Origin of the sequence: Trujillonella endophytica, assembly GCF_900110555.1 — a bacterium.
Classification (GTDB): Bacteria; Actinomycetota; Actinomycetes; order Mycobacteriales; family Geodermatophilaceae; genus Trujillonella; species Trujillonella endophytica.
On sequence record NZ_FOEE01000010.1, the window covers coordinates 1 to 56,986 of the forward strand.

The window sequence follows — 56,986 nt, forward strand, 5'->3', positions numbered from 1 at the left end:
GCCCCGATCGACAACATGATCATCCTGGCCACCCAGGTCTCCACCTTCGCCGCGCAGGACCTCCTGTGGGGCGGCGCGATGACCAGGTACCCGGACCTGAAGATCGCCTGGTCCGAGGCCGGCATCGGCTGGATCCCGTTCTACCTGGACCGCTGCGACCGGCACTACACCAACCAGCGCTGGCTCGGCCACGACTTCGGCGGGAAGCTGCCCAGCGAGATCTTCCGCGAGCACTCGCTGGCCTGCTACGTCACCGACCCGACCGCGCTCAAGGTCCGGCACGACATCGGCGTCGACATCATCGCGTGGGAGTGCGACTACCCCCACTCGGACTCGATCTGGCCCAACGCCCCCGAGTTCGTCAACGCGGAGATGAAGGGGTCCGGCGTGCCGGACGACGAGGCCCACAAGATCCTGTGGGAGAACACCACCCGGTTCTTCGGCCTCGACCCGTTCAAGCACATCGCGAAGGAGTCCGCCACGGTCGGCGCCCTCCGCGCGCTGAGCCCGGACGTCGACACCGAGATCCGCTCCAAGCACGAGTGGCGCAAGCTGTACGACCTGCGCCAGAAGGCCGCCCAGGGCGCCTGAGTTCCCGGCCTCCCCGCGCGGAGGCCGACCGACGCCGCGTCGGCGCGCAGTCCTCACGGGCTGCGCCCCGGCGCGGCGTCGTCGTTCCCGCGGCACGGGGCGTGGCCCGGAGCCGGTGGAAGCGACCGATACGGTTCCGCCGTGAGACGACGCGGAACGACCCTGGCGCTCGTGGCGGGCGCGGCCGCCCTGCTGACCGGCTGCACCTCCGAGGTCTCGGGCAGCGCCGCTCCGGCGGCGGCGCCGACCGCGGCGACGCCGGGGTCCACCACGTCGTCGTCCCCCGCCGACGACGAGGAGCTCCAGGAGACGTTCTGCACGGAGGTCCCCCGGTTGCTGGCCGACATCACCGCGGACCTCGAGGACGTGCGGACCGACCCGGCCTCGGCGGCCGCGGCCCTCGACGACGCCGTCGGCCGCATGGAGGAGGTCGAGCCGCCCGCCGGCGTCGCCGACGCGTGGACCCGCCTCGTGGCGGTGTGGAGCGACCTGCGCGACCTGGTCGTGGCGGTGGACCCGGCCGATCCCGGCGCGTCCGCGGACCTGGCCGAGGGGCTGATCGACCTCCAGGGGGAGCTCGTGGATGCCGGGACCGAGGTCGACGAGTGGGGCCAGGCCAACTGCTGACGCCGGCAGGGCCCCCGAGGCGGGCGGGTCAGCGGTCGGCGGCCGCGACCTCCGGCAGGGCCCAGAACAGCCGGTGGTCCAGCCACGACCGCAGGTAGGACACCCCCGAGGTGTGCCCGCTGCCGCGCGCCTCGCCGAGCATCCGGGTGGCGACCGTGACGTGGGTGCCCTTCCAGCGGCGATGGCTGGCCTCGAGTGCGGCCATGCCGGCCGTCAGCCGGGCGGTCCCCGGGTCGCCGGGCCGCCGCCGCTGCAGGACCTGCCAGGCGTCGGTGAGCGACTCCCGCCCCGTCCCCAGCTCCGCCGACACCGAGGGCACCTGCTCGAACGCCGGACAGTCCAGCCGGTCCGGGGGAGGTGTGCCGCAGCGGACCTCGAAGCGCTTGTACTGCTCGGACTGGATGGCGCTCGCGCCGTCGGTGTGCTCGCGGAACGAGTGGAAGGCCTCGTAGCGCATCGTGGCGACCATCCGGAACAGCGACTGCCCGCGGTCGACCGTCTCGGTGGCCCGGTCGACCAGGTCGGCGGCGAGGCCGGGATGACCGGCCAGCGCGCACGCGGTCGCGTCCCCGATCAGCCGGGCGGCCGTCCCGTAGAGCATCTCGTGGGCCTGCAGGGCCCGGATGAAGAACGTCTCGTCGTGCACCGTCGACACCGGGAGCGCGGAGACGTCGAGCCACTCGGTGGCCCACGGTGCCGGTGCGGCCGGCAACCGGGCGAGCACGTCGGGCAGCGTGGCGAGCGGGTCGGCGGCGACGGCGCCCAGCAGGGCCGTGGCGGCATCGGGGCCCAGGTCGGCCGTCAGCAGGCGGATGGCGTGCCGAAGGCGGGTGCGCAGCGTGCGGCCGTCGGGGCGGCCGAGTGGCGACACCGGCATCCCGCGCCGGGACGCGCACAGCTCCGACCGCACGATGTCGGCCGCGAGCAGGGCCACCAGGCCGGCGTGCGTGAGCGGGGCGCGCGGGCCCTCCACGAGCTGCTCCAGCAGCGGGAGGCACAGATAGGTGCGGTTCCAGTACCGCCCGTCGTAGCGGGCGAGCACGGAGTCGAGGAACGCGTCCAGCCGGGGGTCGCGCCCCCGGTGGTCGGCACGGACGGCGGCCAGGTCGGCGAGCAGGTCGGCGTCCAGGGAGGCCGAGCCGATCCACCGGACCTCCCGGGTGACGACGCGGGCGAGCGTCAGCGCGTTCCCGGGAGCGGTGGACCACTCGCGGACCGCGTTGCGCACCATGGCGCCGACGTCGTCCCGGGTGAGCGCGGTCGAGCAGCCGGCGCCCGGGCCGGCGGGGTGCAGCGGTGTCCCCGGGAGCCTCGCCCGGACCGTGTCGGTGCGCATGCCGGACCTCCAGCGTGCCGTCCCCGCGCGCCAGCACTGTCCGCTTCCGGCGCCGCCCGGGCAACGACCGCCCGCGCCGCGCCGGGCGCAGGTCGCCACCCGGTCACGACGGCTTCACCGTCCGCGAGACAGGAGCGGCGGTGCACCCGGGGGTGCACCGCCGTCGTCCGTCCGTCGTGCGCTCGGCGGCCGCGGAACGCGGACCGGTGGCCGTCCTCCGGAGGGGAGGACGGTCCTTCCTCAGTGGTGGGGGCCGGCCTCGAGCGCCCGCTGGATCGAGGCGTGGATCTCGGCCTCGGCCTCGGCGCGCCCGACCCACTCGGCGCCCTCGACCGACTTGCCCGGCTCCAGGTCCTTGTAGGTCTCGAAGAAGTGCTGGATCTCGAGCCGGTCGAACTCCGACACGTCGGTGATGTCCTTGAGGTGGGACATCCGCGGGTCCGTCGCCGGCACGGTGAGGACCTTGTCGTCCCCACCCGCCTCGTCGGTCATCCGGAACATGCCGATGGCCCGGCAGGTGATCAGGCACCCGGGGAACGTCGGCTCCTCGAGCAGCACCAGGGCGTCGAGCGGATCGCCGTCCTGGCCGAGGGTGTTCTCGATGTAGCCGTAGTCCGCTGGATAGCGGGTGGAGGTGAAGAGCATCCGGTCCAAGCGGATGCGGCCGGTGGCGTGGTCCAGCTCGTACTTGTTCCGCTGGCCCTTGGGGATCTCTACCGTCACGTCGAACTGCACGGGTCGTAGTGTGGCCCACGCCGCCTCGGCCGCTGCGCCGGAGGTGGTTACCAGGGGGTGGAGAGCATCACGTCGAGCGGGTCGACGACCGTCACGCCGAAGTACTCGCGGCTCCGCAGGCGGCTCGTCCTGGTCGGACTCGTGCTGCTCGCCGTGGTCGCGCTGGTGGTCGTCCTGGTCGTCCGCTCGCTCGGTGGGGACGGCGACGGCGGCGACGCGGCCGCCCCCTCGGTCCCCGGCGCGCAGCTGCCGGAGGTCGGCGACCCCGCCCCGGTGCTGGCCTCGCTGGCCGGCGGCGCCCCCGCGCCCGACCCCGCCGCGCTCGACGCCGCCCTGTCGCCGCTGCTCGCGGTCCCGGCGCTCGGCGCGGCCCCCGCCGCCCGGATCGTGGACGTGGCGACCGGCGAGGTCCTGCTCGACCGCTCCGGCGACCGCCCCGCCGTCCCCGCGTCGACCGCCAAGCTGCTCACCGCCGTCGCCGCCCTGACCGCGCTCGACCCCGACGACACGCTGGCCACCACCGTCGTCGCCGGGTCGGTGCCGGGCGAGGTGGTCCTCGTGGGCGCCGGCGATCCGACGCTGTCGACCACGGTGCCGTCGCAGACCTACCCCGGGGCGCCGACCGTGGCCGACCTCGCCGGCCAGGTCCGGGCGGCCCTCGGCGGGACCCCGGTCACCGGCGTCGTGGTGGACAACGGCATGTTCTCCGGCCCGCTCACCGCGCCCGGCTGGGGTCCCGGCGACGCCCCCTCCAGCTACGCCGCGCCGGTCACGGCCACCGCCGTCGACGGCGCCCGGATCGCCCCGGGGAACCCCCAGCGCAGCGGCGCCCCCGGCACCGACGCCGGCCGTGCCCTGGCCGCGGCCCTGGGCGTGCCCGCCGCGACGGTCGGCCTGGGCGAGGCGCCCGAGGGCGCCCGCGTGCTCGGGACCGTGCGGTCGGCGCCGATCGGCCGGCTGGTCGAGCAGATGCTGGCCCAGTCCGACAACCTCCTCGCCGAGGCACTGGCCCGGCACGTGGCTCTCGCCCGCGGCCTGCCGGCCACCTTCGACGGCGTCGCCCAGGCGGTGCCGGCCGCCCTGGAGGAGGCCGGCTTCGACGTCGACGGCGTGCTCCTCGCCGACGGCAGCGGTCTCTCGGCCGCCGACCGGGTGCCCGCGGCGCTGCTCGCGCGGGTGCTCGTCGCCGCGGCGGAGGGGTCCACCGCCGACCTGTCGGCGATCGTCTCGGGGCTCGCCGTCGCGGGGTACGACGGCACCCTCGCCGACCGCGGGGACGACGACCCGGCGACCGCGCCCGGCGCCGTGCGCGGCAAGACCGGCACGCTCCAGGGCGTGCACGCGCTGGCCGGCACCGTCGTCACCGCGGACGGGCGGCTGCTGGTCTACGCCTTCCTCGCCGACGGCGTCTCGACCGGCGCGCAGCCCGCCGAGGACGCCCTCGACGAGGCCGCCGCCGCGCTGGCCGCCTGCGGCTGCCCGTGAGGCCGGCGGAGGTCGCGAGTCGCTCCCCACGCGTACGGTGAGCCGATGAGCAGCGCCTCCTCGATGGTCGACTGGGACCTCGCCGGACGCACCGCCCGCCGGCTGGTCGGCCCGGGTCCGCAGACGACGCGGGAGGAGGCCGCCGCCGTCGTCCGCGAACTTCACGAGGCCGCCGCCACCGCGATCGCCCACGTCGAGGGGCTCACCGGCCTGCGCCCGGTGCCCGGCGGCCCGGTGCCCGAGGTCGCCGTCGTCGACCGGCCCGGCTGGGTCGACGCCAACACCGCCGGCATGGCGGCGCTGCTGGACCCCCTGGTCGACGCCCTCGCCGAGAAGCAGGGCCACCGGCCCGGCGCGATCGCCACCGCCATCGGCTCGCGCGCCACCGGCGTGCAGGCCGGCGCGGTCCTGTCCTTCCTCTCCTCCCGGGTGCTCGGCCAGTACGAGGTCTTCGGCACCGGCGGGCGCCTGCTGCTCGTGGCCCCGAACATCGTCGACGCCGAGCGCCGGCTCGGGGTGGACCCCAGCGACTTCCGGCTCTGGGTCTGCCTGCACGAGGTGACCCACCAGTTGCAGTTCACCGGGGTGCCGTGGCTGCAGGGGCACCTGGAGTCGCTGATCGCGGAGTTCGTCGAGGCCACCGACCTGGACGCCGACGTGCTGCGCGACCGCCTGCGGGACGTCGTCCGCAGCCTGGGCGACGCCGTGCGCGGTGGCGAGGCCGTCGACGACGAGCCGCAGGGGCTCATGGCACTGGTCAGCGACCCCGCGCAGCGGGCGGTCCTGGACCGCGTCACCGCGGTGATGAGCCTGGTCGAGGGGCATGCCGAGTACGTCATGGACGGTGTGGGCCCCGACGTCGTCCCCTCGGTGCGCACGCTGCGCAAGCGGTTCGCCCAGCGGCGGAAGGGCCGCGGCCCCGTCGACCGCGTGCTGCGCCGCCTGCTGGGCCTGGAGCAGAAGATGAAGCAGTACGCCGACGGGCGGTTCTTCGTCGGCGGGGTCGTCGACCTCGTCGGCATGGAGGGCTTCAACCGCGTGTGGTCCGGTCCGGAAGCGCTGCCGCGGATCGAGGAGCTCACCGACCCTGCCCGCTGGGTGGACCGCGTCATCGGCCGGCCCGCCATCCCCGCCTGATCCGCGTGGGAGGGCCCCCGCCCGCGGTCGCCGCCCTGCGCGTCGCCGTCCGGCCCGGCCTGCTCTTCTCCGACCGCCCGGTGCTGGTGGCCTGCAGCGGGGGAGCGGACTCCGTGGCGCTGGCCGCCGCCCTGGCCTTCGAGGGGCGCGCCTGCGGCGTGCCCGTCGGCGGGGTGACGGTCGACCACGGCCTCCAGCCGGGGTCGGCCGAGCGGGCCGGGCGGACGGCGGAGCTGCTGCGGGAGCTGGGGCTGGACCCGGTGTTCGTCCGGACCGTCGCCGTGGGCACCGACGGCGGACCCGAGGCCGCCGCGCGCGCCGCCCGCTACGCCGCGCTGGCCGCGACGGCGCTGGGACACGGCGCCCGGATCGCGCTGGGCCACACCCTCGACGACCAGGCCGAGACGGTGCTGCTGGGCCTCGGCCGGGGCTCCGGACCGCGCTCGGTGGCCGGCATGGTCGCCACGCGGGAGGACGACGGCGTGCTGTGGTGGCGGCCCCTGCTGGGCGTCCGGCGGGCGACCACCCGGCAGGCGTGCGGCGACCAGGGCCTGCCGGTCTGGGACGACCCGTGGAACGCCGACCCCGCCTACACCCGGGTCCGGCTGCGCACCGAGGTGCTGCCGCTGCTCGAGGACGTCCTGGGCGGTGGCGTGGCCCCTTCCCTGGCCCGCACCGCCGAACTGCTCCGGGAGGACCTGGACGCCCTCGACGGCCTGGCAGCCGCAGAACTGGGCCGGCTGCGCACGGAGGGGGCCGACGGCGGCCTCCCGGCCCGACCGCTGGCCGCCCTGCCCGCGGCCCTGCGGCGGCGGGTGCTGCGGGGCTGGCTGCGCGCCGCCGGCGTCCCGGACCTGCAGGCGGTGCACCTGCGCGCGGTCGAGACCCTCGTCACGGGGTGGCGCGGGCAGGGCCGGGTCGACCTACCCGGCGGGGCGGGGGTGGTCCGGGCGTCTGGCACTCTGGTCGTGCTGCCGCCGGTGCGCCGGAGCGGCCCCCCTGCACCCGGACACCTCGAGGAGCCCCTGCCGTGACGGACCCAGCCAGCCCTCCCGCCGGCCTCGGTCCCGACCACGGGTACGGCCCGGACATCGACCACGTCCTGCTCAGCGAGGCCCAGATCCAGAGCAAGATCGGCGAGCTGGCCACCGTCGTGGCGCGGGACTACGCCGGCAAGGAGGTGCTGCTCGTCGGCGTCCTCAAGGGCGCGGTCCTCTTCATGAGCGACTTCGCCCGGGCGTTGCAGCTGCCCACCCAGATGGAGTTCATGGCCGTCTCCTCCTACGGCAGCGCCACCAGCTCCTCCGGTGTCGTCCGGATCCTCAAGGACCTCGACCGCGACATCAGCGGCAAGCACGTGCTGGTCCTCGAGGACATCATCGACTCGGGCCTGACCCTCTCCTGGCTGCTGAAGAACCTCGGCGGCCGCGGTCCGGCGTCGCTGGAGGTCTGCGCCCTGCTGCGCAAGCCCGACGCGGTCAAGGTCGAGGTGCCGGTCAAGTACATCGGCTTCGACATCCCGAACGAGTTCGTCATCGGCTACGGCCTGGACTACGCCGAGCGCTACCGGGACCTGCCCTACATCGCCACGCTCAAGCCCGAGGTCTACTCCGGCTGACGCCGGCCCCGGCCGGCACCGGGCCCGGGCGCCGTCCCCGCGGCGAGCGAATCCCGACCGCGGCACCCGGCGGCGACCCTCCGGGCACGGCCACGCATACGGGTTACTCGCCGCTCGCGTTCAGCGTTCGCACAGGCCGCCCGGTGTACCGTCGATCGCAACGACGCCGCACCGACGCGCGCGGGGCCACCCGCTGTGCAGGTCGCGTCCCCCGGACGATCAGGAGGGTCGACGGGTACGGCTCCTTCGGGCCGCCCGGCATCGGTGTATGGAACGCAAGAAGATCTTCCGCTCCGTGTGGTTCTGGGTCGTCCTCGTCGTCCTGCTGGCGGTGGGGTTCTCCGCCCTGTTCAGCGGCGGCGAGGACTACAAGGACGTGTCCACGGCCACGGCCCTCGAGCAGATCGAGGACGGCAACGCCGAGAAGGTCACGATCAACGACAAGGAGCAGACGCTCGACCTCGAGCTGACGAACCCGGTCGAGGGCAGTGACCGGATCACGGCGTCCTTCCCGGTCGGCGGCGCGGACGACGTCTTCGACATCGTCGCGGGTCAGGGCGGCGACGGCGTCGACTTCGACACGAACGTGACGCAGGAGAACATCTTCGTCAGCGTCCTGATCAGCTTCCTCCCGTTCGTCATCCTCCTGCTCCTGCTGTTCTGGCTGTTCAACTCGATGCAGGGCGGCGGCCGCGGCGTCATGGCCTTCGGCAAGTCGAAGGCCAAGCAGATCACCAAGGACACCCCGAAGACGACGTTCGCCGACGTCGCCGGCGCCGACGAGGCGATCGAGGAACTCCACGAGATCAAGGACTTCCTGGCCAACCCGGTGAAGTTCCAGGCCGTGGGTGCCAAGATCCCCAAGGGCGTGCTGCTGTTCGGTCCGCCCGGCACCGGCAAGACGCTGCTGGCCCGCGCGGTGGCCGGCGAGGCGGGCGTGCCGTTCTTCACGATCTCCGGCTCGGACTTCGTCGAGATGTTCGTCGGCGTGGGCGCCAGCCGGGTCCGTGACCTGTTCGAGCAGGCCAAGCAGAACGCGCCGGCGATCATCTTCGTCGACGAGATCGACGCCGTCGGCCGGCACCGCGGCGCCGGCATGGGCGGCGGCCACGACGAGCGCGAGCAGACGCTGAACCAGATGCTCGTCGAGATGGACGGCTTCGACGTCCGGGGCGGCGTCATCATGATCGCCGCCACGAACCGGCCCGACATCCTCGACCCCGCCCTGCTGCGCCCCGGCCGCTTCGACCGGCAGATCGCCGTCGACCGCCCCGACCTCATGGGCCGCAAGGCGATCCTCGCCGTCCACGCGAAGGGCAAGCCGCTCGCCCCCGACGTCGACCTGGAGACGCTGGCCCGGCGGACGCCGGGCTTCACCGGCGCCGACCTGGCCAACGTCCTCAACGAGGGCGCGCTGCTCACCGCCCGGCACGGCGGCACCGTCATCACCGACGAGAGCCTCGAGGAGGCCATCGACCGCGTGCTGGCCGGCCCCGAGCGAAAGACGCGGGCGATGAGCGAGAAGGAGAAGAAGGTCACCGCCTACCACGAGGGCGGGCACGCCCTGGTGGCGCACGCACTGCCCAACCTGGACCCGGTGCACAAGGTGACGATCCTGCCGCGCGGCCGCTCGCTGGGGCACACGCTGGTGCTGCCGACCGAGGACAAGTACACCCAGACCCGGTCGGAGATGATCGACACGCTCGCCTACGCCCTGGGCGGTCGCGCCGCGGAGGAGCTCGTCTTCCACGAGCCGACCACCGGCGCGGGCAACGACATCGAGAAGGCCACGTCGATGGCCCGGGCGATGGTGACCCAGTACGGCATGAGCGCCAAGCTGGGTGCGGTGAAGTACGGCAGCACCGACTCCGAGCCGTTCCTCGGCCGCGACATGGGCTCGCGACCGGACTACTCCGAGGCCGTCGCCGCCGACATCGACGCCGAGGTGCGCGCGCTCATCGAGGCCGCGCACGACGAGGCGTGGGAGATCCTGGTGGAGTACCGGTCGGTGCTCGACCAGCTCGTCCTCGAGCTCATGGAGAAGGAGACCCTCTCCAAGGACGACATGGCGCGGATCTGCGCCCCGGTCACCAAACGCCCCTCGCTCGCGCCGTACAACGGCTTCGGCAAGCGGACGCCGTCGGACCAGCCGCCGGTGCTCACGCCGTCCGAGCAGGCCCAGCTCAGCCTCACCAAGGGCAACGGCAACGGGCACGTGGTCGGCGGGTCGAGCCCGGTGGGCGACGTCGGTGCGCCCGTGCAACGGTGAGCAGGCCGTAGCCCCCACCAGCGAGGAGTTGCCCGTGAGCGAGATCCCCGAGGAAGCCGAGGACGAGGTCCGCCCCGTCTACGGGCAGATCGACCACGCGCGTGCCGAGGCCGCCGTCCGCGAGCTGCTGATCGCGGTGGGGGAGGACCCCGACCGGCCGGGGCTGCAGAACACTCCGGGCCGGGTGGCCCGCGCCTACGCCGAGACCTTCGCCGGCCTGTGGCAGGACCCCTACGAGGTCCTCGCGACGGTCTTCGACGAGGACCACGACGAGATGGTCCTCGTGAAGGACATCCCGATGTACTCGACCTGCGAGCACCACCTGGTGCCCTTCCACGGGGTCGCGCACGTCGGCTACATCCCCGGGGAGGACGGGCGGGTCACCGGCCTGTCCAAGCTCGCCCGGCTCGTCGACATGTACGCGCGCCGCCCGCAGGTTCAGGAGCGCATGACGCGGCAGATCGCCGACGCGCTGCACGAGGTGCTCAAGCCCCGCGGCGTGATCGTGATCGTCGAGGCCGAGCACCTGTGCATGGGCATGCGCGGCATCCGCAAGCCCGGATCGTCCACGGTGACCTCCGCGGTGCGCGGCATGTTCCGCGACAGCGCGGCGACCCGCAGCGAGGCGATGAGCCTGGTCCTGGGCAGATGAGGCGACGGCGAGTGAGCATCGCAGCGAGCTCTGCGAGCGAGGAGCGGAGCGAGCGCGGAGCCGAACCGTTGGCACAGTGACCCGGCCCCTCCAGCTCCCGCAGCCGGGGCGCTGCGTGGTGATGGGCGTCCTGAACGTCACCCCCGACTCGTTCTCCGACGGGGGCTGCTTCGCCGACGCGGCGACGGCGGTGGCGCACGGGCTGGCTATGCACGCGGCTGGTGCCGACTACGTCGACGTCGGCGGCGAGTCGACCCGGCCCGGCGCCGACCGCGTGGACGCCGACGAGGAGTGCCGGCGGGTGGTGCCGGTGGTCCGCGAGCTCGCTGCCGCCGGCGTGCGGGTCAGCGTGGACACGACCCGCGCCGAGGTGGCCGAGGCCGCGATCGGTGCGGGTGCCGTCCTGGTGAACGACGTCAGCGGCGGCCGGGCCGACAAGAACATGGCCGAGCTCGTGGCCGAGACCGGCGTGCCGTGGGTGCTCATGCACTGGCGCGGCCACAGCCGGGAGATGTACGCGGCCGCCCGCTACGGCGACGTCGTCACCGAGGTGTGCGCCGAGCTGACCGCCCGGGTGGAGGACGTCGTCGCCGCGGGGGTGGACCCCGCGCAGCTGGTGCTCGACCCGGGCCTGGGCTTCGCGAAGCGGGCGGAGCACAACTGGCGGGTGCTGGCGGGCCTGGACCGCGTCGTCGGCCTGGGCCTGCCGGTGCTCGTCGGGGCCTCCCGCAAGACCTTCCTCGGCCGCGAGCTCGCCGGGCCCGACGGCGCGGTCCGCCCCGCCGAGCAGCGTGACGCCGCCACCCTGGCCACGACCGTGCTCGCGGCGGAGGCGGGGGCGTGGGGCGTGCGGGTGCACGACGCCGCGGCCTCGGTCGACGCCGTCCGTACCGTGGCCGCCGTCCAGCGCGCCCGACAGGAGATCCGAACCCGTGCCTGAGCAGCTCCCCGCCCACACCCCGGACCGCATCACCGTCCGGGGCATCACCGCGCACGCCCACCACGGCGTGTACGACTGGGAGCGCGAGCGGGGGCAGACCTTCGTCGTCGATGCCGTCCTCGAGCTGGACACCCGGCCCGCCGCCGCCGGCGACGACCTCGAGCGCACGGTGAACTACGCGGAGCTGGCCCAGCGGCTGCACGGCATCCTCACCGGCGAGCCGGTGGACCTCCTCGAGACCCTCGCCCAGCGGATGGCCGACGCCTGCCTGGCCAACCCGCTGGTCGACGCCGCCGAGATCACGCTGCACAAGCCGGACGCGGAGCTCGGCGTCCCCTTCGACGACGTCACGGTCGCCATCCGGCGTCAGCGCCCATGACGAAGAACCCACCTCTCCCCCCGACTCGCGCGCTCGCCGCGGGATCCGGAGGCGGGCCGAGGAGCGGACCGGAGAAGGCGCATGTCTAGGGCGGTGCTGTCGCTGGGCGCCAACCTCGGGGACCGCGCCGCGACCCTGGCCGAGGCGCTCGAGGCCCTCGCCGCCGACGGACTCGTCGCCCGCTCCGCGCTGTTCGAGACGCCGCCCTGGGGTCCGGTCGAGCAGCCGGCGTACCTGAACGCGGTCGCGCTGGTCGACGGTCCCCACGACGCCGCCGGCTGGCTGGCCCGCGCGCACGAGCTCGAGCAGGCGGCCGGCCGCACCCGCGAGGTCCGCTGGGGGGCGCGCACGCTGGACGTCGACGTCGTCACGGTCGAGGCCGACGGCGCGGCCGTGCTGTCCGACGACCCGGTGCTGACGCTCCCGCACCCGCGGGCGCACGAGCGGGCCTTCGTGCTGGTGCCGTGGGCGTCGGTGGACCCCGCCGCCGTCCTGCCCGGGCACGGGCCCGTCGCCGACCTCCTCGCCGCCCTGCCGCGGGAGGAGGTCGACGCGGTGATCCGCTGGGAGCCCCGGCCGTGACGCCGGTCCGCCGCCGCGACCTGGCCGTCGTCGCCGTCGGGCTGGCTCTGGCGACCTGGCTGGTGGTCCGCTCGGTCTACGGGGACCTGCCGCCCCTGCGCTGGTGGCTGCCGGTGCCGCTGGCGCTGCTCGCCGTCACCGAGGGGCTGGCCGCCCGCACGCTGGGCGCGCGGCTCGACGCCGTGCGCGAGGCGCGCCGCACCGCCCGCGGCGGCGCCCCGGAGGCGGCCACGGCCCACCGCCCCGGGCTGGTGCGCCCGGTCGAGCCGCTGCTCGTGGCCCGCGTCGCGGTGCTGGCGCAGGCGAGCGCGTACATGGGCGCCGTGTTCGTCGGCGTGTGGACCGGGGTGCTGCTGTACGTCGTCCCGTCGCTGGACCGCCTGGACGCCGCCGGGGACGACACGGTCACCGGCGTCGTCGGCGTCCTCTCCTCGGCCGCCCTCGTCGTCGCCGCGCTGTGGCTGGAGCACGTCTGCCGCGTCCCGCCGTCCCGCGACGACGAGGGCGGCGCGGCGGCCGCCCGGGGTGCCGGGCGCTAGCCCGACGAGGCGACGGAGCGGCGCAGGGTCGCGTGCACCGTGCCGGCCGTGAGGACGCCGAGGTAGCTCCCGCCGTCGACGACCGGCACCGCATCGACGTCCTGGCGCAGCAGCACCGACAGGCCCGCCTTGAGCGTCGCCGAGACGGGCACGGGCTCCTCGATCGGCCGCATCGCCGCGGCCACCGTGCCGCTCCCGCCGGCGCGGCCGGCCGGCAGCCAGCCGCACGGGCGGCCGGCGCCGTCGAGCACCACGGCCCCGGCCGCGCCGGCGAGGGCCGCGGCGGCCTCGCCCAGCGTCGTCCCGGCGTGCACGACGGGCGGGTGGTCCAGGTCGGCCGGGTCGATGAGGGTGACGGCCAGGCGCTTGAGGCCACGGTCGGCGCCGACGAAGTCGGCCACGAACGGGCTCGCCGGCCGGCCGAGCAGGTCGGCCGGCGGGGCGAACTGCTCCACGTGGCCGCCGGCGCTCATGATCGCGATGCGGTCCCCGAGCCGGACCGCCTCCTCGATGTCGTGGGTGACGAAGACGATGGTCTTGCGCACGGAGGACTGGAGCCGGAGGAACTCGTCCTGCAGCCGCTCGCGGACCACCGGGTCGACGGCGGAGAACGGCTCGTCCATCAGCAGCACGCCCGGGTCGGCCGCCAGCGCCCGCGCCACCCCGGCACGCTGCCGCTGCCCGCCGGAGAGCTGGGCCGGGTACCGGTTGCCGTGGACGGCGGGGTCCAGGCCGACGGTGGTCAGCAGCTCGTCGACGCGGGCCCGGGTCGTGCGCCGGTCCCAGCCGAGCAGCCGGGGCACCGTGGCCACGTTGGCCCGCACGGTCCGGTGGGGGAAGAGGCCGACGTTCTGGATGACGTAGCCGATGCGGCGGCGCAGCCGGTCGGCGTCGACCCGGGTGACGTCCTCGCCGTCGAGCAGGACGCGGCCGGTGGTCGGCTCGATGATCCGGTTGATCATCTTCATCGTGGTGGTCTTGCCGCATCCGGACGGGCCGACGAGGACGGTGAGCTCGCCGGCCGCGAAGGTGAGGTCCAGCTCCGCCACCCCGACGGTGCCGTCGGCGTAGACCTTGCTGATCCCCTCGAGGCGGATCTCGGGGGCGTCCGACGCCGACGGCGTCGGAACCAGGGCAGCGGGGCGTACGGGTGCGGCAGTAGCGTCCACGGGGTGGCCCTCCTGTCGGTGCGCCCCTGATGGGCGCGGCGAGCGACGTGGTGCTCGCGGTCGACGAGGCACCGAACCCCTGGTTCGACCCGTCGTACGTCTCGGACAACTGGGACACCATTGTGGGCCACCTGCGCGAGCACGTCTGGCTGACCGTCGCGGCGGTGGCCATCGGCGCCGCCATCGCGCTCCCGCTGGCCCTGCTCGCCCGCCGCGGCCGGTGGCTCGCCGGGCCGGTTCTCGCCCTGTCGACGGTCGTCTACACGATCCCGTCGCTGGCGATGTTCGCCTTCGTCTTCCCGCTCACGGGGCTGTCGGCCACGACCGTCCTGGTCGGCCTGACCGCGTACTCGCTGGTGATCCTCGTCCGCAACTTCCTCGCCGGCCTCCAGGGTGTGCCCGCCGACGTGCGCGAGGCCGCGCGAGGGATGGGCATGGGCCCGCTGCAGCTGTTCCTCCGCGTGGACCTCCCCCTGGCCCTGCCGGCGTTCATGGCCGGGCTGCGCATCGCCACCGTGTCCACCGTGGCGCTCACGACGGTGGGCGTGCTGGTGGGGCACGGCGGGCTCGGTCAGCTCATCACCGGCGGGCTGAACGCCAACGAGTACCGGGCGGAGATCGTCACCGGCGCGGTCGGCTGCGTGCTCCTGGCGCTGGTCGCCGACCTGCTGCTCGCCGGCATCGAGCGGCTGCTGACCCCGTGGGCGCGGGCGGCGCGGTCGTGAGGGGGCCGGCGTGAACGACTTCGAGCGGGCGATCACCTACCTCAACGACCCGTTCAACTGGACCCGGCGCAACGGCATCCTCGACCTGCTCGCCGAGCACGTCGCGGTCTCGGCGGTCGCGGTCGCGGCCGCGATGGTGATCGCGCTCCCGATCGGCGCGGCGCTCGGATCGGCGCGGCGCGGCTCGGGCGTGGTCGTGGTCGTGTCCAACGTCAGCCGCGCGATCCCGACCCTGGCGCTGCTCACCCTCTTCGCGGTCTCGCCGATCGGCTTCGGCAACCGGGCCACGGCCATCGCGCTGGCCGTGTTCGCGATCCCGCCGATCCTCACCAACACCTTCGTCGGGTTCCGCGGCGTGGACGCCGAGGTCCGTGAGGCCGCCCGGGCGATGGGGATGTCCCGCGGCCAGGTGCTGCGCCGCGTCGACGTCCCGTTGGCCGCGCCGCTGGTGCTCACCGGCATCCGGACGGCGACGGTGCAGGTCGTGGCCACCGCGACGCTCGCCGCCCTGGTCGGTGGCGGCGGGCTCGGGCGGCTGATCAACCTGGGCTTCGGGCAGCGCGACTACGGCGTCATGATCGCCGGCGCGATCCTGGTGGCGGCCCTGGCCCTGCTGACCGAACTGGCGCTCGTCGTCCTCTCCTGGGCGGTGACGCCCGGCCAGCGGCGGCTGCCGTTCCGCCGCGTACCGCGCACCGACGCCGCCGTAGGCAGGCCCGAGCCCACGGCGTCCGGCATCCCGCTGTGATCGCGCCGCTCGCATAACAAGGCGGCAACACATCGGCCGGACAGTTGGAGCTGCCGCCGCTGCGGGGGTTGCATGACCGGCGCGGGAGTTCTCCCGCCAGACACGCGTCGGGCCCCTGTGGGCCGACGGGACACAGAAGGCGGGCAGTTGTGACGAGGCGTACGCGGTTCCTCACCCCCCTGGCGATCGCGGCGGTGCTGGCCACCGCGGCGTGCGGCGACTCCGGCTCGTCCGGCACCGGCGGCGGTGAGACCAGCGGTGGCTCGGCCAGCGGGGACGCCTGCGCGCCGATCCCCGGCGAGCAGCTCGTCGTCCTCGAGGACGACCAGGAGCTGCAGCTGGCCGACAACATCGTCCCCGCGGTCAACGGCGCGACCGCGTCCGCGCAGCCGGCCCTGGTGCCCGCGCTCGACGCGGTGTCGGCGGCGCTGACGACCGAGGAGCTGATCGGGCTCAACGCCGCGGTCGACCTGGAGCGCCGCACCGTCGACGAGGTCGCGGCGGAGTGGGTCGAGGAGAACGGCGTCACCGAGGGCCTGGAGCAGGGCAGCGGCGCCATCGTGGTCGGGGCCACCGACTGGAGCGAGTCCGAGGTCCTCGCCACGATCTATGCGCTGACCCTGGACGCCGCCGGCTTCGACACCGAGGTCCGCACGGTGGGCAGCCGCGAGCTGTACCTGCCGGCGCTGCGCTCCGGCGCGGAGATCCAGGTCTTCCCCGAGTACCTGGCCACCGTCACCGAGGCGCTCAACGCCGAGTTCAACGGCCCCGACGCCGACCCGGTGGCCACCAACGACGCGCAGGAGACGGCCGGCGCCGCGCGGCCGCTCGCCGACCAGGCCGGCCTGGTCTTCGGCCAGCCGGCCGAGGCCGTGGACCAGAACGCCTTCGCCGTGACGCAGGAGTTCGCCGACGAGCTCGGCATCAGCACGCTCTCCGAGCTGGCCGACGCCTGCGGCGACGGCTCGCTGGTCCTCGGTGGCCCGGAGGAGTGCCCCACCCGGCCGTTCTGCCAGCTCGGGCTCGAGGAGACCTACGGGCTGCGGTTCGCCGAGTTCGTCCCGCTGGACGCCGGTGGCCCGCTGAGCAAGAACGCCATCCTCGGCGGCGAGGTCTCCGTCGGGCTCGTGCTCAGCTCGGACGGCGCTCTGGCCGAGGGCTGAGCGGGGCGCCGGTGACTTCTGGATCTCGGCAGCCGTTCGGAGCGTGAGCGGGAGCCCTCGCACCGTTACCCTTGCGGTCATGCGCGGAGAGCTGGGCGAGTCGAGCGGCGCCGCTCACCCCTCCGCCGGGTCCCCGCCCGCGCTCTGGCGCACCGCGGGTCTGGCGCTCGGCGCGGTGCTGGCCGTCGCCGCCACCGTCGTCGTCTTCCTGACCGACGACCCGCAGATCCTCCGGCTGGCCGTCGTCGGCGGCGCGTGGGCGTTCGTCCTCGCGCTGCTGGCGGCCGGGCGGCGGCGTGGGGGAGCCGACGATGGCGCCGGCCCGGGCCGGGCTCGTGAGCTGGAGCTCGCCCGCGAGGCGGCGGGTCGCCGGGAGCACGAGCAGGCGACGGACAACCGGCTGCGCCGCGAGGCCGACGACGCCATGCGCGCGGAGCTCACGGCACTGCGCCGGGAGGTCGCCGGACTGACCGCGCTGCGCTCGGACGTGGCGGCGCTGGGGGCGCTGCGCTCCGACGTGGCGGCGCTGGGGGCGCTGCGCTCCGACGTGGCGGCGCTGGGGGCGCTGCGCTCCGACGTGGCCGCGCTGGGCGCGCTCCGCCAGGAGATGGCGGCGCTCGGCGCCCTGCGCGAGGACGTGGCCCGGGTCGCCGACGCCCGGACCGAGCTCGGCCAGCTCGCCGACCTGCGCGCCGACGTGGGCCGGCTGCGCGCGGAGCTCACCGAGCAGCTGTCCAGCGAGATGTTCCTCGAGCGGGTGGTCATGCGGACCCAGTCCTCCCGCGGCCCGCTCGGGACGGGCCCCGTCGGCACGGTCGAGGGGCCCAGCACCCGCACGATCGAGTCGGTGAGCTGGTCCGACGAGACGCCCCGCGAGCTGTCGGGGGGCTGGCCCGCGGTCCGGCTCGACGCCCCCGCACCGCAGCCCGTGGCGCCCGAGGTGCACCGGCCGGAGCCCGTGGCCGAGGTGCACCGGCCGGAGCCCGGAGCCGAGGTGCGCCCGCCGGAGCCCGCTCCCGGGGCGCCCGTCACCCGCGGGTACGAGGCGCTGCAGGGCATCCGGGCCCAGCAGCAGGCCCACGTCCAGGAGCCGGTCTCCCCGATCCCGGACTCGTACCGGGCGCCCGTCCCGGCCGACTCGTCCCGTCGTCGCCGTCGCACCGACGACGCGCCCCCGGCCGAGCAGCTGACGGTCGAGCAGCCCCTGGCATCGGTGCAGGCGGTGTCGGAGCTCGACGCGTGGCCGCGGCCACCGGCGCCCCTGCCCCCCGAGCCCCTGCCCCCCGAGCCCCTGCCCCCCGAGCCCCTGCCGGTCGAACCGCTCACGGTGCAGACGCCGGCCATCCCCACGCCGGGGGAGGCCCGGCTCGCGCAGATCCTGGCCGAGAGCCGGGCGAACGCGGCGGCGTCCGGTCGCCGCCGGCACCGCTATCGGGACGACGACGAGGAGGACGACGTCCTGGCGCGGGTGCTCGGCCGGCACTGATGCAGGCCCCGCTGCTCGGCTCCCGTCAGGAAGTTGCGCTTAGGCCGGGCCGCGGGAGAGCGAGCCGCCGTCGAGCACGAGGGTCTGGCCGGTGACCCACCCCGCGCCGTCGCCGAGCAGGTAGGCCGCGGCCTCGCCGACGTCCTCGGGTTCGCCGAGCCGGCCGGCCGGATAGGCCTGCGCGGCCTCGGCCTCGCGGCCCTCGTACAGGGCGCCGGCGAACCGGGTCTTCACCACGGCCGGGGCGACCGCGTTGACCCGAACGCCCGGGCCGAGCTCCACCGCCAGCTGGGTGACCAGGTTGATCAGCGCCGCCTTGCTGACGCCGTACCCGGCGATGCCGGGGGAGGCCTTGAGGCCGGCCACGGAGGCCACGACCAGCACCGATCCGCCGTGCTCGGCCATCCACGCCCGCCACGCCTCCTGCACCAGGCCGAGGGTGGCGACGACGTTGGTGTCGAGGATCTTGCGGAACGCGGCGAGGTCCAGGTCGACCATCGGCCCGTGGACCGGGTTGATGCCGACGTTGCCGACCAGCATGTCGAGGCTGCCGAACGTGTCGACGGCGGTGGCGACGGCCTCGGCGCGGTGCTCGGCGTCACCCGCGTTCCCGGCCACGCCGACGGCGACGTCCGGGCCGCCCAGCGCGGTCACCGCCTCGGTCAGCGCCTCGGGCCTGCGCGCGGTGACCACCACCCGCGCACCCCGCCGGACCAGGCTCTGCGCGATCGCCAGGCCGATGCCCCGGCTGGCGCCGGTGACCAGCGCGGTACGTCCCTCGAGGTCGCCCATGTGCTCCCTGCCCCTCGGCGTCGGTCGGTTGCCGCGTCACGGTAGAGAGCCCGGCTCTGGCTCGCGCGCCGGCGCCCGTGACCGACCCCACAGCCCCCTGACGTTGCACCGGGCGCGAGCCGGTCACACACTCGCCATCGGCACGACACCCGCGTGACACAGCTGGTCGCAGCGGGGAGCGCGCCACCTGCACCACCCGGCACCACCCCGCACGACCCCGCCGGTCTCCGAAGGGGGAGACCGACCGACGTCCGGTACCCGCACGGGACTGGAACGAGGAGCACCGCATGCCTGCTGCCCGCAGGACCCCGCGCGCCGCCGGACTGCCGTCCGCCGCCAGCGCTCCCGCCCGCCTCCGCGTGGGCGTCATCGGCGCAGGCCGCGTCGGTGCCGTCCTCGGCGCCGCCCTGGCCGCCGCCGGCCACGACGTGGTCGCCGCCTCCGGGCTCTCGGCCGCCTCCGCCGAGCGCGCCGGCCGCCTGCTGCCCGGCGTCCCTCTACTGCCCGCCGACGAGGTCGTCGCCGCCGCGGACCTCGTCGTCCTCGCCGTTCCCGACGACACGCTGGCCGGGCTGGTCGCCGGTCTGGCCGAGACGGGCGCCTGGCGCCCGGGCCAGCTGGCCTTCCACACCTCCGGCGCGCACGGCCTGGCCGTGCTGGAGCCGGCGGCGCGGATCGGCGTCCTGCCGCTGGCGCTGCACCCCGCCATGACCTTCACCGGCGCCCCCGAGGACGCCGAGCGGCTCACCGGCGCCCCGTTCGGGGTGACCAGCGCGCCGGAGTACCGGCCCGTCGCCGAGACCCTGGTGCTGGAGATGGGCGGGGAGCCCTTCTTCGTGGCCGAGGCCGACCGGCGGCTGTACCACGCCGCGCTGGTGACGGGCGCCAACCACCTGGTCACGCTCGTCGCCGAGGCCGCCGACCTGCTGCGGGCGGCCGGGGTCGGGGACCCCTCCCGGGTGCTGGCCCCGCTGCTCACCGCCGCGCTGGACAACGGTCTCCGCCGCGGCGACCGCGGGCTCACCGGCCCGGTCAGCCGGGGCGACGTCGGCACGGTCCGCGATCACCTGGAGACCCTGGCCGAGCGGGCCCCGCAGTCCGTCGCCGCCTACGTGGCGATGGCGACCCGGACCACCGAGCGCGCGCTGGCCGCCGGCCGGCTCAAGCGGCACGAGGGTGCCCCGCTGCTGGACCTGCTGGACGCCGCCCGCTACGGCGACACGGCCGGCTCCCGGTGACGGTCTCCTCCCGTCCGCGCGTCGCCGAGTCGGCCGCGGACCTCGCCGCCCTGCGCGCGCGGCTGCCCGGCCGCGTGGCGCTCGTGCCGACGATGGGGGCCCTGCACGAGGGCCACCGCACGCTCGTGCGCGCTGCCCGCGAGCAGTGCGACGCCGTCGTCGTCTCGGTCTTCGTCAACCCGACCCAGTTCGGCCCCGGCGAGGACTTCGACCGGTATCCGCGCACCTGGGACGCCGACCTGGCCGCGCTGGCCGAGGAGGGCACCGATCTCGTCTTCCACCCCGGCGTCGAGGACGTCTACCGGCCCGGCGCGCTCGGCGTGACCGTCGACCCGGGGCCGCTGGGTGCCGTGCTCGAGGGCGCCGTCCGGCCCGGCCACTTCGCCGGCGTGCTGACCGTCGTCGCCAAGCTCTTCGGCCTGGTCCGGCCGGACGCGGCGTTCTTCGGCGAGAAGGACTACCAGCAGCTGGTGCTCATCCGGGCCATGGCCCGGGAGCTGGTCCTGCCGGTGGAGGTGATCGGCGTGCCGACCGTCCGGGAGGACGACGGGCTGGCACTGTCCTCCCGCAATCGGTACCTGTCGGCGGAACAGCGGGCCACCTCGGCCACGTTGAACCGAGCGCTGCGTGCCGGGGCGGACGCCGGCCCCCGCGGCGCGCAGGCGGTGCTCGCCGCCGCCCGCGAGGTGCTCGCGACCGCGCCCGAGCTCGTGCCCGACTACCTCGAGCTCACCGACCCCGACCTGCGCCCGGCGCCGTCCGCCGGCCCCGCCCGCCTGCTGCTGGCCGCCCGCGCCGACAGCACCCGACTCCTCGACAACGTTCCGGTCACCCTCGGAGGCCCCCGATGATGCGCACGATGCTGAAGTCCAAGATCCACCGGGCCACCGTCACGCAGGCCGACCTGCACTACGTCGGCTCGGTCACCATCGACGAGGACCTCCTCGACGCCGCCGACCTGATCCCCGGCGAGCAGGTCGCCATCGTCGACATCACCAACGGTGCCCGGCTGGAGACCTACGTCATCCCCGGCGAGCGGGGGACCGGCGTCATCGGCATCAACGGCGCCGCCGCGCACCTGGTGCACCCCGGCGACATGGTCATCATGATCAGCTACGGGGTGATGGACGAGACCGAGGCGAAGGCCTACATCCCCAAGGTCGTGCACGTCGACGGCGCGAACCGCATCGTCGAGCTCGGCGGTGACCCCTCGGCCCCGGTCCCGGGCGCGACCGACCAGCGGCGCAGCGACCTCGGCGTCCCGGTTCGGTGACGCTCGCCGCGAGCGGCACCGTCACCGGACTCCCGCTGCGGCTGGCCGCGCCCGACCCGGGCTGGGAGCTGGCCGCCGACGTCTGCGTCGTCGGCTCCGGGATCGCCGGGCTCTGTGTCGCGCTGCACGCCCGCGCGGCCGGGCTGTCGGTCGCCGTCGTCACCAAGGTCGGTGTCGACGACGGGTCGACGCGGTGGGCGCAGGGCGGGATCGCCGCCGTGCTCGACCCCGCGGACAGCGCCGAGGCCCACGCCCTCGACACCGAGATCGCGGGTGTGGGGCTGTGCGAGCCCGACGCCGTCCGCGCGCTGGTGACCGAGGGGCCCCAGCGGCTGGCCCAGCTGATCGGGTGGGGCGCGGCCTTCGACCGCGATCCCGGCGGCCGGCTGCTGCTCACCCGGGAGGGCGGGCACTCCGCCGACCGGATCGTGCACGCCGGCGGCGACGCCACCGGCTCGGAGGTGCAGCGCGCGCTGCACGAGGCGGTGCGCGCGGACCCGGGGGTCACGCTGGTCGAGCACGCGATGGTGCTGGACCTCCTCCGCGACGGCCAGGGCCGCGCCGCCGGCGTCACCCTGCACGTGCTCGGCGAGGGCAGCGCCGACGGCGTGGGCGCCGTGCGCGCCCGCGCGGTCGTGCTCGCCACCGGCGGGATGGGGCAGATCTACGCCGCCACGACCAACCCGTCGGTCTCGACCGGCGACGGCGTGGCGCTCGGCCTGCGCGCCGGAGCCGTGGCCACCGACCTGGAGTTCGTGCAGTTCCACCCCACCGCGCTCTACCTGGGCCCCGACGTCCGCGGGCAGCAGCCGCTGGTCAGCGAGGCGCTGCGCGGCGAGGGCGCGGTGCTGCGCGACGGCACCGGGCAGCGGTTCATGGTCGGCGTGCACCCGCTGGCCGAGCTCGCGCCGCGCGACGTCGTCGCCAAGGCCATCACCCGCGTGCAACTGCGCGACGCCGTCCGGCACGTCTGGCTCGACGCCCGGTCGATCCCGGGCCTGGCCGAGCGCTTCCCGACGATCGTGGCGCGCTGCCGGGAGGCGGGCATCGACCCGCTCACCGACCTGGTGCCGGTCACGCCGGCCGCGCACTACGCCTCCGGCGGCCTGGTCACCGACCTGTCCGGCCGCACGACCGTGCCCGGGCTGTACGCCTGCGGCGAGGTCGCGAGCACCGGCGTGCACGGCGCGAACCGGCTGGCGTCGAACTCCCTGCTGGAGGGCCTGGTCTTCGCCGCACGCATCGGCGCCGAGCTGGCCCGGTCGCTGCCGCTGCCCGCCGCTCCGCTGGCCGGGGCGCCGGCGCTGTCGGGGTTGCTCGACCCGGCCGGCCGCCGGCGGGTCACCGAGACGATGTCGGGATCCGTCGCGGCGCTGCGCTCGGGCGCGGGCCTCGCCGCTGCGGTCACCACCCTGGCGGGCCTCGCGCAGGCGCTGGGGGAGGGCCCCGGCGCCACCCCCGGCGTGGCCAGCTGGGAGGCGACGGACCTGCTGACGGTGGCCGGCGCGGTCACCGCCGCCGCCGCGGCCCGCGAGGAGACGCGCGGTTGCCACTGGCGCGAGGACCACCCCGACACCTCCGACGACTGGCGGGTGCACCTGGACGTGCGGCTGGACAGCATGGGCGAGCTGCACCTGACGCGTCGGGCCGTGGGGACGCCGGTGGTGCTGCCGTGGTGAGCCGTCAGGGGCGTGAGCATCGCAGCGAGGGACGAGCGAGGAGCGGAGCGCCCCGCGTAGGCGAACGGAGGCCGTGGTGAGCCGTCGGTCAGCCCTTTGCGCAGGCGAGCGGGGGGAATCGTGAGCGCGGATCCCCGGTCGCTGGAGGGGACCGGGCTGGAGGAGGCCTGGGTCGACGCGCTCGTCGAGAGCACCCTGGCCGAGGACCTCACCGGCGGCGCGGTCCTGCCGTCGGCCCCCGACCTCGCCGTCGCCTACGACGTCACCAGTGCCGCCACGGTGCAGCCGGGGCAGCTCGGCACGGCCGACCTGGTCGCGCGCGCCGACGGCGTCGTGGCCGGGCTGCCGGTCGCTGCCCGCGTCTTCGCCCGGCTGGCGCCGGGAGCCACGATCACCGCCGGGGCCGCCGACGGCGACCGCGTGCGCCGCGGCGACGTCCTGCTGACCGTCCGGGGCCCGGTGCGGGCCCTGCTGGCCGCCGAGCGCAGCGCGCTGAACATCGCCAGCCGGGCCAGCGGCATCGCCACCGCGACCCGGGCGTGGGCCGACGCCATCGCCGGCACCGGCGCGACCGTGCTCGACACCCGCAAGACGACCCCCGGGCTGCGGCCGCTGGAGAAGTACGCGGTCCGGTGCGGTGGCGGGGCGAACAAGCGGATGGGCCTCTACGACGTCGCGATGGTCAAGGACAACCACGTCGCCGCGGCGGGCTCGGTGGCCGCGGCGGTCGCGGCGGTCCGGGAGCGGGCCCCCCGCGTGCCGGTGCAGGTCGAGGCCGACACCCCCGCGCAGGCGCTGGAGGCGGTCGAGGCCGGCGCGGAGTTCCTGCTCCTGGACAACATGACCCCGGCGCAGCTGCGCGAGGTGGTGGCCGCCGTCGGCGACCGCGCCGAGCTGGAGGCCACCGGCGGGCTGACCCTCGCCGTCGCCCGGGAGGTCGCCGCGACCGGGGTGGACTACCTGTCGGTGGGCGCGCTGACGCACTCCTCGCCGATCCTCGACCTCGCGCTCGACCTGCGGGGGGAGTGAGCGGTGCTGCTGACCGTGGACGTCGGCAACAGCCAGACCGTGCTGGCCACCTTCGACGGCGACCGGCGGGTGGGGTGCTGGCGGGTGACCACCCAGCCGCGGGTCACCGCCGACGAGCTGCGGATGGTGTGGCGGGGCCTGCTGCGCGACACCGAGGTCACCGGGGTCTCCGCCTGCTCGACCGTGCCCGCGCTCCTGCCCGCGCTGCGCGAGCTGCTGGACTCCCTCGAGGTCCCTGTCGTGCTCATCGGGCCCGGCGTGCGCACCGGGGTGCCGCTGCACGTCGACAACCCGCGGGAGGTCGGCGCCGACCGGGTGGTGACCGCGCTGGCCGCGCACGAGTTCTTCGGGCGGGACGGCGACGGGCGGGGGCGGCCGGTCGTCGTCGTGGACTTCGGCACGTCGACCAACGTCGACGCAGTCGGCCCCGAGGGGCAGTTCCTCGGCGGCGCCCTGGCCCCGGGGGTGGAGGTCAGCCTCGACGCGCTCGCCAGCCGGGCGGCGCAGCTGCGCTCGGTGGAGTTGACCGTGCCACCGCAGGCGATCGGCAAGAACACCGTGGCGGCCCTGCAGTCGGGCCTGGTCCTCGGCTTCGCCGGCCTCGTCGACGGGCTGGTCGCCCGGATCTCGGCCGAGCTGGTCGAGCAGTTCGGGACCGCGCCGGCCGTCGTCGCCACCGGGGGCCTGGCGCCGCTGGTGGCCGACAGCTGCCGGACGGTCTCCGAGCGCGAGCCGGACCTGACGGTGCACGGGCTGCGGCTGGCGTTCGAGCGCTCCCAGGCGGTGCACCGTTCCCCGTCCGGGCGCCGTCCGGCCGCACCGTAGGCTGACGCTCCGTGAGCGAGGAACCGCCTGGTCCGGCCGACGACGAACTCCCGGAGCAGATGCGGGTCCGCCGGGCCAAGCTGGACCGGCTGCGCGAGGCCGGCGTCGACCCCTATCCGGTGGAGGTCGGCCGGACGACGACCCTGGCCGACGTCCGCGCCGCTCACCCCGACCTCGAGCCGGACACCATGACCGGCGCCACCGCCGGGATCACCGGCCGCGTCATCTTCTCGCGCAACACCGGCAAGCTCTGCTTCGCGACGCTGCGCGAGGGGGACGCCGAACTGCAGGTGATGCTCTCCCGCGACCGGGTGGGCGAGGAGGCGCTGGCGGCCTGGAAGGCCGACGTCGACCTCGGTGACCAGGTGCTGGTGAACGGCGAGGTGGGCACCTCGCGTCGCGGCGAGCTGTCGGTCTTCGCCGACTCCTGGCAGCTGACGGCGAAGGCGCTGCGGCCGCTGCCCGTCGCGCACAAGCCGATGAGCGAGGAACTGCGCGTCCGCCGTCGCTACGTGGACCTGATCGTGCGCGACGAGGCCCGCCGCACCGTTCGCCAGCGCGCCGCGGTGAACGCGACGTTGCGGGCCGGCCTCACGTCGCGCGGTTTCCTCGAGGTCGAGACGCCGATGCTCCAGACCGTGCACGGCGGCGCCTCGGCCCGGCCGTTCCGCACGCACATGAACGCGTTCGACCTCGATCTGTACCTGCGGATCGCGCCCGAGCTGTTCCTCAAGCGCTGCATCGTCGGCGGGCTGGACCGCGTGTTCGAGATCAATCGCAACTTCCGCAACGAGGGCGCTGACAGCTCGCACTCGCCGGAGTTCGCGATGCTCGAGTACTACGCGGCCTACATGGATTACTCCGGCGTCGCCGACATGACGCGCGAACTGATCCAGGAGTGCTGCGCGGCGCTGTTCGGCGACCACGTCGCGCGCCACCACGACGGCACCGAGATCGACCTCTCCGGCGAGTGGACGCAGGTACGGCTCTACGACCTCGTCTCCGCGGCGGTGGGGGAGGAGGTCACCCCGCAGACGCCGGCCGATCACCTCCGGGCGCTGGCCGCGCGGCACGAGATCGGCGTCGATCCGGCGTGGCTGCCGGGCAAGGTCGTCGAGGAACTGTTCGAGGCGCTGGTCCAGCACGACCTGCAGGCGCCGACGTTCGTCCTGGACTACCCGGTCGACACCTCACCGCTGACGCGGGCGCACCGGTCGGTGCCGGGCCTGGCCGAGAAGTGGGACCTCTACATCGGCGGGATCGAGCGGGCGACCGGCTACTCGGAGCTGGTCGACCCCGTCGTCCAGCGGGAGCGCTTCACCCAGCAGGCGCTGCTGGCCGCCGCGGGCGACCCCGAGGCCATGGCGCTGGACGAGGACTTCCTCGAGGCGCTGGAGTACGGCATGCCCCCGACCGGCGGAGTGGGAATGGGGCTGGACCGGCTCATGATGACGCTGACCGGACTCGGCATCCGCGAGACCATCCTCTTCCCGCTCGTCCGGCCGATTACGTCCTGATTTCCGAGAACGCACGTATCCGTTCTCACCTGCATTAGCGACCGCGCGCATTCGAGTCCGCGAATGGTCGGAAGATGTGGTGTAATCGTTTCCGTCGCCGACGGTGATGCACCCATCCGATCACGGGGCTGGGAAAACAGAAGTGGGGAATGTGAATGGCGCGCAAGGTGCAGGTCATCCTGAGTGACGACCTCGACGAGAACCTCCCCGCCGACGAGACGGTGAGTTTCTCCCTCGACGGCACGAGTTACGAGATCGACCTGTCGGAGAAGAACGCCGGCGACATGCGCGATGCGTTCTCGCGGTACGTGCAGGCGGCCCGCAAGGTGGGGCGCGGCAGTGGCCGGGCCTCCGGCGGCGGCCGCTCCCGGGCGACCGGCGGCCGGATGGACCGCGAGCAGGCCGGCGCGATCCGCGACTGGGCCCGCAAGAACGGGCACGCGGTGAGCGACCGCGGCCGCATCCCGGCCAGCGTGGTCGAGGCCTACGAGGCCGCGCACTAGCGAAAGGACCTCTCGCCGCCCACCCCTTGCTCCGCTCGGGGTGGGGCAGGTAGGTCCGTCGACGGCCCGGCTCCCTTCGGGGGGCCGGGCCGTCGTCGTCTCCGCGTCCGCTCACGGCGTAACAGGAGCGGAACACCGTCCCGTCAGCATCAGTTGGACCGGACAACTCCTCCTCCCCACCCTCGGCCGTGTGCCGACGGGGAGTCGGAGTCCGCGACTACAGTGGAAAGACCGGTGCCCCGCGCGCCGACGGACGTCGGGTGCTCCTCCCCACAGACGGGGAGGGCGGTGCCGGACCAGCCGGTCGAAGGAGAAGCAGCAGATGTTCGAACGGTTCACCGACCGAGCCCGCCGCGTGGTCGTCCTGGCCCAAGAAGAGGCCAGGATGCTCAACCACAACTACATCGGCACCGAGCACATCCTCCTGGGCCTGATCCACGAGGGTGAGGGCGTTGCCGCCAAGGCCCTCGAGTCTCTCGGCATCTCGCTGGAGGGTGTCCGGCAGCAGGTGGAGGAGATCATCGGCCAGGGCCAGCAGGCCCCGTCCGGTCACATCCCCTTCACCCCGCGCGCCAAGAAGGTGCTCGAGCTGTCCCTGCGCGAGGCGCTGCAGCTCGGCCACAACTACATCGGCACCGAGCACATCCTGCTCGGCCTGATCCGCGAGGGCGAGGGCGTCGCCGCCCAGGTGCTCGTGAAGCTGGGCGCCGACCTCAACCGCGTCCGCCAGCAGGTCATCCAGCTGCTCTCCGGCTACCAGGGCAAGGAGCCGGCCGCGGCCGGCGGGCCCGCCGAGGGCACGCCGTCGACCTCGCTGGTGCTCGACCAGTTCGGCCGCAACCTCACCCAGGCCGCCCGCGACTCCAAGCTCGACCCGGTGATCGGGCGGGCCAAGGAGATCGAGCGGGTCATGCAGGTGCTGTCCCGCCGCACGAAGAACAACCCCGTCCTCATCGGGGAGCCCGGCGTGGGCAAGACCGCCGTCGTCGAGGGCCTGGCCCAGGCGATCGTCAAGGGCGAGGTCCCCGAGACGCTGAAGGACAAGCAGCTCTACACGCTGGACCTCGGCGCCCTGGTGGCGGGCAGCCGCTACCGCGGTGACTTCGAGGAGCGGCTCAAGAAGGTCCTCAAGGAGATCCGCACCCGCGGCGACATCATCCTGTTCATCGACGAGATCCACACCCTCGTCGGGGCCGGTGCCGCGGAGGGCGCGATCGACGCCGCCAGCATCCTCAAGCCGATGCTGGCCCGCGGTGAGCTGCAGACCATCGGCGCGACCACGCTCGACGAGTACCGCAAGCACCTGGAGAAGGACGCCGCGCTCGAGCGGCGGTTCCAGCCCATCCAGGTCGGCGAGCCGACGCTGCAGCACACCATCGAGATCCTCAAGGGCCTGCGCGACCGCTACGAGGCGCACCACCGGATCAGCATCACCGACGGCGCCCTGGTCGCCGCCGCGACGCTGGCCGACCGGTACATCTCCGACCGCTTCCTGCCGGACAAGGCGATCGACCTGATCGACGAGGCCGGCGCCCGGATGCGGATCAAGCGGATGACCGCCCCGCCGGACCTGCGCGAGTTCGACGACAAGATCGCGGGCGTTCGCCGCGAGAAGGAGTCGGCGATCGACGCGCAGGACTTCGAGAAGGCGGCGTCGCTGCGCGACAAGGAGAAGACCCTCCTCGCCGAGAAGGCCGAGCGCGAGAAGCAGTGGAAGGCCGGCGACATGGACGTCGTCGCCGAGGTCGACGACGAGCAGATCGCCGAGGTCCTCGCCAACTGGACCGGCATCCCCGTGTTCAAGCTGACCGAGGAGGAGACCTCCCGGCTGCTCCGCATGGAGGACGAGCTCCACAAGCGGATCATCGGCCAGGAAGAGGCCATCAAGAGCGTCAGCCAGGCGATCCGGCGCACCCGCGCGGGCCTCAAGGACCCGCGCCGCCCCGGTGGCTCGTTCATCTTCGCCGGCCCCTCGGGCGTCGGTAAGACCGAGCTCGCCAAGGCGCTGGCCAACTTCCTGTTCGGCGAGGACGACGCGCTCATCCAGATCGACATGGGCGAGTTCCACGACCGCTTCACGGTCTCCCGCCTCGTCGGTGCGCCTCCCGGCTACGTCGGTTACGACGAGGGTGGACAGCTCACCGAGAAGGTGCGGCGCAAGCCGTTCTCGGTGGTCCTCTTCGACGAGATCGAGAAGGCGCACGCGGACGTGTTCAACACGCTCCTGCAGGTGCTGGAGGACGGTCGGCTCACCGACGGTCAGGGCCGGATCGTGGACTTCAAGAACACGATCCTGATCCTCACGACCAACCTCGGTACGCGGGACATCTCCAAGGCGGTCGGCCTCGGCTTCCAGGCCGGGAACGACTCGACGAGCAACTACGAGCGGATGAAGCTCAAGGTCAACGAGGAGCTCAAGCAGCACTTCCGGCCCGAGTTCCTCAACCGCATCGACGACATCGTCGTGTTCCACCAGCTGACCGAGAACGAGATCATCACGATCGTCGACCTCATGGTCGCCCGGGTCGAGGGTCAGCTGGCGAACAAGGACATGGCTCTGGAGATCACGCCGGCGGCGAAGAAGCTGCTCGCCGCCCGTGGCTTCGACCCGGTGCTGGGTGCCCGGCCGCTGCGCCGCACCATCCAGCGCGAGATCGAGGACGCGCTGAGCGAGAAGATCCTCTACGGCGAACTGACCGCGGGTCAGATCATCGTGGTGGACGTCGACGACGCCGAGGGCCCGGCGCAGAAGTTCACCTTCCGCGGCGAGGCCAAGCCGATCGACCTGCCCGACACCCCGCCGGTGGCGCTCTCGGGCGCCGACGGCGAGGAGGGCGAGGGCCCGAGCCTCAAGAAGGCCGAGTAGCAGAAGGACCCTCTGCCCCCGCCGCTCGCGAGTCCGCGGCGGGACCGGGCAGCGGCCTGACAGGGGCCGCTCCGTCCACTCCGGTGGGCGGGGCGGCCCCTGTCGTCGTCCCCGAGCCCCTCCGTGATCCCCCGGACCCCTCGGTGATCATCGGCAGCTGGCTGCCCGCGTCGGCGTGGCTCGCGACCACCTGCCGATGATCAACCGGCGGGCAGGCGGAACCGGCCGTCGGGCAGCTGCTCGACCAGCCCGTCGACCAGCAGCGAGTCCAGGCACCGGCTCCGCTGCGCGGCGTCGTCCCAAGCGGGTTCCAGGGCCGCTGCGGGCACGGGCCCCGGAGCGGCCCGCAGGACGTCGAGCAGCCGACCGCGGACCTGCCGGTCGGTCCCCGCGAACCGCTGCACCCGCTTGGGGGGCCCATCGGACGCGGGGCTGCCCGCCAGCCGCCAGGCGCAGGACAGCCGCACCGGGCAGGCCCCGCAGCGCGGCGTGCGGGCCACGCAGACGAGTGCCCCGAGCTCCATGACCGCGACCGAGAATCGGACCGCCCGGTCGGGGTCGGCGGGGGTGAGCGCGGCGACGTCGGTGAGGTCCGCGGCCCGCGCCGGCAGCGCCTCCGCGCGCCCGTGCACCAGGCGGGCCACGACCCGGCGCACGTTGGTGTCCACGACCGGCTGCACCTGCCCGTGACCGAAGCAGGCCACGGCGCGGGCGGTGTACGTGCCCACGCCGGGCAGGGCCTCCAGGGCGGGGACCTCGTCGGGTACCCGGCCGCCGTGGCGCTCCACGAGGGCGACAGCGGTCTCGCGCAGCCGGAGGGCCCGCCGGGGGTAGCCGAGCTTGCCCCAGGCCCGGATCACCTCGGCCGGCGAGGCGGCCGCCAGGGCCGCCGGCGTGGCCCAGCGCGCCAGCCACTCGCGCCAGACCGGCTCCACGCGGACGACCGGGGTCTGCTGGAGCATCACCTCGCTGACCAGCACCGCCCACGGGTCGGTGTCCGGTCGCCGCCAGGGCAGGTCGCGGGCGGCGCCGGCGTACCAGTCGACGAGCGCCTCGCCGAGGGCGGGGCCGGTGCTCCCCGGCGGTACCGGCGGCGACGGAGCGGTGCTGTCCACGGGGGTCCAGTGTGCCGTCCGCGAGACCCGGCGTGCCGGACCCGGCCGCCTCGCGGCGCCGCACTACGGTTCTCGACGTGCTGCACCCGGTCGGGCCCCTCTCCGCCGCCGTCTACTGGCGGCGTCGGCTGATGGTGCTCGCCCTCCTGCTCGCCGTCGTCGGCGGCGGAGGGTGGCTCGGGATCGCCCTGCTCACCGGCGGCTCGGGCGGCTCCGGGGACCCGGGCGGAAGCGCGTCCGCCAGCACGTCGACCGCGCCCGGAACCCCGGCCCTGGAGCGCGTCGTCCCGTCGCTGGCGAGCGTGCAGACGCCCACGGCGCCGGCGACCCCGACGGCCGAGCCGCCGCCCCCCGCGGGCCCCCAGCCGGGCGATCCGTGCGGTGACGACATGATCGGCATCGAGGTCCGCGCGCCGGGCGGGGTCTCCCAGGGCAGCGCGCCCACGCTCGAGCTCGTCGTCGCCAACATCTCCTCGGTGCCCTGCGTGCGGACCCTCGACCTGGAGCTGCAGGAAATCGTTCTGCTGGACGGCCAGGGCACCCGGCTGTGGGGCAGCAACGACTGCCAGCCCGAGTCCAGCGACGACGTCCGCACGCTCGCCCCCGGCGAGCAGGTGGTGTTCCCGCTGGTGTGGAGCGGGCTCTCCAGCGAGCCGGCCTGCGCCGAGGAGCGGACGGCGGTCCAGCCGGGTCAGTACGTGCTTCGCGGCCGGCTCGACACCAAGGTCAGCGGGGACACGCCCCTCACCGTGCAGTGACCCCGGCGGAGGGTCAGCTGTAGCGGTCGAGGATCGACGTCTCGGCCAGCCGGGACAGGCCCTCGCGGATACCGCGGGCCCGGGCCTTGCCGACGCCCTCCACGGCGAGCAGGTCCTCGATGGTGGCGGCCAGCAGCTTCTGCAGCCCGCCGAAGTGGTCGACCAGCCGGTCGATGATGCCCGCGGGCAGGCGGGGCACCCGGGCCAGCAGCCGGTAGCCGCGGGGGCTGACCGGGGAGTCCAGCGCCTCGGCCGAGGTGGGCAGGCCGTAGCACCGCGCGACGGCGGAGAGGTCGAGCAGCTCGGTGGCCGACAGTGCCCGCAGGTCGGTGAGCACGTGCTCGGTGCTGCGGGTCCGGCGGCCGTTGCCCGGCAGGTAGTCCTGCACCAGGAGCCCGCGGTCCTCCTCGACGCCGGCGAGCATCTCGTCCAGCTGCAGCGCGAGGAGGCGGCCGTCGGTGCCGAGCTCCACGACGAAGCCCTCGATCTCGTCGGCGATCCGGCGCACCATCTCCAGCCGCTGGCTCACGCTCATCGCATCGCGGACGGTCACCAGGTCCTCGATCTCCAGCGCCGACAGCGTGCTGGCGACCTCGTCGAGGCGGAGCTTGTAGCGCTCCAGCGCGGCCAGGGCCTGGTTCGCCCGGGCGAGGATCGTGGTCGGGTGCTCGAGGGTGTACCGACGGCCGGTCACGTAGACGCTGATGATGTGCATCGACTGGCTGACCGAGATGACCGGGAAGCCGGTCTGGATGGCGACCCGCTCGGCGGTGCGGTGCCGGGTGCCCGACTCCTCGGTCGGCACGGTCGGGTCCGGCATGAGGTGGACGCCGGCCCGCACGATCCGCAGCCCGTCGTAGGAGACGATGACCGCGCCGTCCATCTTGGCGAGCTCGCGCAGCCGGGTGGCGGAGAGGGCCACGTCCAGGGCGAACCCGCCGGTGCAGATGGACTCCACGACCCGGTCGTAGCCCAGCACGATGAGGGCACCGGTGCGTCCGGCCAGGATCCGCTCCAGGCCGTCACGCAGCGCCGTCCCGGGCGCGATGCGGCCGAGGAGATCGCGTAGCGCGGCCTCGGAGTCCACAGCGGGGGGCACGAGCGCTCCTGACGGTCGACGTGGTGCGGCGGCTGAGTCTACGTGGGAGGCAACGGTACTGGTGCGGCTCGTTCGGTGGTCACGTGAGCCGGGCGAGCGCCGCCCCGAGGTCGGGCACCTCGATCAACCGCATGCCCTTCGGGGCCTGGCCGGCGTCCTCGGGGACGAGCGCTACCCGGTAACCCTGCCGCGCAGCCTCCGCCAGCCGCCGGCCCGTACCGCCCACCCGCCGGATCTCCCCGGACAGGCCCACCTCGCCGACGGCGATCATCCCGGCCGGCAGGGGCATGTCGCGCGCGGCCGACGCGATGGCCAGGGCCAGGGCGAGGTCGGCCGCGGGCTCGGTGATCTTCACCCCGCCGACGGAGGCGGCGAAGACGTCGGCCTCGGCCAGCCGCACGCCGCCGCGGCGCTCCAGGACGGCGTTGACCATGGCCACCCGCTGGGCGTCCAGCCCGCTCACCGCCCGTCGCGGTGACCCGCCCCCGCCGCTCGGCGCGACCAGCGCCTGCACCTCGGCCAGCAGCGGCCGGCTGCCCTCCATGGTGACGGTGACGCAACTGCCGGGCACCGGCGCGGACCGCCGCGAGACGAACAGGTGCGAGGGGTCGGGCACGCCGACCACCCCGGCGTCGCCGATCTCGAAGCAGCCGATCTCGTCGGCCGGGCCGAACCGGTTCTTGGTGGCGCGGACCAGTCGCAGCGTGGAGTGCCGCTCCCCGTCGAAGGAGATGACGACGTCGACCAGGTGCTCCAGGGTGCGCGGGCCGGCGATCGCGCCGTCCTTGGTCACGTGGCCGACGAGGATCGTGGTCATCCCGCGGCTCTTGGCCACCGCGGAGAGCGCGCTGGCGACCGCGCGCACCTGGGTCGCGCCGCCGTCCGTGCCGTCGACGGCGGGGGAGCGGACCGTCTGGACGCTGTCGAGGACCAGCAGCGTCGGCTGCACCTGCTCGACGTGCGCCAGCACGGCCGACAGCTCGGTCTCGGCGGCCAGGTACAGCTGGTCGTGGAGTGCGCCGATCCGTTCGGCGCGCAGGCGGACCTGGCCGGCCGACTCCTCGCCGGAGACCACCAGGGCGGGGCCGTTGGACTCCGCCACGCGGTGCGCGACCTCGAGCAGCAGCGTCGACTTGCCCACGCCCGGCTCGCCGGCCACCAGCAGCACGGCGCCGGGCACCAGCCCGCCGCCGAGCACCCGGTCGAACTCGGGGATGCCCGTCGGGACGGCGCGCGCCCCGCTCAGCTCGACCTGCGCGATGGGGCGCGCGGGAGCGGTCACCGCCCCCGCGCTGACGGCCCGCAGGCCGCCGGCGGGGACGGTGCCGACCTCGCTCAGGGAGCCCCACGCCTGGCACTCGGGGCAGCGCCCCACCCATTTCGCCGAGGCGTAGCCGCACTCGGTGCAGCGGTGGGCGGGGCGGGCGGTCCGGGCGGCAGGAGGCACGACCGGACGCTAACCGGGGGGTGCGACCGTTCCCGGGAGGGCGCGGTCGCACCGGGTGGTCACTCGGCCTCGGTGTCCTGCTCCTCGCCGGACTCGGCGCCGTGCTCCTCGCCGTGGAAGTCGAAGGCGGGACCGCGCTCGGTGGCGCCGTAGGGGCCGGCGACGACCGCCTGGACCGTCACCTCACCGGCGTTCTCGAAGGTCAGCGTGAGGGTCACCGACTGGCTCGCGGTCAGCGGCGCGTCCGGGTCCACGTCGAGATCGGCGAGGAAGAGACGCGGGGTGTCGGCCTCGATCTCGGGGTCGCAGGGGCGCTCCTCCTCGTACTGGCGGAGGCCGATGGTGACCGACGACCCGGCCGGCACGGTGATGTCGGGGTCCGACGTGGTCGTCGGCGCGGCGGACGTGGTCGGCGCGGCGCTCGGGGTGCTGGGGGTGGCCGTGGTCTCCGGCGACTCCGTGCCCTCGGGGGACTCGGTGGTGCCGGGAGCGGAGGTGGTCGGCGCCGCCGACGTCGGGGGGGCGGCCGACGTCGTGGGGACGGGGCTCGCGCTCGGTGGCTCACCGACGTACACGCCGTCGAACACGTCGCCCTCGATGCCGACGAGGGTGTCGTCCTCGCGGCCGCCGTTGGCGATGGTCAGCATCAGCTCGGCGTCGTCGCCGTCCTCGTACGCGATGGCGTCCTCGTCGCCGGCCTCGCAGGGGTTGACGATCCCCACCTGGCGCAGGTCGAGGTCGCCGACCTCGGCCGACGGGCCGACCTTGTCGCGGTTCTGGGACGAGGTCTGGTTGACCTGCCCGGCGCTGCAGGCGGTCAGAACGACCGGAGTGAGCAGCAGGGCCCCCATCGTGGCGGCGCGCAGTGCGCGGTTCACAGCCGTCGACCTCCAGCGAGCACGAGCCGGCCACCGCGAGTTCGGTGGCCCGTTTCGGGGCGAGCGTAACGGTCGCCCCCGGGGCTCCGCCGGGAGGCGGAACCGCGGGTCCCCGGGGGCGCGCTGCCGGAGGCCGGCCGGCCTCCGGCAGCGGCCGCGGTCGGGCAGGAACCGCCCGTCCGGGGGACATCGGGTCCGGTACGGACCGCCACCTGCCGATGGGACTGCCGGGAGCGCGACGGCGGCGAGGGGGTGGCGATGGCGACGGGACCGGTGTTCGACGACGTGCTCGCCGCGGCCCGGGCCGGTGCGGCCTGGGCCTTCGAGGTGCTCTACCGGGACCTCGCGCCCTCGGTCACCGGCTACCTGCGGGTGCACGGGGCGCCCGAGCCCGACGACGTCGCCAGCGAGACCTTCCTGGACGTCTTCCGCGGTCTGGGGAGCTTCACCGGCGACGAGCAGGCCTTGCGGTCGTGGGTCTTCACGATCGCGCACCGGCGCCTGGTCGACGACTGGCGCCGGCGCGGCCGCCGGCCGCAGGTGGCCGACGGCGGCACGGACGCGTTGCCCGACACCGCGGGCGGGGACGTGGAGGACGACGTCGCGCTCCGGCTGGGCACCGAGACGGTGCACCGGCTGTGCGCCGAACTCCCGGCCGATCAGCGGTCCGTGCTGCTGCTGCGCGTCCTCGCCGACCTCACCGTCGAGCAGGTGGCGGAGGTGATGGGCCGGTCGGTCGGGTCGGTCAAGGCGCTGCAGCGGCGAGGGCTCCGCCGGCTGCGGGAAGAGCTGGAGCCGGCCGGGGCCACCCCGACGGGTGACGTCTCGCCGGCGCGCGCACCCCTCCGGGCCTTCCCGGCGATGACGGGAGCGAGATGACCACGTCAGCCGACGCCCGAGCCGCCGAGGACGCCTTCGAGGCGGCCCTCGCCGGCCGTTCCGCACCCGCGGGGGGATCCGGCCTGACCGCGTTCACCGACGCGGTCCGCGCCGAGGCCACCGCGCCGGGACGGCCGAACGCGGCCCTGGCCGAGCTGCTGGCGACCGGTCTCCTCCCCGACGCGTCCCCCCGGACGGTCGGGCGCCCCGCCCGGAGCTCACGGAAGAGACCCCGAATGATCCTCAGCACCCTCGTCGCCAAGTTCGCCGCAGCCGGCGCCCTCGCCAAGGCGTCCGCCGCCGGTGGCGCCGTCGCCCTCGCCCTGACCGGCGCGGTCACCACCGACGTCCTGCCCCTGCCCGGCGACGACCCGGCCGTCGTGGAGAGCGGCGACGCCTCCGACGTCGACCCCGGATCGGCCGACGACGGCACCGTCGACGAGACCGCTCCCGAGGGCGAGTCGCCCTCGACGGACGACGAGGCGGACGGCACCGAGGAGGACGGCACCGAGGAGGAGCCGACCGGCGAGGAGCCCACCGGGGAGGAGCCGACCGGCGACGACGCCGTCGAGCCGGTGGAGCCCCTGAGCTACGCGACGTGGCTCGAGGGCCCCGTCGAGGGGCAGCCCTTCGGCCAGTGGGTCAGTTCGGGTTCGCACGAGGGCTGGACGACCGGAGCGGTCGTCAGCTGCTACGCCCAGGCCCGCAACGGCAAGCGGACGATCGACGAGTGCCGCGCGCTCGCCCCGGCTCCGGTCGAGCAGGAGGAGCCGGCCGCCGAGGAGCCGGTCGCCCCGATCGACGGCGAGGGGCCGGCGCCCGTCCCGACCGCGCCGACCGCCACCGCGCCGACCGCGTCGACCTCGACCGGTGGCCACGGCCACGGCAACGGCAGCGGCAACGGCAGCGGCAACGGCAACGGCAGCGGCAACGGCACCGCCGCGGCCGTCGGGGGCGGGAACGGCGGGAACGGCAACGGCAACGGCGGCGGCCGCCGCTGACCCAGGGGCGGGGCCGCGCTCAGGTGAGCGCGGCCCCACCGGCCAGCAGCAGCACGACGTCCAGCACGGTCAGGAGCAGGACCGCGGGGAACGCGAGCCGCCGGAACCGCGGCGACCCCGACAGCGCCGCGACGACGACGGCCGGCACCGCCAGGACGAGGGCCCCCCAGCCGGCCACCGACGGGGCGCCGTCGGGGCCGAACACCAGGACGAGCGATCCGGCGAACAGCAGGACCGCACCGGTCACGGCGGACGTCCGGGCGCCCATCCGGTGCGGCAGCCCGCGGACGCCGGTGGCGAGGTCGTCGGCGATGTCGGGCGCGACGTTCGCCAGGTGTGCGGCGGCACCCAGTGCACCGCCGGCGGCCACGAGCCACCAGGGCGCCGCCGGGGTGCCCGGGGCGGCGGCGACGACGCCGGCCGGCAGCAGCCCGAACCCGGTCACGTACGGGACGACGGAGGCCGCCGTCCGCTTCAGCCCCGCGTTGTAGGCCCACCCGCTGGCGACCAGGGCGAGCAGCAGCAGGCCCGGGGCGAGGCCGAGCAGCAGCGAGAGGACGACGGCCGCAGCGGCGCTCGCGAGGGCCGCCGTCCGTAGCCGGGAGGGGTCGACGGTGCCCTGCACGACCGGCTTGTCGGTCCGCGCCACGGCCCGGTCCCGGTCGGCGTCGAGCCAGTCGTTGCTCCACCCGATGGACGCCTGACCTGCGAGAACGGCCAGGCACACCAGCACCACGCGCCCGGCGGACACCCCCGCGGCGACGGCCAGCAGGGTGGCGACGACCGTGACCGCGAGTGCCGGCCCGGGGTGCGTGGCGCGCACCATCGCGCGGACCGGGGACGGCCTCCCGGGAGGCTGCGCAGGCACACCGCCCATACCCCTGTCAACCCCTCCCGGGTATCTCATGTGCCTTCTGACCTGCGCCTTTGTAGATCTCGGGCCACCCCTGGAGGCAGTCTGCCGTGGTAGGCTGTGGACAGCGAAAGGGGTCACATTCACATGGGCTTCACTGTCGGCGAGACCGTCGTCTACCCGCACCACGGTGCCGCTCTGATCGAGGCGATCGAGACTCGCACGATCAAGGGCGAAGAGCGTGCCTATCTCGTGCTGAAGGTCGCCCAGGGTGACCTCACCGTGCGCGTGCCGGCTGACAACGCAGAGATCGTCGGCGTCCGTGACGTCGTCGGTCAGGAGGGGCTGGACAAGGTCTTCGAGGTCCTGCGCGCCCCGCACACCGAAGAGCCGACCAACTGGTCGCGGCGGTACAAGGCCAACCTGGAGAAGCTCGCCTCCGGTGACGTGAACAAGGTCGCCGAGGTCGTCCGCGACCTGTGGCGCCGCGACAAGGACCGCGGCCTGTCCGCCGGCGAGAAGCGCATGCTGTCCAAGGCTCGCCAGATCCTCGTCAGCGAGCTGGCGCTCGCCGAGGGCACCAACGAGGACAAGGCCGAGGTTCTCCTCGACGAGGTCCTCGCCAGCTGAGCGTCCTGCTCGCCCCGCACTCCCAGACCGCTCCCGTGCACGCTGTCGGCATCGTCGCAGCGGCCGGGAGTGGTCTGCGTCTGGGGGCGGATCGCCCGAAGGCGCTGGTTCCGCTCGGCGGCCGGCCCCTCGTGGCCTGGTCGGTCGCGGCGCTGCTCGACGGCGGGGTGGCCGAGGTCGTGGTCGCCGTCCCCGCGGCCGAGCGCGACGAGTTCGCGGCCGCGCTGCCGGCGGGCGTCGTCCTGGTCGAGGGCGGCGCGACCCGCACCGCCTCGGTCCGGGCCGCCCTGGCGGCCGTTCCCGGGGAGGCGACCGCCGTCCTGGTGCACGACGCCGCGCGCCCGTTGACCCCGCCCGCCGTGGTCTCCCGGGTCCTCGCCGCGCTGGTCGCGGGAGCGCCGGCGGTGGTCCCCGTCCTGCCGGTCGTCGACACCACGGTCGCCGTCGACGACGCCGGCATCGTCACCGGTGCCCCCGACCGCGGCTCGCTGCGCCGGGTCCAGACCCCCCAGGGTTTCTCCCGCGCCGCGCTCGACGCGGCCTACGACCGGCTCCCGGTCGGCCAGGAGCTCACCGACGACGCCGCCGTCGTCCGTGCGGCCGGGATCCCGGTCGGCACCGTCCCCGGCGACGAGCGGTCCGCGAAGGTGACCGTGGCGCACGACCTGGCGCTGGCGGAGCTGATGGTGGGCGCCGCGGCGCCCGAGCCCGCCGCGGGCACGGTGCTCCGGTGACGGGTCCCGAGCTCCCACGGGTGGGCACCGGCGTCGACGTCCACCCGGTGGAGGCCGGCCGGCCGTGCTGGCTGGCCGGGCTGGAATGGCCCGGTGCCGACGGCTGCGCCGGGCACTCCGACGGCGACGTGGTCGCCCATGCACTGACCGACGCCGTCCTCTCCGCCGCGGGGCTCGGCGACATCGGCGGCCTGCTCGGCACCGACGACCCGCGCTGGGCCGGCGCCCGCGGAGCGGCGGTCCTGGAGCACGTCCGCGAGGTGCTGGCCGCGGCCGGCTGGCGGGTGGGCAACGCCTCCGTCCAGCTGATCGCGCCGTCGCCGAAGCTGGGCCCGCGCCGGGCCGAGGCGGAGGCCGCGCTGTCGGCGGCCCTGGGCGCACCGGTCACCGTCTCGGGCACCACGACCGACGGGCTGGGCCTCGTCGGCCGGGGCGAGGGCCGGGCCGCGATCGCCACCGCGCTGGTGGTGCGGGGAGCCACCCCCGCGGGCTCCGTAGACTCCGCGCAGTGAGCCTGCGCCTCCACGACACCGCCGCCCGCGCGGTCCGCGAGTTCGAGCCCCTGCGCGCCGGCGAGGTCTCCATGTACGTCTGCGGCCTGACGGTGCAGGGGCCACCGCACGTCGGCCACGTGCGGGCGGCGCTGAACTTCGACGTCCTCCGCCGCTGGCTGGTCGCGACCGGGCACCGGGTGACCCTGGTCCGCAACGTCACCGACGTCGACGACAAGATCCTCACCAAGGCCGCGGCCCACGGCGTGCCGTGGTGGGCCTGGGCCTACGAGAACGAGCTGGCCTGCACCCGCGCCTACGACGTCCTCGGCGTGCTGCCCCCGACCTACGAGCCGCGCGCCACCGGGCACGTGCCCGAGATGGTCGAGCTGATGCAGCGGCTGATCGAGCGCGGCCATGCTTACGCCGTCGACGGCGACGTGTACTTCGACGTCCGTTCCTTCGCCGACTACGGCGCCCTGACCGGGCAGCGCCTCGACGACCTGCAGCCGGCCGCCGACACCGACACCGACGACCGCAAGCACGACCCGCGGGACTTCGCGCTGTGGAAGGGCACCAAGCCCGGGGAGCCGGACACCGCGTCCTGGGCGACCCCCTGGGGGCGCGGGCGGCCCGGCTGGCACCTGGAGTGCTCGGCGATGGCCGGCCGGTACCTGGGCGCGGAGTTCGACATCCACGGCGGCGGCCTGGACCTGCGCTTCCCGCACCACGAGAACGAGCAGGCCCAGTCGCGCGCGGCGGGCGACGGCTTCGCCCGCTACTGGGTGCACAACGGCTGGGTCACCCTCGGCGGCGAGAAGATGAGCAAGTCGATGGGCAACACCGCCCTGGTCGACGAGGTCGTCCGGCGCGTCCGCCCCGTCGAGCTGCGCTACTACCTGGTCACCCCGCACTACCGGTCGACCATCGAGTTCACCGACGCGGCCCTGCAGGAGGCCGGCGTCGCCTACCGGCGGATCGAGTCCTTCGTCCGCCGGGCGGTCGAGCGGTTCGGCGACGTCGCCCTCGCCGGCCGGCCGGCCGCCTTCGACGCAGCCATGGACGACGACCTGCGCACCTCGGCCGCGATGGGCGTCGTCCACGACACCGTGCGCGACGGCAACGGCGCGCTGGACCGCGGGGACGACGCCGCGGCGACCGCCGCGTTGGCCGCCGTCCGCGCGATGCTCGCCGTCCTCGGGCTGGACCCGCTCGACCCGCGGTGGGCGGGCGCGGGGGGCTCGGACGACCGGCTGACCGAGGTGGCCGACGGCCTGGTGCGACTGGCGCTCGAGCAGCGGCAGGCCGCCCGCGCCCGCAAGGACTTCACCACCGCCGACGCGGTCCGCGACCAGCTCACCGCCCTCGGTGTGCAGGTCGAGGACACCCCGGCCGGACCCCGATGGGAGCTGAGCCGCTGATGGCCGGCAACAGTCAGCGCCGAGGCCGCAGCAGCGGCGCCGGCAAGAAGACGGCCTCGGCCGGGACGGGCGGCAAGAACCGCCGCTCGCTCGTCGGCCGGGGCGCGACCCCGCCCGCGGAGGCCCGCCACGGCCACCCGGCCCAGCGCAAGGCGCAGGCCGAGGTCCGTCGCCGCACCGAGCGCGACCGCAGCCGCCAGCGCGCCGAGGAGACGCCCGAGCTCCTGCTCGGCCGCAACCCCGTCGTCGAGGCGCTGCGGGCGGAGATCCCGGCGACCGCGCTCTACGTGGTCACCGACGCCGGCCGCTCCGACGAGCGGATCACCGAGGCGCTGACGCTGGCCGCCGACCGCGGGCTGCCGCTGCTCGAGGTGGGCAAGGCCGAGTTCGACCGGATGTCCAACCACGCGCTGCACCAGGGCATCGGGCTGCAGGTGCCGCCGTACGACTACGCGCACCCCGACGACCTGCTCGACCTGGCCCGCAACTCCGGCCGGGCGCCGCTGATCGTCGCGATGGACGGCGTGACCGACCCGCGCAACCTCGGTGCCGTGGTGCGGTCGGCCGCGGCGTTCGACGCGCACGGGGTCGTCGTGCCGCAGCGGCGCGCGGTCGGCATGACCGCCTCGGCCTGGCGCACCAGCGCCGGCGCCGCCGCGCGGCTGCGGGTGGCCCGCGCCGTGAACCTCGCCCGGGCGCTGGCCTCCTACCAGGACGCCGGCCTGCAGACGGTCGGCCTGGCCGGCGACGGCGACGTGGACCTGCACGACTACGACGGGTTCGCCGATCCCGTGGCCCTGGTGGTCGGCGCCGAGGGCACCGGGCTGTCGCGGCTGGTGCGCGAGCGCTGCGACGTCGTCGTCCGGATCCCGATCACCCGCGACACCGAGTCGCTGAACGTCAGCGTCGCCGCGGGCATCGCCCTGTACGCCGCGGCGGCAGCCCGGCGGTGAGGCCGGCGACGGCCGAGCGACTGGACCTGCGGCCGCATCCGGAGGGCGGCTGGTTCCGGCGGACCTGGGCGTCACCGGCGGCGCTGGACGGCGGCCGGCCCGCGGCGACGGCGATCCTCTTCCTGCTGGCGCCCGGCGAGCGGTCGGCACCGCACGCCGTCGACGCCGACGAGCTGTGGCTGTGGCACGGACCGGGCACGCTGACGCTGCGGGTCGGCGCGGACACCGTGCTCCTGGGGCCGGACCGGCCGCAAGCGCTGGTGCCGGCGGGCGTCGAGCAGGCCGCCGAGCCGGGCGCCGACGAGGTGCTGGTCAGCTGCGTGGTCAGCCCGGGCTTCGAGTGGGGCGGCTTCCGGCTCAGCCGATGAGCTGGGCGACGGTGTAGATGACCAGGCCGGCGAGGCCGCCGACGACGGTGCCGTTGATGCGGATGAACTGCAGGTCCCGGCCGACCTGGAGCTCGATGCGGCGGCTGGTCTCCTCGGTGTCCCAGCGGGCGACGGTGCTGCCCACGACGTCGGCGAGGTCACCGGAGAACCGCTCGACCAGGTAGCCGATCGCCCGGCGGGTCTGCCGCTGCACCAGCTCGCGGGTCGTGGCGTCGGTCTGCAGCAGCCGGGCGCCGTCCCGGATGAGCACGGTGACCCGGGCCCGCAGCTCCGAGTCGGGGTCGGCGGCGGCCGCCATGAACGCGTTCTTGGCGTTGCTCCACAGCGACGCCGACCAGGCGCGGATGGCCGGGTGCTCTAGCAGGTCCTTCTTGAACTCCTCGACCCGAGCCGCCGTCGCCTCGTCGGTGCGCAGCGCGTGCACGTAGGCGCGCAGCCGGGCGTCGTAGACCCGCCGCAGCTCGTGGTGCCGGTCGGCGCCGACCTCCTCGAAGAACTGCTGCACCCCGGCGAAGGCGCGGTCGAAGATCCGGTCGTCGACCCAGTCGGGCACCCAGGCGGGCGAGGCGTCGCCGAGCTGGGCCCGGAAGACGACGCGGTTCTCCTCCAGGAAGCGGGCCATGTAGCGCAGCGCCGCCGACAGCACCTCCTGGTGCCGGTCGCCGTCGACGACGAGCTCCAGGACCCGCGCCAGCACGGGGGCGGCCGGGGTCTCGTGCAGCTTGCGATCGACCAGCGCCGCGACGGCGGGCTCGACGTCCTCGTCGCGCAGCAGGTCCGTCAGGCCCGACAGCGCCGCGGCGGCGTCCCCGGCGAGGCGCTCGGCCCGCCCGGGGGCGTCGAGGAACGCGCCGATCCGCCCGGGGACGTCGACGGTGGCCAGCTTCTCCTCGACCACCGCGCGGGTCAGGAAGTTCTCCTGGACGAAGGCGCCGAGGCTCGAGCCGATCTGGTCCTTCTTGCGCGGGATGATCGCGGTGTGCGGGATGGGCAGCCGCAGCGGGTGCCGGAACAGCGCGGTGACGGCGAACCAGTCGGCCAGCGCGCCGACCATCGAGGCCTCGGCCGTCGCCCGCACGTAGCCCACCCACGCGCCTGCGTCCTCGCCGACGAGGACGCAGGCGAGGAAGACGGCGGCGGCGACCAGGAACAGGCCGGTCGCCAGCCGCTTCATCGTCGCGAGGTCGCGCGCCCGCTGCGGATCGTCGAGGGAACCGGCCAGCGGCGCGGTCGGGCGGGTGGCCGGCACGGATCGACCCTATGCACCGCCCGGCCCCCGCGCAGCGCCCCGCCGCGAGCGCGCGGGCGGCCGGGGCGCGGGGCACCGCTCAGCCGGCGGCGGTGCCCAGGGTCACGTCGACGGTGGTCGTCCCGCCGTCCCGCCGGACCGTCAGCGCGACCACCTCGCCGGGCGCGTGGCTGCGGACGGCGGCGGTCAGCTCGGTGGAGGTGGTGACCGGCCGGTCGCCGACCGCGGTGACCACGTCGCCGGCGGTCAGCCCGGCGCCGGCCGCGGGGGAACCGGGCTGCACCTGGACGACCTGGGCGCCGGTGCCGACCTCCTCGCTGCCGTCGGTGCGGGCGCTGACCCCGAGGTAGGCGGTGTCGGCCGTGCCGTCGGTGATGATCTCCTCGGCGATCCGCTGGGCGGTGTTGCTCGGGATCGCGAAGCCGACGCCGATGCTGCCGCTCTGCGCGGAGCCCGGGGCGCCGGAGGCCACGGTGGCGATCGCGGTGTTGATGCCGATGACCTCGCCGGAGGCGTTCACCAGGGCCCCGCCGGAGTTGCCGGGGTTGATCGCGGCGTCGGTCTGCAGCGCGTCGAGGACCGTGGCGTCACCCTCGGTGGAACCGGTGGAGACCGCGCGGCCGGTCGCGCTGACGATCCCGTCGGTCACCGTGTCGGACAGCCCCAGCGGTGCGCCGATCGCGACCGCGAGGTCACCGACCTGCACGTCGTCGGAGTCGGCGAACTCGGCCGGGATCAGGTCCCGCGCTCCGTCGAGCTGGAGCACGGCCAGGTCCGAGGTGGGGTCGGTGCCGACGACGGTGGCGTCGTAGACCGTGCCGTCGGAGGTGCGCACCTGGACCGACGCGTCGGAGGTGCTGCCGTCGAGGCTCACCACGTGGTTGTTGGTGAGCACGTAGCCGTCGTCGGTGACGACGACGCCGGAGCCGCTGCCGCTGGACGAGCCGCTGCTCACGTACACGGTCACCACGCTCGGGGAGGCCTTCGCGGCGGCCGCGGTGACCGCGGTGGCGTTCTCCGGGTCGGTGATGGTGACCGCCTGCGCGGCGACCGGTGCGGCGCCGCCGCTGCCCGTGGCGTCGTCGGTCAGCGCGACCACGCCGGCCCCCGCCCCGCCGCCGATCAGCGCACCCGCGACCAGCCCGGCGACGCCGATCCGCAGCCGGCCGGCCCGCCGTGCGGGAGCTGCCGCCGGCGGGGGTGCGAGGTGCTGCAGGACGGGCGAGGCGGGGGCGTGCCAGGCCGGCTGCGGCGGTGCGGGGGGCGCCGGCGTCGTCCACACCGGGGGGACGTGGCCGGGCGGCACCGGGCCGGGCGCCGGCCGATGCGGGGTCGTGGGGGTCTGGTCGTCCATCGTCGCTTCCTCCTCCGGATGCGGCCTCCGCCGCTCCGGGGACCACGGTCGGCCCGCCCCCTCCCGCGGGGCTGGGCGCGGGCTGTGAGCTCCCTGGGACGACACGCCGCCGGAGCCGACACGCCGTCGGTCCGGTGTGGCGGAGGAGGGGGTGTGGGTAGGGCGCCGGCTCCGAGCAACCGTCCCGGCGATCCCGCTCGGTTCCCGACCCGCCCCGTCCCTCCGGAGGCCGTCTCGTGTCGTCCCGCGGTCTGCTCGCGCGCTGCCTCCTCTGCACAGCGCTGGTCGTCGTCGCTGCGCTCGCCCTCGTCGGCGGGCTGTCCCTGCGCCCTGCCGGGCTCCTCGCGGTGGGACTCGCCGCCGTCGTGACCGGAGCGCTCGCCGCGGGCATCGCCCGCGAGTCCTCGGACGAGGACCTGCGGGCGACCGTCGAGGCGACCTGGCAGACCGCCGCGGTCACGGTCGCGGTGCTCCTGGTGCTCTCCGGCGTCGCCGCGATCGCCGGCGCGCTGGCGACGGCGCTCGTCGGGGGCGTGGCCGGAGTGGTGGGTGTCGGCATCTGGCTGGTGCGCAGCAACCCGTCGCGCCCGGAGCGGTCCGCCGCGCCGGCGCCGGCCCCGCAGGCGCCCGTCGGGCAGGCCCCGCCGACCCCGGCCGCCCGCCCCACGGTGGTGGCCGGCAACGTCGCCGCGGACCCCGCACCCCTGAGCCGGCTGCCGGTCGACGCGCTCGGCCGCGAGTGGGTGGCGACGTCGGCGGCGCTCGGGGCGCACCTGGACCCGCGGTCGCGGCAGGCGATCGTGGCGCGCCGGGCGGCCGTGCTGGACGAGCTGGAGCGGCGGGATCCGGTCGGCTTCGCGCGCTGGCTGGCCGCGGGCCCCCTGTCGGCCACCGACCCGGCGCGCTACTTCCGCGCCGGGGCCACGGGCAGCGACACCGCCTGAGCCCGGCCGGCCGGGCCGCTCGGGGGCGGTGCGTCGGACGGGACCTGCGTCCCTGGCAGGGGCCGCTGCCCGGCGGGACAGTGGGCCGCCACGGGGTCCACTCCGCCAGGGGGAGGAGCCATGGCCGTGGACGAGGCCAAGCTCGACGACCTGCTCGGTCGGTTCGTCGTGGACGTGGGAGCGAGCTTCCAGGCACTGGGCGCGGCGCTCGGGGACCGGCTCGGGCTCTACCGGGCGCTCCTGGCCGTGATGCCGGCCGAACCCGGGGACGTCGCCCGGGAGGCGGGCGTCAGCGAGCGGTACGTGCGCGAGTGGCTGGCCGCACAGGCCGCGGGCGGCTACGTCACCTACGACCCGGAGAGCGAGCGCTTCTCCCTCACCGAGGAGCAGGCGTTCGTGCTCGCCGACCCGGACGGCATGCAGGCGGCCGCGGCCTTCCTCATCCCGCTCGCCACAGCCGTCAACATCGACCGGATCGCCGAAGCCGTCCGCACCGGCGAGGGCTTTCCCTGGCACGCGCATGACCCGAGGTTGTTCGAGGGGACCGAGCGGTTCTTCCGGCCGGGTTACGTCGCCAACCTCGTGTCCTCGTGGATCCCGGCGCTGGACGGCGTGGAGGCCAAGCTGCGCGCGGGGGCCCGGGTCGCCGACGTGGGGTGCGGCCACGGCTCCTCGACGCTGCTGCTGGCCGCGGCGTACCCCACCTCACAGATCGTCGGTTTCGACTACCACGCACCCTCGGTCGAACAGGCCCGCAAGCGCGCGGTCGACGCCGGGCTCGCCGACCGGGTCTCGTTCGAGGTGGCGAGCGCCGCCGACTTCCCGGGCGGGGGCTACGACCTGGTGGCGATCTTCGACGCCCTGCACGACATGCCCGGGCCGCTCGCGGCGGCACGGCGCGTCCGCGAATCCCTCGCCGACGACGGGACCTTCCTCCTGGTCGAGCCGTACGCCAACGACCGGCTCGAGGACAACCTCAACCCCGTCGGCCGGCTCTACTACGGGGCGTCGACGGTGATCTGCGTGGCGCACTCGATGACGGAGGAGCCGAGGACCGCGCTCGGCGCCCAGGCCGGGGAGGCGCGGCTCGCCGAGCTGCTGGGCGAGGCTGGGTTCAGCCGCGTGCGGCGGGCCACGCAGACACCCTTCAACCTCGTGCTCGAGGCCCGCCGCTGAGGGACAGGGGGGCGACGACCGACGCGGACGCCCGGGACGTGCGACGGACAGCCGTCCTTCCCCGATGCGGGAGCACGCGCCGGCGGTGCAGAGGACGCCCGGAGCGCCATCCCGGCGCACGCCGCGGAGATCGTCCCCGCGCTGTCCCTATCCTTGACCCCGGGGCCTGTACCCAAGTCCCGCCGGCGTGGCGCAATTGGTAGCGCACCCGACTTGTAATCGGGCGGTTAGGGGTTCGAGTCCCCTCGTCGGCTCAGCTACAGCCTCGGTGCCCGGTCGAGGAGCTCCGGCAGCCCGGTGCGCACCGTCTTGCCCATCCCGTTGAGCGGCAGGGCCGGCGTCCGCGCCCACACCTGCGGGATCTTGTAGCGCGCGAGGCGCTCGGCGCAGTACGCGGCGAGCGCGGCCCCGGTCACGCCCTCGGCGGCCGGGACGACGAGCGCGGCCACCCGCTCGCCCAGCCGCTCGTCCGGCACGCCGAGGACGGCGACGGCGGCCACGCCCGGGTGCGCGAGCAGCACCGCCTCGACCTCGGCCGGATAGACGTTGGCCCCGCCCCGGACGATCGTCAGCTTCTTCCGGTCGACCATGGTGAGCCAGCCGTCGGCGTCGACGGATCCGACGTCCCCGGTCATCAGCGGTCCGGCCGGCAGCGGCCGCAGCACGCCGTCCGCCCAGTGGCCCAGCGGCGGGCGCCACCGGCCGGCCCACGGCCCGCCCGGCGCCGGCAGCAGGCCCAGCTCGCCGGTCGCGCCCGGCTCGAGCCGGACCCCGCCGTCGTCGTACGCCGCGACGTCCAGGTGCGGCAGCACCCGGCCGCTGGCGGCGCTCCGGTGGTCCCCGCTGACCGGGTCGATGGCGACCACCGTCGGTGCCTCGGACAGCCCGTAGGTCGCGGTCACCGGCACGCCGTGCGTGTCGGCGAACGCGGCGCGGACGTGCTCGGGACACGTGCCGCCGCCGGTCCAGGCCTCGGTCAGCGAGCCGAGGTCGGCGTCCGGACGGCGGGCGAGGTCGAACAGTTGTGCCGGCGCCCCGTTCCACACCGTGATCCGCTCCGCCGCGATCGCCGCGGCGATCGCGCCGGGGTCCCGGGTGTCGAGCACGATCGAGCACCCGCCCGCGTAGGTCGCGGCGAGCGTCGACAGCACGAGCATGTTGAGGATCGTGAACGGCAGCCCGTCGCCCTTGCGCAGCCCGGCGTCCCATCCGCGGGTGGCGGCCAGCACCTCGGCCGGCAGCAGCAGGTTGGCCTGGCTGTGCACCACGGCCTTCGGTGCGCCGGTCGTGCCGCTGGAGAAGGCGATGCCGGCGGGTGCGAGCGGATCGACGCCGACCGCGGGCGGGGCAGGTGCGGCGGCGACGTGCTGCCGCCAGCGACGCAGGCCCACGACGGCCGGGCCGTCGACCTCGCAGGCCGGACCGGCGAGGAAGACCCGGGGGGTGCAGACGTCGACGAGTGCCTGCTGCTCGGCGGCGGTGAGCGCCTCGCCGATCCCGGCCCACACCGCGCCGATCCGCTGCGAGCCGTGGAAGGCGACCACCACGTCGAGGTCGTTGGGCAGGCACGCGGCGACGCGGTCCCCGGGCCGCACCCCCAGCGCGTGGAGCGCGCCGGCGGCCGCGTCGGCGCGGCGGTCGAGGTCGGCGTAGGAGAGGGTGCCGCCGCGGGCGACGAGGGCGGGCCGGTCCGGATGCCGGGACGCCGCGGCCCGCAGCACGCCGCCGACGGTCGGGCTGCCGTCTCCGGCCGGTCGCCTCACGGACGTCAGGCTCTCTCAGTCGAAGCTGCCCGCGCCACCCTCGCGGTAGGGCGCCCGGCGCTCGGTCCGCGCCCGTTCGATCCGTTCCTCGCGCAGCGCGGCCGCCGTCCCCGGCGCGTAGCCGGCCTTGGCGACCCGGTGCTCGGTGGTCTCGACCATGAAAGCCAGGGAGAACATCAGGCCGATGAGCAGCCCGCCGAGCGCGGCCGAGAGGCGGTAGGCCAGCGGCACCGGAACGACGAGGCACGCGACCACCAGCGGCAGCATCTGGACCACCGCGCGGGTCATGTGCCGGCGGATCCACCCCGGCTCCGTGGTGTCGGCCAGCACCCACGGCGCGAAGCGCTCCGGAAGGCCGCCGCCCAGGGCGTACCGGAGCCACCGGAGGGCCCCCGGCCGGGGCGCGGCCGGCGGCGCCTGCTGCCGTGCGTGCACGCCTCCGACGGTAGGCCTGTCCGCGGGCCGATGGGAGGGCGTTGCGGGGACGTGTGACACCGAGCACACTCCTGCCGACATCGTCCTCAGGAGGCTTCCGTGCAGATCGCGCAGCTGCTCCGCCGCAAGGGTCCCGAGGTGGCCACGGTCGCCCCGGACGCCACCGTCGCCGCCGCGCTCGGGGTGCTCGCCGAGCGGGGGATAGGCGCCCTCGTGGTCTCCGGGGACGGGCGGACCATCGACGGCATCGTCACCGAGCGGGACGTCGTCCGCGCGCTGCCCGAGCGCGGCGCCGCGCTGCTCGAGGACCCGGTGTCCACGGTCATGACCGCCGAGGTGCGCACCTGCGTGCCGACCGCCTCCGTGCACGACCTCGCCCGCACGATGACCGACCACCGCATCCGGCACGTGCCCGTCGTCGAGGAGGGCGCCATGGTGGGCATCGTCTCCATCGGCGACGTCGTCAAGGCGCGGCTGGACGAGCTCGAGGAGGAGCGCAAGCAGCTCGTCGACTACATCCAGACCGCGTGACCGCCGAGATCGTGAGCCCGGCTCACGATCTCGGCTCCTCCCGGCGTACGGTGCGGCGGTGCAGGAGGGCCGCATCGGGGTGCTGTCCGGGCTGGCGGCGTACCTGCTGTGGGGCGTCTTCCCGCTCTACTTCCGGCTGCTCGAGCCCGCCGGGGGCATGGAGATCGTCGCCCACCGGGTGGTGTGGTCGGTGCTCTTCGTCGCGCTGCTGCTCACCGTCGTCCGGCGCTGGTCGCACGTCCCGGCCGCGGTCACCGACCGGCGGACCCTGGCCGTGCTGGCCGCGGCCGCGGTGCTCATCGCCGTCAACTGGCTGGTGTTCGTCTACGGCGTGAACTCCGGGCACGTCGTCGAGACCTCGCTGGGCTACTTCATCAACCCGCTGGTCAGCGTCCTACTGGGCGTCGTCTTCTTCGGGGAGCGGCTGCGGCGGCTGCAGTGGGTGGCCGTCGGCATCGCCGCCCTCGCCGTCGCCGTCCTCACCATCGACTACGGGCGGCCGCCGTGGATCGCGCTGGCCCTGGCCGCCAGCTTCGGCCTGTACGGCCTGATGAAGAAGCTGGTCCGGGTCGAGGCGGCACCCGGGCTGTTCGTGGAGACGGCGCTCGTGCTGGTGCCGGCCGCGGTGTTCCTCGTCGTGCTCTCGGGCCGCGGGGAGGCGACGGCCGGCAGCGAGGGGATCGGCCACACGCTGCTGCTGATGAGCTCGGGGATCGCGACCGCGGTGCCCCTGCTTCTCTTCGCCGCGGCGACCCGGCGCGTGCCCCTGTCCACCGTGGGGCTGCTGCAGTACGTGACGCCGCTGATGCAACTGGCCCTCGGGGTGTTCGTCTTCTCCGAGCCGATGCCCCCCGCCCGGCTGGCCGGGTTCGTCATCGTCTGGGTGGCGCTGGCGGTGTTCAGCATCGACAGCCTCCGGCAGGCCCGCGCCGGCGCCCGCCGGCGTGCCGCGGACACGGTCGCCGCACCGGCCTGATCGACCTCGGAATCGTCGGCCCCCCGGACTAGCGTCGCGGGTGTCGCGCCACTTCCCGGCGCGCGGAACCAAAGGACGTCCGATGCACCCCGAACCAGCCTCCGCGGTCTCCCCGCCGGGGGGCGAGGTCACCCCGCCCGAGCCCGGCGCAGCGCCCCCCGAGCCGCCCGTGGAGGCGGCCGACCCGAGTCCCGTATCGGAGCTCACCCGGCGCGAGCACGACATGCTCGCCTTCGAGCGGCAGTGGTGGCGCCACGCCGGCGCGAAGGAGACGGCCATCCGCGAACGCTTCGGGCTGGCCCCCACGCGGTACTACCAGGCGCTGAACGCGCTGGTCGACCGGCCCGCCGCCCTGGCCGTCGATCCGCTCCTCGTGCGCCGGCTCCGTCGGTTGCGCGCCGCGCGCGGGCAGCGTCGTTCGTCGCACCTGCTGGGAAATGACAACCGTGTTGTCTAGATTCGAACACCGTGGGCAGGCATGCGGCGTTCGGCGGTGACGCACAGGACCGGGGGAACCCGTCGGTCCCGTTGAACCGTCGCCGGACGGACGCCGCGGCGCCGCCCGAGGACGCCCTCCCCGAGGACCTCGGCGACCATCCGACGAGCCCGGCGCGCAGCCGCGCCGACCGCCGCCGCGAGGGCCTGCTCGAGGCCGGGATCGACCCGGGCCGCCGTCCGCCGCGGCCGGGTCGACCCGCACCCCCGGAGGCCGGTCGCCCGTCGGAGGCCGGCCGCCCGGCCGCACCCCTCCGGCCCGCCGCCGCCGGCCTCGGCGCCCCCGCCGCCGGCCCGGGCGCAGCCGCCCCCGGCCCGGGCGCCCCCGTGCCGGCCGCCGCCCGCCGTCCCCGGCCCACCGACTCCCCGGCCCCTGCCCGCACCCGCCCTCCGCGCGCCGACGTGCCCGCCGCCGCGGCCGGTGCCCGGGTCGCCGCGACCGCCGGCGCCACCGCCTCGTCCGGGGCCGCAGCCTCTGCTGGAGCCGGGGCATCGGCGGGAGCCGCCGCCTCGGCCGGGGCCGGCGCCGCCGCTGCGCCGGCCCCCGCGGTCGCGGCCGGCCCGCGGACCACCGTGGCGCCGTTCCAGGCCGTGCCCGCGCCGGGCCCGACGGAGCACCCCTCCGCTCCGCTGCCCGACGTCTCCACGTCCGACTGGGACTCCGCCTGGCTGGGCGAGCCGTCCCCGCCGGCCACCGTCGTCCCCGCGACGGTCGTCCCCTCGGCGCTCCAGCGCCCCGCCGAGTCGCCCCGCCCTCCCGCGGCACCGCCCGTGGGCGGATCGAACGGCAATCCCGCCTACCGGGACTGGACCCGGCCGTCGGGCTCCGGCTCGCCGCCGGCCACCACGGCCATCCCCGAGCGGGAGGTCTCCCGGGGCCGCGCCTCCGAGGCCGTGGTGCCGCCGACCGTGGCGCCCCCCACCGTGGCGCCCCCCACCGTCGCCCCCGGCACCGAGGCCTACGTCGAGCGCTTCGGCGACCGCGTGGAGGAGACCTCCGCGCCCCGCGAGCCCGCCGAGGCCCCCCGGGCGTCCGCTCCGGACGAGCGGCGCCCCGCCCGCGGGCGTGCCGCGGACGGATCGCAGACGGCCGTGGTCGGTGGGCGGGCGGCGCTGCGCGCCGGGCGCCGGGCCGCCGAGGAGGAGCGCCGCCGCGACGCGAAGCGCAGCGGGGTGCCGCACGTCCGCACGCCCGTCCCGGGCATGGAGGACGACGAGCCGCGCCCGACCCGGCGCCGCGGGGTGTCCGCGCTGGTCGCCGTGGTCGTCCTCGCGCTGCTGGTCCTCGGCGTCTACTCCTTCACCTCCCCGGGCACCGAGGAGGCGTCCGACGGGCGGGAGGAGCCGGCCCCGACCTCGTCCGCGCCGATCGTGACCAGCGGCGCGCTGCCCCCGCTGGACGTGGAGCCGATCCCGCCGGCCGAGGAGGCCCCGGCCACCCCGGTGCGCGTTCCGGTCACCGTGCTCAACGCCACCGGCGTCAGCGGTCTGGCCGGTGACATCGCCGATGTCCTCGAGGCCGAGGGCTGGAGCACGGCGGGCACCGGTCCGTACGACGACGGCGACGTCGCGGCGACCACCGTGTTCTTCACCGAGGGCGACGAGACCCAGCGGCAGTCGGCCCTGCAGCTCGTCGAGGCCCACCCCGAGGTGGGCGGCCCGGCGGTGCTCTTCTTCGAGGCGCCCGCGTCCGCGGCGGGTGGGCTCGTCGTCGTGGCCGCCGGAGAATGGCAGCCCTGACGCATCCGCACGTCCCGCGTCCGCGGAACACCGTCGTGCCGCCGTCCGTTGGCCGCTCCGTGCGCCCCTCCCGCGGGCCCGTGCGTCTCCGCCCGCGCTCCGGCGCGCGGTCGGCGCTCGTCGCCTCGCTCACCTTCCTGCTCTCGGGCGCCCTCCTCGTCGTCCTCCCCGCTGCTCCGGCCGCGGCCGCCGACGACGTGGCCACCGAGGACGCCACGGTCGCCTCGGGCACCGGCCCCGACGCCGTCGAGCTCGACACGACGCTCTTCGTCCCCGGCTCGGCCGGCGCCGACGAGCCGGCCCCGGCGGTCGTCCTGGCCCACGGCTTCGGCGGGAGCAAGGACTCGGTGGCAGACGACGCGCGCGACCTCGCCGGGCGCGGCTTCGTCGTCCTCACCTACTCGGCCCGCGGCTTCGGTGCCAGCACCGGGCAGATCGGCCTGGACGACCCGCGCTACGAGGTCGCCGACCTGTCGACCCTGCTCGACACGCTCGCCGAGCGGGACGACGTGCTGCTGGACGGGCCGGGCGATCCGCGCGTCGGCGTCGCCGGGGCCTCCTACGGCGGGGCGCTGTCGCTGCTGGGCGCCGCCTACGACGACCGTGTCGACGCGATCGCGCCGCAGATCACCTGGAACTCGCTGTCGGCGGCCCTGTTCCCCGACGCCGAGGGCACGGTCGAGGGTGCCGCCACCGTCGCGGCCACGCCGCAGGGCGACGGCGGGGTCTACAAGCGGCTGTGGGCCGGCCTGTTCTTCGGCGTGGGCGCCGTGCCCACCGCCGGAGGGCTGCTCGACGTGCTGGGCGGCAGCGGGGGAGGGGGCGACGTCGACGTCGCGGACCTGCCCGCGATCGACCCCTCGTCGCTCGACCCCGCGGTCGTCGAGCAGGCGCTGACCTGCGGGCGCTTCCGAGCCGACATCTGCGCGGCCTACTCCGACGCCGCGGCGACCGGCACGCTCACGCCGGAGATCGCCGAGATCCTCGACCGGAGCAGCCCCGCCGGCGTGCTGGACCGCATCACCGTGCCCACCCTGCTGATCCAGGGCACGCAGGACTCGCTGTTCGGGCTGGGGCAGGCCGACGCCAATGCCCGTGGCATCGCCGCGAACGGCGCCCCGGTCCGGGTGGTCTGGTACGACGGCGGCCACGACAACGGCGCCACGGCGCGGGTCTCCAGCGCGCTGCGCGACGACGTCGCCGGCTGGTTCTCCTGGCACCTGCGCGACGAGGGCGACCCCGACCGCGGCGGCGACCCCGGCACGGGGTTCCGGTTCCCGGCACCCACGGGCATCGCGACCACCGGCCTCACGGTGCAGGGCGAGGGCGCGGTCCGGACCGTCGTCGCCGACGCCTACCCCGGGCTGGCCGGCGCCGAGCCGGCCCGTCGGCTGCCCGTCGCCGTCTCGGGGCCGACCCAGCCGGTGGTGACCCCCGCCGGCGGCACCCCCGCGGCGCTGACCACGGTGCCCGGGCTCGGCGCGGTGACCGCCGCGCTCGGCGGGGCGACCGTGGAGATCCCCGGCCAGTTCGCCGCGTTCGAGAGCCCGCCGCTGACCGCCGCCGTCGAGGTGGTGGGCGCGCCGACGGTCGACCTCGCCGTCTCCTCGCCCACCGGCACGGCGGTGCTCTTCGCCAAGCTCTACGACGTCGCCCCCGACGGCGGCCGCACGCTGCCCGCCGGGCTGGTCTCGCCGCTGCAGCTGACCGGCGTCTCCACCGATCCGGCCGCGCCGACCGAGGTCTCGGTCGCCCTGCCCGGGATCGTGCACCGGTTCGAGGCCGGGCACACGATGCGCGTCGTCGTCTCCTCCACCGACCAGGCCTTCGCGCTGCCGGCCGAGGCGGCGGTCTACTCGGTCGCCCTGGCCGACGGCGACGGTGCCGTGGTCGCCGTCCCGGAGGTCGACGGCACGCCGATCGGCGACTCCGCGGCGACCCGCTGGTGGGTCCTGCTCGGCGTGCTCGTCGGGCTGGCCCTGCTCGGCTGGCTGGCGGCGGTGCTGTGGGGCCGGCGGCAGCGGCGGCGCGTCTCCGAGGTCGAGCCCGACGGCGAGGACGTGCCGCTGCGGTTCGAGGGCGTCACCAAGGCCTACAAGGACGGCTTCGTCGCCGTTCGGGACCTCTCCTTCGAGGTCCGGCGCGGCCAGGTCCTCGGCCTCCTGGGTCCCAACGGCGCCGGCAAGACGACGTCGCTGCGCATGCTCATGGGCCTGATCCGGCCCACCGAGGGCCGGATCAGCGTCTTCGGCCATGCGGCCGGACCGGGCAAGCCCGTGCTCTCCCGGCTGGGCTCCTTCGTCGAGGGCACCGGCCTGATGCCGCACCTGTCGGGGCGGGACAACCTGCGGCTGTACTGGGCGGCCACCGGCCGGCCCGCCGCCGACGCGCACATGGAGGAGGCCATCGAGGTGGCCGGCCTGGGCGCGGCGATCGACCGCCCGGTGCGCCGCTACAGCCAGGGCATGCGGCAGCGCGTCGCGATCGCCCAGGCCATGCTCGGGCTGCCCGACCTGCTCGTGCTCGACGAGCCGACCAACGGGCTGGACCCGCCGCAGATCCACGCCATGCGCGAGGTGCTGCGCTCCTACGCCGCCACCGGGCGCACGGTGATCGTCTCCAGCCACCTGCTCAGCGAGATCGAGCAGACCTGCAGCCACGTCGTCGTCATGGCGAAGGGGCGCAAGATCGCGCAGGGCACCGTGGAGGAGATCGTCGGCACCGGCGGCTCGGTGCTCGTGGGCCTGGCCTCCGGGGCCTCCGACGCGGACGAGGCGCGCGCCGTCGCCGTCCTGGAGGCGCTCCCCGGCGTGACGGCCGAGCGGACCGACGACGGGCTGGTCGCCGACCTCGGCACGGGCACGACCCGCGCTGCGGCGCTGCAGGCGCTGGTGGCGGCCGACGTCCCGGTCGACCAGTTCACGCCGCGGCGACGGCTCGAGGACGCCTTCCTGGCGCTGGTGGGGGAGAGCTCGTGACCGGAACCGGGCACGTGCAGGCGACCGGCGCCGTGGCCGGCTACCGGCCCGAGCGCACGCTGCGGCTGTCGGTGGAGCTGCGCCGGCAGTTCAAGCGGCGCCGCACCCTCGGGGCGCTGGGCCTGATGGTCGCCCTGCCGCTGATCCTCATCGCGGCGTTGAAGTTCGGCGCGAGCGACGACGCGCAGTCCAACAACCGGCTCAACCTCGTCGACGTCGCCACCTCCAGCGGGCTCAACTTCACGTTGTTCGTGCTGTTCGCGACCACGGGGTTCTTCCTGGTCGTGGTCTACGCGCTGTTCTTCGGCGACACGGTGGCCAGCGAGGCCTCGTGGGGGTCGCTGCGGTACACGCTGGCCGCCCCGGTGCCGCGGATGCGCCTGCTGCGGCAGAAGTTCGCCGCGGCGCTGCTGCTGTCGGTCGGCGCGCTGGTCGCGCTCACCGTCGTGGCCGTGGTCGCCGGCGGGATCGCGTTCGGCTTCGACGCGATCCGGACGCCGCTGGGGGTGACCCTCGACCAGGGCGAGGGGATGCTGCGGCTGGCCGGGATGGTCGGCTACCTGGCCGTCCACCTGCTGGTCGTGGGCGCGCTGGCGTTCTGGCTGTCGACGGTGACCGACGCGCCGCTGGCCGCGGTCGGGGGCGCCGTCTTCACGATGTTCGTGTTCGCGATCCTCGACCAGGTGGAGCAGCTGGGTTCCATCCGGGACTGGTTCCCGACCGCGGGCGAGTTCGCCTGGACCGATCTGCTGCAGACGCCGGTCGACTCCGGTGACCTGTACCGCGGCGTGATC

General features: G+C 75.3%; 55 protein-coding genes and 1 tRNA gene (1 of these 56 cut by a window edge). 43 read left to right on the forward strand and 13 right to left on the reverse strand.

What is annotated here, in order from left to right; translation table 11 throughout:
• Together BMY88_RS15640 and BMY88_RS23895 are read left to right on the forward strand one after the other, a co-directional pair.
• On the forward strand, positions 1 to 591 hold a 591-nt coding region (locus tag BMY88_RS15640; protein WP_170861134.1), incomplete at its 5' end, for an amidohydrolase family protein.
• A 141-nt stretch (positions 592 to 732) separates the two neighbouring features.
• On the forward strand, positions 733 to 1,218 hold the full coding sequence (locus BMY88_RS23895; RefSeq protein WP_170861135.1) for a hypothetical protein: 486 nt from the start codon (positions 733 to 735) through the stop codon (positions 1,216 to 1,218).
• 28 nt (positions 1,219 to 1,246) lie between these two features.
• On the opposite strand, the gene BMY88_RS15650 is transcribed toward BMY88_RS23895, so the two are convergent.
• Both BMY88_RS15650 and BMY88_RS15655 read right to left on the reverse strand, forming a co-directional pair.
• Positions 1,247 to 2,554 carry a tryptophan 2,3-dioxygenase gene (locus BMY88_RS15650; protein WP_091945405.1) on the reverse strand — a complete coding sequence of 436 codons (1,308 nt, stop codon included), beginning with the start codon at positions 2,552 to 2,554 and terminating at the stop codon, positions 1,247 to 1,249.
• A 240-nt stretch (positions 2,555 to 2,794) separates the two neighbouring features.
• Complete coding sequence (locus BMY88_RS15655) at positions 2,795 to 3,277, reverse strand: inorganic diphosphatase (RefSeq protein WP_428978321.1); 483 nt, start codon at positions 3,275 to 3,277, stop codon at positions 2,795 to 2,797.
• A 69-nt stretch (positions 3,278 to 3,346) separates the two neighbouring features.
• Between BMY88_RS15655 and dacB the strand changes: the two genes are divergently transcribed.
• The 10 genes from dacB (at position 3,347) to BMY88_RS15705 (ending at position 12,890) form a co-directional block, all read left to right on the forward strand.
• On the forward strand, positions 3,347 to 4,774 hold the full coding sequence (gene dacB, locus BMY88_RS15660) for a D-alanyl-D-alanine carboxypeptidase/D-alanyl-D-alanine endopeptidase (RefSeq protein ID WP_091945412.1): 1,428 nt from the start codon (positions 3,347 to 3,349) through the stop codon (positions 4,772 to 4,774).
• Between the two features lie 45 nt (positions 4,775 to 4,819).
• Positions 4,820 to 5,911, forward strand: a complete 1,092-nt coding sequence (locus BMY88_RS15665) for a zinc-dependent metalloprotease (protein ID WP_091945415.1) — start codon at positions 4,820 to 4,822, stop codon at positions 5,909 to 5,911.
• Between the two features lie 5 nt (positions 5,912 to 5,916).
• Positions 5,917 to 6,945, forward strand: a complete 1,029-nt coding sequence (gene tilS / locus BMY88_RS15670; RefSeq protein WP_091945418.1) for a tRNA lysidine(34) synthetase TilS — start codon at positions 5,917 to 5,919, stop codon at positions 6,943 to 6,945.
• The gene (hpt, locus tag BMY88_RS15675; protein ID WP_091945422.1) at positions 6,942 to 7,529 is read left to right on the forward strand and encodes a hypoxanthine phosphoribosyltransferase; all 588 of its coding nucleotides are present in this window, start codon (positions 6,942 to 6,944) and stop codon (positions 7,527 to 7,529) included. The genes tilS and hpt overlap by 4 nt, the downstream gene beginning before the upstream one ends.
• Before the next feature lie 268 nt (positions 7,530 to 7,797).
• Positions 7,798 to 9,798 carry an ATP-dependent zinc metalloprotease FtsH gene (gene ftsH / locus BMY88_RS15680; RefSeq protein ID WP_091945425.1) on the forward strand — a complete coding sequence of 667 codons (2,001 nt, stop codon included), beginning with the start codon at positions 7,798 to 7,800 and terminating at the stop codon, positions 9,796 to 9,798.
• 34 nt (positions 9,799 to 9,832) lie between these two features.
• Positions 9,833 to 10,450, forward strand: coding sequence for a GTP cyclohydrolase I FolE (folE, locus tag BMY88_RS15685; RefSeq protein ID WP_091945430.1), 618 nt, complete (start codon positions 9,833 to 9,835; stop codon positions 10,448 to 10,450).
• A 76-nt stretch (positions 10,451 to 10,526) separates the two neighbouring features.
• Positions 10,527 to 11,390: a dihydropteroate synthase gene (gene folP, locus BMY88_RS15690; RefSeq protein WP_244524709.1), complete on the forward strand. Its 864-nt coding sequence runs from the start codon at positions 10,527 to 10,529 to the stop codon at positions 11,388 to 11,390.
• On the forward strand, positions 11,383 to 11,769 hold the full coding sequence (folB, locus tag BMY88_RS15695) for a dihydroneopterin aldolase (RefSeq protein WP_091945434.1): 387 nt from the start codon (positions 11,383 to 11,385) through the stop codon (positions 11,767 to 11,769). The genes folP and folB overlap by 8 nt, the downstream gene beginning before the upstream one ends.
• A gap of 81 nt (positions 11,770 to 11,850) precedes the next feature.
• Positions 11,851 to 12,351, forward strand: a complete 501-nt coding sequence (gene folK / locus BMY88_RS15700; protein ID WP_091945437.1) for a 2-amino-4-hydroxy-6-hydroxymethyldihydropteridine diphosphokinase — start codon at positions 11,851 to 11,853, stop codon at positions 12,349 to 12,351.
• Entirely contained in the window at positions 12,348 to 12,890 is a 543-nt protein-coding gene (locus tag BMY88_RS15705; protein WP_091945440.1) for a DUF3180 domain-containing protein, read from the forward strand. Before folK ends, BMY88_RS15705 begins: the two co-directional genes overlap by 4 nt.
• On the opposite strand, the gene BMY88_RS15710 is transcribed toward BMY88_RS15705, so the two are convergent.
• The gene (locus tag BMY88_RS15710) at positions 12,887 to 14,059 is read right to left on the reverse strand and encodes an ABC transporter ATP-binding protein (RefSeq protein ID WP_244524710.1); all 1,173 of its coding nucleotides are present in this window, start codon (positions 14,057 to 14,059) and stop codon (positions 12,887 to 12,889) included. The genes BMY88_RS15705 and BMY88_RS15710 overlap by 4 nt on opposite strands.
• Positions 14,060 to 14,088: 29 nt before the next feature.
• Between BMY88_RS15710 and BMY88_RS15715 the strand changes: the two genes are divergently transcribed.
• The 4 genes from BMY88_RS15715 to BMY88_RS15730 all read left to right on the forward strand — a co-directional run bounded on the left by BMY88_RS15715 (position 14,089) and on the right by BMY88_RS15730 (position 18,181).
• The gene (locus BMY88_RS15715; RefSeq protein WP_091945443.1) at positions 14,089 to 14,784 is read left to right on the forward strand and encodes an ABC transporter permease; all 696 of its coding nucleotides are present in this window, start codon (positions 14,089 to 14,091) and stop codon (positions 14,782 to 14,784) included.
• A 10-nt stretch (positions 14,785 to 14,794) separates the two neighbouring features.
• The gene (locus BMY88_RS15720; protein WP_091945446.1) at positions 14,795 to 15,532 is read left to right on the forward strand and encodes an ABC transporter permease; all 738 of its coding nucleotides are present in this window, start codon (positions 14,795 to 14,797) and stop codon (positions 15,530 to 15,532) included.
• A gap of 149 nt (positions 15,533 to 15,681) precedes the next feature.
• Entirely contained in the window at positions 15,682 to 16,695 is a 1,014-nt protein-coding gene (locus BMY88_RS15725; protein WP_091945449.1) for a glycine betaine ABC transporter substrate-binding protein, read from the forward strand.
• Positions 16,696 to 16,774: 79 nt separating this feature from the next.
• On the forward strand, positions 16,775 to 18,181 hold the full coding sequence (locus BMY88_RS15730) for a DUF6779 domain-containing protein (RefSeq protein ID WP_091945452.1): 1,407 nt from the start codon (positions 16,775 to 16,777) through the stop codon (positions 18,179 to 18,181).
• A gap of 39 nt (positions 18,182 to 18,220) precedes the next feature.
• Here BMY88_RS15730 and BMY88_RS15735 read toward each other — a convergent pair whose 3' ends face one another.
• Entirely contained in the window at positions 18,221 to 18,973 is a 753-nt protein-coding gene (locus BMY88_RS15735) for an SDR family oxidoreductase (protein ID WP_091945455.1), read from the reverse strand.
• A 287-nt stretch (positions 18,974 to 19,260) separates the two neighbouring features.
• On the opposite strand from BMY88_RS15735, the gene BMY88_RS15740 reads away from it, so the two are divergent.
• The 9 genes from BMY88_RS15740 to BMY88_RS15780 all read left to right on the forward strand — a co-directional run bounded on the left by BMY88_RS15740 (position 19,261) and on the right by BMY88_RS15780 (position 29,903).
• Positions 19,261 to 20,211 (forward strand): Rossmann-like and DUF2520 domain-containing protein, encoded by a 951-nt coding sequence (locus BMY88_RS15740; RefSeq protein ID WP_091945459.1) that lies wholly within the window; start codon positions 19,261 to 19,263, stop codon positions 20,209 to 20,211.
• Complete coding sequence (gene panC, locus BMY88_RS15745) at positions 20,208 to 21,062, forward strand: pantoate--beta-alanine ligase (RefSeq protein WP_091945462.1); 855 nt, start codon at positions 20,208 to 20,210, stop codon at positions 21,060 to 21,062. The genes BMY88_RS15740 and panC overlap by 4 nt, the downstream gene beginning before the upstream one ends.
• An 8-nt stretch (positions 21,063 to 21,070) precedes the next feature.
• Positions 21,071 to 21,484: an aspartate 1-decarboxylase gene (gene panD, locus BMY88_RS15750; RefSeq protein ID WP_280138728.1), complete on the forward strand. Its 414-nt coding sequence runs from the start codon at positions 21,071 to 21,073 to the stop codon at positions 21,482 to 21,484.
• Positions 21,481 to 23,163, forward strand: a complete 1,683-nt coding sequence (locus tag BMY88_RS15755; protein ID WP_091945468.1) for an L-aspartate oxidase — start codon at positions 21,481 to 21,483, stop codon at positions 23,161 to 23,163. The genes panD and BMY88_RS15755 overlap by 4 nt, the downstream gene beginning before the upstream one ends.
• Before the next feature lie 120 nt (positions 23,164 to 23,283).
• A complete protein-coding gene (gene nadC, locus BMY88_RS15760) occupies positions 23,284 to 24,192 on the forward strand; it encodes a carboxylating nicotinate-nucleotide diphosphorylase (protein WP_244524711.1) in 909 nt (302 codons plus the stop codon).
• Positions 24,193 to 24,195: 3 nt separating this feature from the next.
• Complete coding sequence (locus BMY88_RS15765) at positions 24,196 to 25,017, forward strand: type III pantothenate kinase (RefSeq protein ID WP_091945471.1); 822 nt, start codon at positions 24,196 to 24,198, stop codon at positions 25,015 to 25,017.
• A gap of 11 nt (positions 25,018 to 25,028) precedes the next feature.
• Positions 25,029 to 26,534: a lysine--tRNA ligase gene (lysS, locus tag BMY88_RS15770; RefSeq protein WP_244524712.1), complete on the forward strand. Its 1,506-nt coding sequence runs from the start codon at positions 25,029 to 25,031 to the stop codon at positions 26,532 to 26,534.
• Positions 26,535 to 26,689: 155 nt separating this feature from the next.
• Complete coding sequence (locus tag BMY88_RS15775) at positions 26,690 to 27,037, forward strand: histone-like nucleoid-structuring protein Lsr2 (RefSeq protein WP_091945477.1); 348 nt, start codon at positions 26,690 to 26,692, stop codon at positions 27,035 to 27,037.
• Positions 27,038 to 27,359: 322 nt separating this feature from the next.
• A complete protein-coding gene (locus tag BMY88_RS15780) occupies positions 27,360 to 29,903 on the forward strand; it encodes an ATP-dependent Clp protease ATP-binding subunit (protein WP_091945480.1) in 2,544 nt (847 codons plus the stop codon).
• A gap of 200 nt (positions 29,904 to 30,103) precedes the next feature.
• Here BMY88_RS15780 and BMY88_RS15785 read toward each other — a convergent pair whose 3' ends face one another.
• A complete protein-coding gene (locus BMY88_RS15785; protein WP_091945483.1) occupies positions 30,104 to 31,018 on the reverse strand; it encodes an HhH-GPD family protein in 915 nt (304 codons plus the stop codon).
• 77 nt (positions 31,019 to 31,095) lie between these two features.
• Between BMY88_RS15785 and BMY88_RS15790 the strand changes: the two genes are divergently transcribed.
• Positions 31,096 to 31,776: a MucR family transcriptional regulator gene (locus BMY88_RS15790; protein WP_091945486.1), complete on the forward strand. Its 681-nt coding sequence runs from the start codon at positions 31,096 to 31,098 to the stop codon at positions 31,774 to 31,776.
• 13 nt (positions 31,777 to 31,789) lie between these two features.
• Here BMY88_RS15790 and disA read toward each other — a convergent pair whose 3' ends face one another.
• The 3 genes from disA to BMY88_RS15805 form a co-directional block, all read right to left on the reverse strand.
• Positions 31,790 to 32,875, reverse strand: coding sequence for a DNA integrity scanning diadenylate cyclase DisA (disA, locus tag BMY88_RS15795; RefSeq protein WP_091945489.1), 1,086 nt, complete (start codon positions 32,873 to 32,875; stop codon positions 31,790 to 31,792).
• A 79-nt stretch (positions 32,876 to 32,954) separates the two neighbouring features.
• The gene (gene radA, locus BMY88_RS15800) at positions 32,955 to 34,322 is read right to left on the reverse strand and encodes a DNA repair protein RadA (RefSeq protein WP_091945492.1); all 1,368 of its coding nucleotides are present in this window, start codon (positions 34,320 to 34,322) and stop codon (positions 32,955 to 32,957) included.
• A gap of 59 nt (positions 34,323 to 34,381) precedes the next feature.
• Complete coding sequence (locus BMY88_RS15805) at positions 34,382 to 35,200, reverse strand: copper chaperone PCu(A)C (protein WP_091945495.1); 819 nt, start codon at positions 35,198 to 35,200, stop codon at positions 34,382 to 34,384.
• A gap of 258 nt (positions 35,201 to 35,458) precedes the next feature.
• Between BMY88_RS15805 and BMY88_RS15810 the strand changes: the two genes are divergently transcribed.
• Both BMY88_RS15810 and BMY88_RS23900 read left to right on the forward strand, forming a co-directional pair.
• On the forward strand, positions 35,459 to 36,079 hold the full coding sequence (locus BMY88_RS15810; RefSeq protein ID WP_139220498.1) for an RNA polymerase sigma factor: 621 nt from the start codon (positions 35,459 to 35,461) through the stop codon (positions 36,077 to 36,079).
• Entirely contained in the window at positions 36,076 to 37,080 is a 1,005-nt protein-coding gene (locus BMY88_RS23900; protein ID WP_170861136.1) for a hypothetical protein, read from the forward strand. Before BMY88_RS15810 ends, BMY88_RS23900 begins: the two co-directional genes overlap by 4 nt.
• A 19-nt stretch (positions 37,081 to 37,099) precedes the next feature.
• On the opposite strand, the gene BMY88_RS15820 is transcribed toward BMY88_RS23900, so the two are convergent.
• Positions 37,100 to 37,906, reverse strand: coding sequence for a UbiA family prenyltransferase (locus BMY88_RS15820; protein WP_091945501.1), 807 nt, complete (start codon positions 37,904 to 37,906; stop codon positions 37,100 to 37,102).
• A gap of 174 nt (positions 37,907 to 38,080) precedes the next feature.
• Here BMY88_RS15820 and BMY88_RS15825 point away from each other — a divergent pair, with 174 nt between their 5' ends.
• From BMY88_RS15825 to BMY88_RS15850, 6 genes are read left to right on the forward strand one after another with little or no spacing between them, the layout of a single operon-like run.
• Positions 38,081 to 38,563, forward strand: coding sequence for a CarD family transcriptional regulator (locus BMY88_RS15825; RefSeq protein ID WP_091945504.1), 483 nt, complete (start codon positions 38,081 to 38,083; stop codon positions 38,561 to 38,563).
• A gap of 35 nt (positions 38,564 to 38,598) precedes the next feature.
• Positions 38,599 to 39,297: a 2-C-methyl-D-erythritol 4-phosphate cytidylyltransferase gene (gene ispD, locus BMY88_RS15830; RefSeq protein WP_091945508.1), complete on the forward strand. Its 699-nt coding sequence runs from the start codon at positions 38,599 to 38,601 to the stop codon at positions 39,295 to 39,297.
• A complete protein-coding gene (gene ispF / locus BMY88_RS15835) occupies positions 39,294 to 39,809 on the forward strand; it encodes a 2-C-methyl-D-erythritol 2,4-cyclodiphosphate synthase (protein WP_091945511.1) in 516 nt (171 codons plus the stop codon). Before ispD ends, ispF begins: the two co-directional genes overlap by 4 nt.
• Entirely contained in the window at positions 39,806 to 41,209 is a 1,404-nt protein-coding gene (gene cysS, locus BMY88_RS15840) for a cysteine--tRNA ligase (protein ID WP_091945514.1), read from the forward strand. The genes ispF and cysS overlap by 4 nt, the downstream gene beginning before the upstream one ends.
• Complete coding sequence (gene rlmB, locus BMY88_RS15845) at positions 41,209 to 42,162, forward strand: 23S rRNA (guanosine(2251)-2'-O)-methyltransferase RlmB (RefSeq protein ID WP_091945844.1); 954 nt, start codon at positions 41,209 to 41,211, stop codon at positions 42,160 to 42,162. The genes cysS and rlmB overlap by 1 nt, the downstream gene beginning before the upstream one ends.
• Positions 42,159 to 42,530 carry a cupin domain-containing protein gene (locus BMY88_RS15850; protein ID WP_091945517.1) on the forward strand — a complete coding sequence of 124 codons (372 nt, stop codon included), beginning with the start codon at positions 42,159 to 42,161 and terminating at the stop codon, positions 42,528 to 42,530. The genes rlmB and BMY88_RS15850 overlap by 4 nt, the downstream gene beginning before the upstream one ends.
• Here BMY88_RS15850 and BMY88_RS15855 read toward each other — a convergent pair.
• Positions 42,520 to 43,800 carry a DUF445 domain-containing protein gene (locus BMY88_RS15855; RefSeq protein WP_091945520.1) on the reverse strand — a complete coding sequence of 427 codons (1,281 nt, stop codon included), beginning with the start codon at positions 43,798 to 43,800 and terminating at the stop codon, positions 42,520 to 42,522. The two genes, BMY88_RS15850 and BMY88_RS15855, sit on opposite strands and share 11 nt — an antisense overlap.
• A 79-nt stretch (positions 43,801 to 43,879) precedes the next feature.
• Positions 43,880 to 45,154 (reverse strand): S1C family serine protease, encoded by a 1,275-nt coding sequence (locus BMY88_RS15860; protein ID WP_091945523.1) that lies wholly within the window; start codon positions 45,152 to 45,154, stop codon positions 43,880 to 43,882.
• A gap of 236 nt (positions 45,155 to 45,390) precedes the next feature.
• On the opposite strand from BMY88_RS15860, the gene BMY88_RS15865 reads away from it, so the two are divergent.
• The 3 genes from BMY88_RS15865 to BMY88_RS15875 all read left to right on the forward strand — a co-directional run bounded on the left by BMY88_RS15865 (position 45,391) and on the right by BMY88_RS15875 (position 47,528).
• Complete coding sequence (locus tag BMY88_RS15865; RefSeq protein WP_091945526.1) at positions 45,391 to 46,098, forward strand: hypothetical protein; 708 nt, start codon at positions 45,391 to 45,393, stop codon at positions 46,096 to 46,098.
• 120 nt (positions 46,099 to 46,218) lie between these two features.
• Positions 46,219 to 47,274 carry a class I SAM-dependent methyltransferase gene (locus tag BMY88_RS15870; RefSeq protein ID WP_170861137.1) on the forward strand — a complete coding sequence of 352 codons (1,056 nt, stop codon included), beginning with the start codon at positions 46,219 to 46,221 and terminating at the stop codon, positions 47,272 to 47,274.
• A 181-nt stretch (positions 47,275 to 47,455) separates the two neighbouring features.
• Positions 47,456 to 47,528: transfer RNA gene (locus BMY88_RS15875), tRNA-Thr, on the forward strand.
• A gap of 3 nt (positions 47,529 to 47,531) precedes the next feature.
• Here BMY88_RS15875 and BMY88_RS15880 read toward each other — a convergent pair.
• A complete protein-coding gene (locus BMY88_RS15880; RefSeq protein WP_091945531.1) occupies positions 47,532 to 49,037 on the reverse strand; it encodes a class I adenylate-forming enzyme family protein in 1,506 nt (501 codons plus the stop codon).
• Positions 49,038 to 49,052: 15 nt separating this feature from the next.
• Entirely contained in the window at positions 49,053 to 49,472 is a 420-nt protein-coding gene (locus BMY88_RS15885) for a DUF5313 family protein (RefSeq protein ID WP_091945533.1), read from the reverse strand.
• A gap of 99 nt (positions 49,473 to 49,571) precedes the next feature.
• Between BMY88_RS15885 and BMY88_RS15890 the strand changes: the two genes are divergently transcribed.
• From BMY88_RS15890 to BMY88_RS15915, 6 genes are all read left to right on the forward strand, one after another.
• Positions 49,572 to 50,003 carry a CBS domain-containing protein gene (locus BMY88_RS15890; protein WP_091945536.1) on the forward strand — a complete coding sequence of 144 codons (432 nt, stop codon included), beginning with the start codon at positions 49,572 to 49,574 and terminating at the stop codon, positions 50,001 to 50,003.
• 58 nt (positions 50,004 to 50,061) lie between these two features.
• Complete coding sequence (gene rarD / locus BMY88_RS15895; protein WP_091945539.1) at positions 50,062 to 50,979, forward strand: EamA family transporter RarD; 918 nt, start codon at positions 50,062 to 50,064, stop codon at positions 50,977 to 50,979.
• 82 nt (positions 50,980 to 51,061) lie between these two features.
• A complete protein-coding gene (locus BMY88_RS15900) occupies positions 51,062 to 51,436 on the forward strand; it encodes a DUF3263 domain-containing protein (RefSeq protein WP_091945543.1) in 375 nt (124 codons plus the stop codon).
• Positions 51,437 to 51,507: 71 nt separating this feature from the next.
• The gene (locus tag BMY88_RS15905; protein ID WP_091945546.1) at positions 51,508 to 53,214 is read left to right on the forward strand and encodes a LytR C-terminal domain-containing protein; all 1,707 of its coding nucleotides are present in this window, start codon (positions 51,508 to 51,510) and stop codon (positions 53,212 to 53,214) included.
• Positions 53,215 to 53,294: 80 nt separating this feature from the next.
• Positions 53,295 to 56,192 carry an alpha/beta fold hydrolase gene (locus BMY88_RS15910; RefSeq protein ID WP_244524713.1) on the forward strand — a complete coding sequence of 966 codons (2,898 nt, stop codon included), beginning with the start codon at positions 53,295 to 53,297 and terminating at the stop codon, positions 56,190 to 56,192.
• Positions 56,189 to 56,986, forward strand: partial view of an ABC transporter permease gene (locus BMY88_RS15915; protein ID WP_091945550.1) — the 5' portion only. 75 nt of this gene lie beyond the right edge of the window; 798 of the gene's 873 nt are visible here — the first part of the coding sequence; it begins with the start codon at positions 56,189 to 56,191; its stop codon lies beyond the right edge, outside the window. The genes BMY88_RS15910 and BMY88_RS15915 overlap by 4 nt, the downstream gene beginning before the upstream one ends.

Coding starts and splice junctions, on each gene's coding strand:
- BMY88_RS15825 (WP_091945504.1), top strand. CDS start 38,081: ATGGGCTTCACTGTCGGCGAGACCGTCGTCTACCCGCACCACGGTGCC.
- panD (WP_280138728.1), top strand. CDS start 21,071: ATGCTGAAGTCCAAGATCCACCGGGCCACCGTCACGCAGGCCGACCTG.
- ftsH (WP_091945425.1), top strand. CDS start 7,798: ATGGAACGCAAGAAGATCTTCCGCTCCGTGTGGTTCTGGGTCGTCCTC.
- BMY88_RS15735 (WP_091945455.1), bottom strand. CDS start 18,973: ATGGGCGACCTCGAGGGACGTACCGCGCTGGTCACCGGCGCCAGCCGG.
- BMY88_RS15900 (WP_091945543.1), top strand. CDS start 51,062: ATGCACCCCGAACCAGCCTCCGCGGTCTCCCCGCCGGGGGGCGAGGTC.
- BMY88_RS15650 (WP_091945405.1), bottom strand. CDS start 2,554: ATGCGCACCGACACGGTCCGGGCGAGGCTCCCGGGGACACCGCTGCAC.
- BMY88_RS15860 (WP_091945523.1), bottom strand. CDS start 45,154: ATGGACGACCAGACCCCCACGACCCCGCATCGGCCGGCGCCCGGCCCG.
- BMY88_RS15870 (WP_170861137.1), top strand. CDS start 46,219: ATGGCCGTGGACGAGGCCAAGCTCGACGACCTGCTCGGTCGGTTCGTC.
- BMY88_RS15730 (WP_091945452.1), top strand. CDS start 16,775: ATGCGCGGAGAGCTGGGCGAGTCGAGCGGCGCCGCTCACCCCTCCGCC.
- BMY88_RS23900 (WP_170861136.1), top strand. CDS start 36,076: ATGACCACGTCAGCCGACGCCCGAGCCGCCGAGGACGCCTTCGAGGCG.
- folK (WP_091945437.1), top strand. CDS start 11,851: ATGTCTAGGGCGGTGCTGTCGCTGGGCGCCAACCTCGGGGACCGCGCC.
- BMY88_RS15775 (WP_091945477.1), top strand. CDS start 26,690: ATGGCGCGCAAGGTGCAGGTCATCCTGAGTGACGACCTCGACGAGAAC.
- BMY88_RS15780 (WP_091945480.1), top strand. CDS start 27,360: ATGTTCGAACGGTTCACCGACCGAGCCCGCCGCGTGGTCGTCCTGGCC.
- BMY88_RS15740 (WP_091945459.1), top strand. CDS start 19,261: ATGCCTGCTGCCCGCAGGACCCCGCGCGCCGCCGGACTGCCGTCCGCC.
- BMY88_RS15665 (WP_091945415.1), top strand. CDS start 4,820: ATGAGCAGCGCCTCCTCGATGGTCGACTGGGACCTCGCCGGACGCACC.
- BMY88_RS15715 (WP_091945443.1), top strand. CDS start 14,089: ATGGGCGCGGCGAGCGACGTGGTGCTCGCGGTCGACGAGGCACCGAAC.
- BMY88_RS15810 (WP_139220498.1), top strand. CDS start 35,459: ATGGCGACGGGACCGGTGTTCGACGACGTGCTCGCCGCGGCCCGGGCC.
- BMY88_RS15820 (WP_091945501.1), bottom strand. CDS start 37,906: ATGGTGCGCGCCACGCACCCCGGGCCGGCACTCGCGGTCACGGTCGTC.
- rlmB (WP_091945844.1), top strand. CDS start 41,209: ATGGCCGGCAACAGTCAGCGCCGAGGCCGCAGCAGCGGCGCCGGCAAG.